Annotated in this window: 40 protein-coding genes and 1 tRNA gene; 27 read left to right on the top strand and 14 right to left on the bottom strand. The window is 43.2% G+C overall.

Annotated features, from left to right (window positions below; genetic code table 11):
- On the top strand, nucleotides 1-618 hold a 618-nt coding region (locus tag BN35_RS08955; RefSeq protein WP_025072164.1), incomplete at its 5' end, for a hypothetical protein.
- Nucleotides 619-652: 34 nt separating this feature from the next.
- Here the strand turns inward: BN35_RS08955 and BN35_RS08950 are convergent.
- Together BN35_RS08950 and aroQ are read right to left on the bottom strand one after the other, a co-directional pair.
- Nucleotides 653-1294, bottom strand: a complete 642-nt coding sequence (locus BN35_RS08950) for an O-methyltransferase (RefSeq protein WP_025072165.1) — start codon at nucleotides 1292-1294, stop codon at nucleotides 653-655.
- Between the two features lie 139 nt (nucleotides 1295-1433).
- Complete coding sequence (aroQ, locus tag BN35_RS08945) at nucleotides 1434-1850, bottom strand: type II 3-dehydroquinate dehydratase (RefSeq protein WP_025072166.1); 417 nt, start codon at nucleotides 1848-1850, stop codon at nucleotides 1434-1436.
- A gap of 107 nt (nucleotides 1851-1957) precedes the next feature.
- On the opposite strand from aroQ, the gene BN35_RS08940 reads away from it, so the two are divergent.
- Both BN35_RS08940 and BN35_RS08935 read left to right on the top strand, forming a co-directional pair.
- Nucleotides 1958-2908 carry a site-specific tyrosine recombinase gene (locus tag BN35_RS08940; RefSeq protein ID WP_025072167.1) on the top strand — a complete coding sequence of 317 codons (951 nt, stop codon included), beginning with the start codon at nucleotides 1958-1960 and terminating at the stop codon, nucleotides 2906-2908.
- 108 nt (nucleotides 2909-3016) lie between these two features.
- Complete coding sequence (locus BN35_RS08935) at nucleotides 3017-4057, top strand: YeiH family protein (RefSeq protein WP_025072168.1); 1041 nt, start codon at nucleotides 3017-3019, stop codon at nucleotides 4055-4057.
- 95 nt (nucleotides 4058-4152) lie between these two features.
- On the opposite strand, the gene BN35_RS08930 is transcribed toward BN35_RS08935, so the two are convergent.
- Nucleotides 4153-5034: a PfkB family carbohydrate kinase gene (locus BN35_RS08930; protein WP_028901059.1), complete on the bottom strand. Its 882-nt coding sequence runs from the start codon at nucleotides 5032-5034 to the stop codon at nucleotides 4153-4155.
- Between the two features lie 292 nt (nucleotides 5035-5326).
- Here BN35_RS08930 and BN35_RS08925 point away from each other — a divergent pair, with 292 nt between their 5' ends.
- Entirely contained in the window at nucleotides 5327-7210 is a 1884-nt protein-coding gene (locus tag BN35_RS08925) for a DEAD/DEAH box helicase (protein ID WP_025072169.1), read from the top strand.
- A 186-nt stretch (nucleotides 7211-7396) separates the two neighbouring features.
- On the opposite strand, the gene BN35_RS08920 is transcribed toward BN35_RS08925, so the two are convergent.
- Nucleotides 7397-8959 carry an arylsulfatase gene (locus BN35_RS08920; protein ID WP_044071417.1) on the bottom strand — a complete coding sequence of 521 codons (1563 nt, stop codon included), beginning with the start codon at nucleotides 8957-8959 and terminating at the stop codon, nucleotides 7397-7399.
- Nucleotides 8960-9307: 348 nt separating this feature from the next.
- Between BN35_RS08920 and BN35_RS08915 the strand changes: the two genes are divergently transcribed.
- The 10 genes from BN35_RS08915 (at nucleotide 9308) to BN35_RS08870 (ending at nucleotide 21296) form a co-directional block, all read left to right on the top strand.
- Nucleotides 9308-12130 carry a M16 family metallopeptidase gene (locus BN35_RS08915; RefSeq protein WP_025072170.1) on the top strand — a complete coding sequence of 941 codons (2823 nt, stop codon included), beginning with the start codon at nucleotides 9308-9310 and terminating at the stop codon, nucleotides 12128-12130.
- A gap of 198 nt (nucleotides 12131-12328) precedes the next feature.
- Nucleotides 12329-13585, top strand: a complete 1257-nt coding sequence (gene metK / locus BN35_RS08910) for a methionine adenosyltransferase (protein WP_008123749.1) — start codon at nucleotides 12329-12331, stop codon at nucleotides 13583-13585.
- A gap of 49 nt (nucleotides 13586-13634) precedes the next feature.
- Nucleotides 13635-14657, top strand: a complete 1023-nt coding sequence (locus BN35_RS08905) for a DUF4271 domain-containing protein (RefSeq protein WP_025072171.1) — start codon at nucleotides 13635-13637, stop codon at nucleotides 14655-14657.
- 11 nt (nucleotides 14658-14668) lie between these two features.
- Nucleotides 14669-15415 carry a uroporphyrinogen-III synthase gene (locus BN35_RS08900; RefSeq protein ID WP_025072172.1) on the top strand — a complete coding sequence of 249 codons (747 nt, stop codon included), beginning with the start codon at nucleotides 14669-14671 and terminating at the stop codon, nucleotides 15413-15415.
- Nucleotides 15416-15421: 6 nt separating this feature from the next.
- Nucleotides 15422-15832: a ribonuclease P protein component gene (locus BN35_RS08895; protein WP_025072173.1), complete on the top strand. Its 411-nt coding sequence runs from the start codon at nucleotides 15422-15424 to the stop codon at nucleotides 15830-15832.
- A gap of 20 nt (nucleotides 15833-15852) precedes the next feature.
- Complete coding sequence (gene yidD / locus BN35_RS08890) at nucleotides 15853-16071, top strand: membrane protein insertion efficiency factor YidD (protein WP_028901060.1); 219 nt, start codon at nucleotides 15853-15855, stop codon at nucleotides 16069-16071.
- 59 nt (nucleotides 16072-16130) lie between these two features.
- Nucleotides 16131-17432: a tyrosine--tRNA ligase gene (tyrS, locus tag BN35_RS08885; RefSeq protein ID WP_025072174.1), complete on the top strand. Its 1302-nt coding sequence runs from the start codon at nucleotides 16131-16133 to the stop codon at nucleotides 17430-17432.
- Nucleotides 17433-17613: 181 nt separating this feature from the next.
- Nucleotides 17614-19182 (top strand): DUF3943 domain-containing protein, encoded by a 1569-nt coding sequence (locus BN35_RS08880; RefSeq protein WP_036893412.1) that lies wholly within the window; start codon nucleotides 17614-17616, stop codon nucleotides 19180-19182.
- A 178-nt stretch (nucleotides 19183-19360) separates the two neighbouring features.
- On the top strand, nucleotides 19361-19993 hold the full coding sequence (locus BN35_RS08875) for a M15 family metallopeptidase (RefSeq protein ID WP_234396692.1): 633 nt from the start codon (nucleotides 19361-19363) through the stop codon (nucleotides 19991-19993).
- A gap of 46 nt (nucleotides 19994-20039) precedes the next feature.
- Nucleotides 20040-21296, top strand: coding sequence for a THUMP-like domain-containing protein (locus BN35_RS08870; protein ID WP_025072177.1), 1257 nt, complete (start codon nucleotides 20040-20042; stop codon nucleotides 21294-21296).
- Between the two features lie 688 nt (nucleotides 21297-21984).
- Here BN35_RS08870 and BN35_RS08865 read toward each other — a convergent pair.
- Nucleotides 21985-22401 carry an EamA family transporter gene (locus BN35_RS08865; protein WP_025072178.1) on the bottom strand — a complete coding sequence of 139 codons (417 nt, stop codon included), beginning with the start codon at nucleotides 22399-22401 and terminating at the stop codon, nucleotides 21985-21987.
- A 416-nt stretch (nucleotides 22402-22817) separates the two neighbouring features.
- On the opposite strand from BN35_RS08865, the gene BN35_RS08860 reads away from it, so the two are divergent.
- The 3 genes from BN35_RS08860 to BN35_RS08850 all read left to right on the top strand — a co-directional run bounded on the left by BN35_RS08860 (nucleotide 22818) and on the right by BN35_RS08850 (nucleotide 27787).
- Nucleotides 22818-23969, top strand: coding sequence for a hypothetical protein (locus BN35_RS08860; protein ID WP_025072179.1), 1152 nt, complete (start codon nucleotides 22818-22820; stop codon nucleotides 23967-23969).
- A gap of 186 nt (nucleotides 23970-24155) precedes the next feature.
- Nucleotides 24156-26168 carry a DNA topoisomerase IV subunit B gene (locus tag BN35_RS08855; protein WP_025072180.1) on the top strand — a complete coding sequence of 671 codons (2013 nt, stop codon included), beginning with the start codon at nucleotides 24156-24158 and terminating at the stop codon, nucleotides 26166-26168.
- Between the two features lie 71 nt (nucleotides 26169-26239).
- Nucleotides 26240-27787 (top strand): S41 family peptidase, encoded by a 1548-nt coding sequence (locus BN35_RS08850; protein ID WP_025072181.1) that lies wholly within the window; start codon nucleotides 26240-26242, stop codon nucleotides 27785-27787.
- Nucleotides 27788-27951: 164 nt separating this feature from the next.
- Here the strand turns inward: BN35_RS08850 and ybeY are convergent, their stop codons facing one another.
- The 3 genes from ybeY to ruvB are packed head-to-tail and all read right to left on the bottom strand — an operon-like array spanning nucleotide 27952 to nucleotide 29937.
- Complete coding sequence (gene ybeY, locus BN35_RS08845) at nucleotides 27952-28365, bottom strand: rRNA maturation RNase YbeY (protein WP_025072182.1); 414 nt, start codon at nucleotides 28363-28365, stop codon at nucleotides 27952-27954.
- Between the two features lie 47 nt (nucleotides 28366-28412).
- Nucleotides 28413-28886, bottom strand: a complete 474-nt coding sequence (gene coaD / locus BN35_RS08840) for a pantetheine-phosphate adenylyltransferase (RefSeq protein WP_025072183.1) — start codon at nucleotides 28884-28886, stop codon at nucleotides 28413-28415.
- Nucleotides 28887-28902: 16 nt separating this feature from the next.
- Nucleotides 28903-29937 carry a Holliday junction branch migration DNA helicase RuvB gene (ruvB, locus tag BN35_RS08835; protein WP_028901062.1) on the bottom strand — a complete coding sequence of 345 codons (1035 nt, stop codon included), beginning with the start codon at nucleotides 29935-29937 and terminating at the stop codon, nucleotides 28903-28905.
- A 137-nt stretch (nucleotides 29938-30074) separates the two neighbouring features.
- Between ruvB and BN35_RS08830 the strand changes: the two genes are divergently transcribed.
- Nucleotides 30075-31925, top strand: a complete 1851-nt coding sequence (locus BN35_RS08830; RefSeq protein WP_028901063.1) for a heavy metal translocating P-type ATPase — start codon at nucleotides 30075-30077, stop codon at nucleotides 31923-31925.
- 799 nt (nucleotides 31926-32724) lie between these two features.
- On the opposite strand, the gene BN35_RS08825 is transcribed toward BN35_RS08830, so the two are convergent.
- From BN35_RS08825 to BN35_RS08805, 5 genes are all read right to left on the bottom strand, one after another.
- A complete protein-coding gene (locus BN35_RS08825; RefSeq protein WP_248616667.1) occupies nucleotides 32725-34896 on the bottom strand; it encodes a DUF3857 domain-containing protein in 2172 nt (723 codons plus the stop codon).
- 12 nt (nucleotides 34897-34908) lie between these two features.
- A complete protein-coding gene (locus tag BN35_RS08820) occupies nucleotides 34909-36738 on the bottom strand; it encodes a transglutaminase domain-containing protein (RefSeq protein ID WP_025072184.1) in 1830 nt (609 codons plus the stop codon).
- Nucleotides 36739-37077: 339 nt separating this feature from the next.
- On the bottom strand, nucleotides 37078-40107 hold the full coding sequence (gene secDF / locus BN35_RS08815; RefSeq protein WP_025072185.1) for a protein translocase subunit SecDF: 3030 nt from the start codon (nucleotides 40105-40107) through the stop codon (nucleotides 37078-37080).
- A gap of 118 nt (nucleotides 40108-40225) precedes the next feature.
- Entirely contained in the window at nucleotides 40226-41311 is a 1086-nt protein-coding gene (locus tag BN35_RS08810) for an endonuclease/exonuclease/phosphatase family protein (RefSeq protein ID WP_025072186.1), read from the bottom strand.
- 6 nt (nucleotides 41312-41317) lie between these two features.
- Nucleotides 41318-42235 (bottom strand): rhomboid family intramembrane serine protease, encoded by a 918-nt coding sequence (locus tag BN35_RS08805; RefSeq protein WP_025072187.1) that lies wholly within the window; start codon nucleotides 42233-42235, stop codon nucleotides 41318-41320.
- 195 nt (nucleotides 42236-42430) lie between these two features.
- Between BN35_RS08805 and BN35_RS08800 the strand changes: the two genes are divergently transcribed.
- Nucleotides 42431-42718, top strand: coding sequence for an HU family DNA-binding protein (locus BN35_RS08800; RefSeq protein WP_458692669.1), 288 nt, complete (start codon nucleotides 42431-42433; stop codon nucleotides 42716-42718).
- Nucleotides 42719-42770: 52 nt separating this feature from the next.
- Here BN35_RS08800 and BN35_RS08795 read toward each other — a convergent pair.
- Nucleotides 42771-42841, bottom strand: a tRNA-Gln gene (locus tag BN35_RS08795).
- 863 nt (nucleotides 42842-43704) lie between these two features.
- Between BN35_RS08795 and BN35_RS08790 the strand changes: the two genes are divergently transcribed.
- The 8 genes from BN35_RS08790 (at nucleotide 43705) to murI (ending at nucleotide 52012) form a co-directional block, all read left to right on the top strand.
- Nucleotides 43705-45111: a DUF6242 domain-containing protein gene (locus BN35_RS08790; RefSeq protein ID WP_025072189.1), complete on the top strand. Its 1407-nt coding sequence runs from the start codon at nucleotides 43705-43707 to the stop codon at nucleotides 45109-45111.
- Between the two features lie 18 nt (nucleotides 45112-45129).
- Nucleotides 45130-45813, top strand: coding sequence for a type IX secretion system protein PorG (gene porG / locus BN35_RS08785; protein WP_025072190.1), 684 nt, complete (start codon nucleotides 45130-45132; stop codon nucleotides 45811-45813).
- Between the two features lie 20 nt (nucleotides 45814-45833).
- Nucleotides 45834-46595, top strand: coding sequence for an isoprenyl transferase (locus BN35_RS08780; protein WP_025072191.1), 762 nt, complete (start codon nucleotides 45834-45836; stop codon nucleotides 46593-46595).
- Nucleotides 46592-49207 carry a BamA/OMP85 family outer membrane protein gene (locus tag BN35_RS08775; protein WP_025072192.1) on the top strand — a complete coding sequence of 872 codons (2616 nt, stop codon included), beginning with the start codon at nucleotides 46592-46594 and terminating at the stop codon, nucleotides 49205-49207. The genes BN35_RS08780 and BN35_RS08775 overlap by 4 nt, the downstream gene beginning before the upstream one ends.
- Nucleotides 49208-49307: 100 nt before the next feature.
- Nucleotides 49308-49820, top strand: a complete 513-nt coding sequence (locus tag BN35_RS08770; protein ID WP_008123700.1) for an OmpH/Skp family outer membrane protein — start codon at nucleotides 49308-49310, stop codon at nucleotides 49818-49820.
- Between the two features lie 30 nt (nucleotides 49821-49850).
- Complete coding sequence (locus BN35_RS08765) at nucleotides 49851-50351, top strand: OmpH/Skp family outer membrane protein (protein ID WP_008123698.1); 501 nt, start codon at nucleotides 49851-49853, stop codon at nucleotides 50349-50351.
- A 269-nt stretch (nucleotides 50352-50620) separates the two neighbouring features.
- Nucleotides 50621-51133: an OmpH family outer membrane protein gene (locus tag BN35_RS08760; protein WP_025072193.1), complete on the top strand. Its 513-nt coding sequence runs from the start codon at nucleotides 50621-50623 to the stop codon at nucleotides 51131-51133.
- 24 nt (nucleotides 51134-51157) lie between these two features.
- Entirely contained in the window at nucleotides 51158-52012 is an 855-nt protein-coding gene (gene murI, locus BN35_RS08755; RefSeq protein ID WP_028901065.1) for a glutamate racemase, read from the top strand.
- The last annotated feature ends 256 nt before the right edge of the window (nucleotides 52013-52268 follow it).

Raw genomic sequence — 52268 nt, 5'->3', positions numbered from 1 at the left:
CTGTTTTTACACCCTTTGGGTCCTTATTGGTATCTGCACACGCTGATGTTGTGTGGCATTGTTACTTATGTCGTTGCCCAATTTGCGAGTCATCATCGTGTATGGATGCTGTTAGGCGTGTTGCTATGTTTGTGGGTGTTGGCACTTTTGGGACTTGTTACTTGGATCAATGCCGTGTATTTTTGTGTAGGTGTCGCGTTGCGTCTGTATCATCGACCGTTCATTGATACATTCCACCCTGCATGGTGGTCGTTCATAGGGATTGTATTAGTTGCTACTTGCGTGCCAAATGCGCTTCAGCGGCACACCATAGGAGGCATGCTCATCGTGTATTTCGTCATTTCTTTCTTGCTTTGGCTGTATCCCTATTTGCCCAAAGGTGCAGCAAAAATCTCCCTTTTCATCGGTAGAAATTCTCTTATCCTGTTGCTTTTCTCTCCCATGTTTACGGTGCTTTCCAAGCTGTTTCAGTCCTATCTGTTGTTCGAACCGTCAGGAATGCTTTTCATGTTGGTGGCTTTGCTGTTTACGGTAGTCGGCAGTTTCACCGTTGCCTATATCTTGCAAAAGTTACATGTAGCACGGTATGTGTTTGGAAAGTCAAGGATTATCAAATGATCACCCATCTGTTAGTCTTTTTAGAAGCTTGTTTTCACTCGTTTAACTTCTTCCTGATGATGGTCAGACCGTCGCGAATGGGCAAGATAACTTTTTCCACTCGTGCATCTTGTGCGATGAAATCGTTAAATTGGGCAATCCCTTGTGTTTGTGCATCGTGTTGATAATGCGGATCTATTACATGTCCATCCCACAACGTGTTGTCGGCAAGAATGAATCCACCAGGCCGCAATAGCTTCAATACCGTTTCGTATGTCTCTATATAGGTGCGTTTGTCACCGTCCACAAAAGCCATGTCAAACACGACATTTAGTTTGGGTGCTCCCACGTTTGCATCGCCAATGATGAAATGAATCTTTGACGAAACAGGACTGTTTTCTATCCATGGCCGTGTAAAGTCCTCCATCTCATCGTTGATTTCAAACGTGTAAAGCCGACCGTCTTCACCCAGTCCCTCTGCCATACAAATGGCACTGTAGCCACTAAAGGTACCGATTTCCAAGATATTCTTAGGTTGTATCATCTCTACGAACATCTTAAGCAGCCGTCCTTGCAAATGCCCACTCGCCATACGTCCATGCACGGTGTGAATATTTGTGGCTCGATAAAGTTGATATAGGTAGTCTCCTTCGGCATCTATGTGCGAGAGAAGATAAGTTTCTAAATCAGGATTCATGGGGAGAATTTAGTTTTTAAGTTTACTAGTTGACGATTTGACAAGTTCTTTAGTTTACAAGTTGACGAGTTGACAAGTTAACGAGTATTCAAATAGCAAGCCATTCACTCGTGAATTTGTGAACTTGTGCACTCGTCAACTATCCAACTACTGCCTCTATTGCTAATCGATACGAATTCAATCCAAAGCCAGCAATGACGCCTTTGCAAGCCGATGAAATCATGCTTTTATGTCGAAAATCCTCCCGTGAATAGACATTGGAGATGTGAACCTCTATCACTTCTGTCTTCAGAGACCGAATACAGTCGAGCAAGGCAATACTCGTGTGGGTATAAGCACCCGCATTGAGAATAATGCCATCGTAGGTGAAGCCTACTTCTTGCATTTTATCAATCAATTCGCCTTCAATGTTACTTTGATAATAGGATAGTTCTATCGCTGGATATTGGCTTTGCAAGTCCTCAAAAAAAGTTTGGAACGAGGTCTGTCCATAGATGTCAGGTTCTCTACTTCCTAATAAATTGAGGTTTGGTCCATTGATAATTTGAATTTTCATAATTCGTATGATTTAGTTATCTTTGTATCGTTCATACATGTCTTGCCAAACAGAAGTCATCTGTGTGAATGCACAGGGATGTGTATGTTGCAAAAATACGCATAAAAATGGAAAGTGACAAGAAAACAATCACAGATATTGTGAAGTCTTATACCCGCTATCTGAAGCTGGAACGCAATTACTCGCCCAACACTTTGGCTGCTTATCAAAGCGATTTGAGCTGGCTGTTGTCATTCTGTGAACAGCAAGAGATGAATCCTTTAGACGTGCGCTTGGATGACTTGCAGCATTTTGCAGTCCAGTTGCACGAACATCAAATAGGACCCACCTCACAAGCTCGTATCTTGAGTGGCATTCGCTCGTTTTACAAATATCTGTTGCTATCTGGTGAAATAGAACAAGATCCCACCGAATTATTAGAGTCTCCGCATCTCGGTGAACGTCTCCCAGAAGTACTGTCTACCGATGAAATCGATCAAATACAGAAGTGTATCGACCTTTCCAAGCCCGAAGGACAGCGCAATAAGACGATTATAGAAGTGTTGTTCTCGTGTGGTTTGCGTGTTTCTGAGTTGGTGAACCTCAAACTTTCCAATCTCTATTTAGAGGAAGGCTTTGTCCGTGTCATGGGAAAGGGAAGTAAAGAACGTTTGGTGCCAATTTCTTCAAAGGCGATAAGGGAGCTGAAATATTGGTTTGTGGATCGAAACTTAATGAAGATACAGCAAGGAGAAGAGGATTATGTGTTTCTCAACCGACGTGGGAAACACCTCACTCGGACCATGATTCTCATCATGCTCAAGCGGCAAGCTGTAGCAGCTGGTATTACAAAAACGATTTCTCCTCACACCCTTCGTCATTCTTTCGCCACCGAATTGTTGAAAGGTGGTGCTGATTTGCGTGCCATTCAAGCCATGTTGGGACACGAGAGCATAGGGACAACCGAGTTATATATGCACATTGATACCACTACTTTGCGTGAAGAGATATTGCAACATCATCCACGAAACATGAAGGAAAGGGACGATGACAGCGAGGAACAGAAGGATGAGCAATAGTCTTGAGGGCGGCAACTCTATTTTCTTTAATCTTTTTTTGACAAAGCCTGTTTCTTGTAAGGGAACATTTTGTACCTTTGCAACTCAATAATAAAAAGTTTTAAGTCTATGTTTAGTGAAAAAAGAAGTAGTATGCTACATGGCGTACTCCTAATAACTTTGTTCTCCCTTGCCGCTTTCTATATTGGTGACATGGCGTTTGTGAAGAATCTGTCATTGAGTCCCATGATTGTCGGTATCATTCTTGGTATGCTTTATGCCAACAGTTTGCGAAACAATTTGCCAGACACTTGGGTGCCTGGTATCAACTTCTGTTCCAAACGTATCCTGCGTATAGGCATCATCCTCTATGGTTTTCGTCTTACATTTCAGGACGTTACCGCAGTGGGTTTGCCTGCCATTGTCATAGATGCCATCGTGGTGACGGTCACTGTGTGTGGTGGAGTGTTCATAGGAAAACTGTTGCGAATGGATCGAGGTATTGCTTTGCTCACCTCTGTGGGTAGTGGAATCTGTGGCGCTGCGGCTGTGTTAGGAGCCGAATCCGCCCTTCAGGTAAAGCCTTATAAAACCGCTGTGGCTGTCTCTACGGTCGTTATATTCGGTACGTTGTCAATGTTTCTCTACCCTGTGCTGTATCGCAACGGCATCTTTGACTTGTCGCCCGACCAAATGGGATTGATGACGGGTGCCACTGTTCACGAAGTAGCGCATGTCGTAGGAGCTGCCAATGCCATGGGAAAGGATGTTTCCAATTCTGCTATTATCGTGAAGATGATTCGCGTGATGATGCTTGTTCCCGTGCTGTTGATTTTAGGTTGGAATACTGCTCGCTATCTTTCTAAGAACAATGGACAGGAAACTTCTAAGGCAAAGATTACCATTCCTTGGTTTGCCATTCTGTTCTTGGTCGTTATAGGGTTCAATTCGTTCAATCTGTTGTCTACTCCTTTGGTGGAAGGAATCAATCAGTTTGATACCTTTCTCTTAACCATGGCGATGACAGCTTTAGGAGCTGAAACCAGTTTTGACAAGTTTAAGAAGGCAGGCGCCAAGCCTTTTCTGTTGGCAGCCATCTTATTTGTTTGGCTCATTGGCGGTGGTTATTGCTTGGCTAAATATGTCGTTCCTATGATGATGAATATATAGGGTACTTGATATAAAAGCCCTTTTAATGAACAACGCCACTTGGTTTTACTGGAACCAAGTGGCGTTGTTCTATCTTTGCCAATGATGAAGTATCCTTATTTCTCGTGCTTTTCAATAATGGCTCGCACCTCTTCAATGCTTCTGTCAAAAGGTCCGCTGTGTTCTAACTTGAGTGTACACATGGCAGCAGCAAACTTTCCTGCCTCTTCAAAGCCTATTCCCTGTGAACGACAGTACAAAAAGCCAGCCGAGTAAGTGTCTCCGCATCCCGTAGCATCTACTACTTCTCTCGGTGCATAGGCGGGGATGTCGTAAAAACGGTTGTTGGCATAAATGATAGACCCTTCACTTCCCAGTGTCACGATAACCTCTTTCACACCCCATGCGTGTAGTTGTTTGGCTGCTTGGCGTGCGTCTTTGAGTCCTGTGATGACCTCCATTTCGTGTTCATTCACCTTGATGATGTCCGTACATGCCAAAATTTCCAGCTTGTCTTTCCAGTCAATGGGGTGAACATCCTGTCCGCGAACCTCTCGAAGATAACCTTGTGCATCAATAGAGATTTGTCCTTTGGTAGATAAATACTTCACTACCTCGGGTGAGAAATCGTCATTTAGAAGAGAACCGATGTGATATATCTTTCCCGTTAACGGTTTCATCTCCTCAATGGTGAAAGGATCAGCCTTCGCTAATACACGTTGTGAGCGAGTATTTTGATTTTCTCCGTAGATGTTTTCAAACAAAACAGTGTGTGCACTGGGGTACACTTTCACGTCAATACCCGCCTCTTTCATTTCTCGTGTCACGGGTATATCTTCGCTACCCACTTTGGTGACTAACTGGAAACTAACTTTCGAGGGTAGATGATTAAAAGCATAAGCCACATAATAAGCAGTGCCTCCCGACATGGAGACGGTCTGTTTATGTGTCGTATTCTTATCTCTCGTGATATGACCCAAACAACATATATCTGTCATCGTATTATCCTAATTTTAGGACAAAGATACTGAAAAACAGCGAATATCAAAGGATTAGCTTTGTAAAAAAAATAAAATAGGAGGATTAGTTTTGTGTTTATTGTGGGTACAAAACGTTGGTTCTTGCATTGTAGTCAGAAGGTAGTCGTGTCACCGTATGATGATTGTTTGGCATTGATAATCAAAACGATGCCGAATGTTAATGTTTGTATCACAATAGATAGAAATAAGGGCTTTTACTTTGTGCATCCACGGAATAGCCGTACCTTTGCACCCGATTAAAGAAAAGAATTTGAAGACATTTGAAGAATTAGGCGTTAGCGAAGAGATTCGACGCGCCATTGAGGAGCTGGGGTTTGTACATCCCATGCCAGTACAAGAAGAGGTCATCCCTTATTTGTTGGGAAACAAGAACGATGTAATTGCATTAGCACAGACAGGAACAGGTAAAACGGCAGCATACGGCTTGCCCCTTTTGCAGAAAATAGATGTTGCCAGCAAGCATACGCAAGCCATTATTTTAAGTCCTACACGCGAATTGTGTTTGCAAATCGCTGATGACTTGAAGGATTTTGCTAAATATATCAAGAATCTACACGTAGAACCCGTGTACGGAGGTGCCAGTATCGTCACCCAAATTCATGCGCTCAAACATGGCGCACAAATCATTGTGGCGACTCCGGGACGACTTATCGACCTGATGAACCGTGGGGTAGCAAAGCTCGACCATGTAAACAATGTGGTGTTGGATGAGGCTGATGAGATGTTGAACATGGGATTCTCGGAGAGTATCAATACCATTTTAGCAGGCGTTCCCGATGACCGCAACACCTTGCTGTTCTCGGCAACCATGAGCAACGAGATAGAAAAGATTGCCAAGACTTACTTGCGTGACTACAAGGAGATTGTAGTGGGAAGCCGAAACGAAGGTGCCGAAAACGTGAACCACATTTATTATATGGTGAATGCGCGTGACAAATACTTGGCACTGAAGCGCATCGTGGATTACTACCCACGCATTTTTGCCATTATCTTCTGCCGAACAAAGATTGAAACGCAAGAAATTGCCGACAAACTTATCAAGGATGGATACAACGCAGAGGCGTTGCATGGCGACCTGAGTCAGCAACAGCGCGACCTCACCATGCAGAAGTTTCGCCAACACGTCACCCAGCTGTTGGTGGCAACCGATGTGGCTGCACGTGGATTGGATGTGGACGACCTGACGCATGTCATCAACTATGGCATGCCCGATGATACCGAGAATTACACGCACCGTAGTGGACGAACGGGACGTGCAGGGAAGAAAGGTACTTCTATTTGCATCATTCACACCCGTGAGCGTTCCAAAGTGCGTGCCGTAGAGAAAATTATCGGCAAGGAATTTGTGGACGGCACATTGCCTACCGCACAGGAAATTTGCGCCAAGCAGTTGTATAAAGCCATGCACGACATCGAGAAGATTGATGTTGACGAAGAGCAGATTGCGCCCTTCATGGTTGAAATTAACCGACACTTTGAATACGTCGACAAGGATGATATCATCAAGAAGATTGTCAGTTTGACGTTTGGACGCTTCTTGGATTACTATGCGAATGCGCCCGAGATAGAGAAACCCTCGCTCAAACGTGGCGACAGAGGTGAGGAAAGGGGTATGCGTGGTGGTCGAAAAGCTCGTTCGGAACGAGGCGGAGGTCGTTCTCGTACGCCCGAGAGAGGTTATCGCAGGCTGTTCATCAACTTGGGTAAGGACGACGGATTCTATCCCGGAGAGGTGATGCAGTTTATTAACCAGCATGTAAAAGGTAGGCAGCAGGTGGGACATATCGACCTGTTGGGAAAAATATCCTACATCGAAGTGCCCAAAAAAGACGCCAACAAGGTGATGCGTTCTTTGTCGGGAGCGACTTACAAGGGTAGAGAGGTGCGCTGCAATGATGCCAACGAAGAGGGTCATGGACGCAAAGCGCAAGCCACAAGAGGTGGCGGAAGGGCTGCAGGTAGACGTGCGGAGAGCGGACGCAAGAATGGAAAAAGCGTGAAACGCCCCTCTTATCAGCAGGAAGATACGGGCGATTGGCGACAGTTCTTCCAGCAGCCCGAGGTGAAATTCAAGGGCGAGACTCCCGATTTCTCCGAAGAAGGTTGGGCACGCCGCAAGCCTCGTAAGGGGTAGGGTGTACGCCGTCCTCGTCTCATCTTGAAGACTGAATGGCTTATCTGTTTTGAGGGAGCGGCACAATTGTCATCCCTTTGGTTTTGAAACAGAAAGATATATGCCTACAAAACAGGCTATATTGGTGAGCAAAATAGACTGTTTTGCTGTCCAATATAGCCTGTTTTGTGGGTTTAGAGCAACGGCTTACCGTTGCTTTTTGTGTTCAGATGCTTGGACAGTTGCAGGCAGTGTGACTGGAAAGCGCGGACTGTCTACATGCTCTTCTTGAATGATTTGCGTCATGCGTTGCACAATTTCAGGGTGTTCGGATGCCACATCATGGTCTTCGTGTAGGTCTTTGGACAGGTCGTAGAGGTGTGGAATGCCTTTGATGACAACCATTTTCCAGTTGCCCATGCGTACTCCAATCTGGTTGGTTTCAGAAAATTCCCAGTACAAATGGGCATGTTTCTTGGGTTGCGGTTGTCCTAAAAGCGTAGGAGCGAACGAGATTCCATCAAAATAATCCACCTTTTGTTTCTTGTTGGCGTAGCGTTTTTGGTAGTTTTTCACTCCCACCAGCTCGCAAAAGGTGGGCATGAGGTCGTAAAAGGCAATTTGCAAGTCGCTTTCTGTACCAGCAGCAATGTGGTTGCGCCACCGTACAATGAATGGAATGCGGATGCCTCCTTCGTAACACTGTCGCTTCAGACCGCGCAATTTTCCGTCCCTTCCAAAGAATGCAGGGTCGGCTCCACCTTCCTCATGAGGTCCATTATCGCTGGTGAAGATGACGATGGTGTTCTCTTCCAACCCCTTCTCTTTCAGCTTTTGCATAATTTGCCCCACATAAATGTCCAACCTTGAAATCATCGCAGCAAATTGAGCGTGGGTGTGTTCGGTGGCGTTATAGCGACTATGAGGTTGTCCGCCCCATGTTTTGTCCACAAAGAATTTCCGTTTATAATACGCCAAAAGCGAATCGTCGGGCTGTACCAATTCGGCGTGTGGAAGGGTATAAGTAAAGATACCGAAAAAGGGATGTTGGTTGTCTTGCGCGTCTATCCAGTTCATCGCACGCTGATGAATCAAGTCGGCAGAATATTCAGGACGTTGATAATATTGCTTGCCCGACATGGGGTAGCGAATGTTTTTGTCCAGCACCAATCTACTGACAGCGGTATCTCCACGCTCACGGCTGTATTCGTTGAGGAAGTTGGGATAATACAAGTGTGCTTGGAACTGGCAAATATAGCCAAAGAACTCATCAATGCCACGCTTGTCGGGGGTCGACTCAGAGCCTTCGTAGCCACCAGCCCATTTGCCAAACATTCCTGTTCGATAACCTTGCCTTTTCAAGATTTCTGGTACAATGACGTGGTGGGCATCGTATGGCAGCTGTCCCACTCTTGAATAGTCTTCGTTTTCACCGTATTTCACCATCGGAACATCTTTCCAAAATTCCTCGTTTCCACGTACCCGAGTGTGTCCAGTGTGTTGCCCTGTCATCATGCAGGCACGCGAAGGGGCACTCACAGGGGCACCTGCGTAGGCTTGTGTGAACCGCATGCCCTCGGTGGCGAGTTGGTCGATGTGGGGTGTCTCAATAAACGGCTGACCGTAGCAGCCTAAGTCACCGTAGCCCATGTCGTCGCACATGATATAAATAATGTTGGGTTTGACAGGTTTCTTTGCGGTGGTAGCGGTGATAGTGCATCCTGCCAATCCTGTCACAAGAAGTCTTACGTTGAATTTTAATGGTTTCATATCGCTCGAATAGTAGGTTTTTTTATTTGATATGTGGAGGCGGATGAATAGAAAAGACCTTCACCTCACCGAGCAAATGTACAAAAAAAATGGAGTATGGTGGGAGTGGGAAGCCACTTTTTTTACGTAAGTCTGTTTGGTAGTGTTACGTGTTCCATTCCTTTATTCACTTTCATATTGATTTCAAAAACAAGTTCAAAATCTCAAAAAGCTAATTTTTGAAATCAATTTTTAATGAGATTTTAACACGTATTTTCTTTTCTTTTTTATGACAGATTGATAATTTAACAAATAATTTCTATCTTTGCAGACAAACAAGAAGTTTCATTTTATAAAATTATTTCACCTATGAAAATCAGACATCTTTTTAGTGCTTTGCTTCTGTTGTGTGCAGGTATGTTGCATGCCCAGATGCAGATGCCGCCCGTACCGGTAGACACTGCCGTGCGAATGGGTAAGCTTGACAATGGTCTTACTTACTTTATTCGCTACAACAACTGGCCCGAACACCGTGCAAACTTTTACATTGCACAGAAGGTAGGGTCCATTCAAGAGGAAGAAAGTCAGCGAGGATTGGCGCATTTCTTGGAGCACATGGCGTTCAATGGTAGCGACAACTTCAAAGGTAACGACCTGATAGAGTACCTGCGTTCCATTGGTGTGGAGTTTGGTAGCGACCTCAATGCTTACACCTCCATCGACCAAACAGTTTACAACATTGACAATGTACCCACTACTCGACAGAGTTCGCTTGACTCTTGCTTGTTGATATTGCGCGATTGGTCTACGGGTTTGACACTCGATCCAAAGGAGATAGACAAGGAGCGTGGTGTGATACATGAGGAATGGCGACTACGTACCAGTGCACAGAGCCGCATGTTTGAGCGCAATCTGCCCAAACTGTATCCCGGAAGTAAGTACGGCGTGCGTTATCCTATCGGTCTGATGAGTGTCGTAGACAACTTCTCGCCCAAGGAATTGCGCGACTATTATGAGAAATGGTATCATCCTTCTAATCAGGGAATTATTGTGATTGGTGACGTAGACGTTGATCATACTGAGGCAATGATCAAGAAACTCTTTGGTGGTATCAAGAACCCAGTCAACCAAGCTCCTGTGTTGAACGAGCCGGTACCCGACACTTCCGAACCTATCGTCATTATTGACAAGGATAAGGAACAGCGCACCAGTAATGTACAAGTGATGTTCAAGCACGATACGTACCCCGACTCGCTGAAACAGTCGGTAGAGTATATCCTCTACGACTATGTCAGAGGAGCGGCTCTCAACATGCTGAACAACCGTTATACCGAGGCAGCACAAAAGGCAGATTGCCCATACGTGGGTGCTGGAGCCAGTGATGGCAACTATATTTTCGCCAAGACGAAAGATGCGTTCAGTATCTTTGCGCAACCCAAAGACCCCTCTCAATTGGCAACAGCCTTGAAGGCAGCAGTGGTAGAGGCACGCCGTGCCGTTGAATTTGGCTTTACCGCCACCGAATATGCACGCTATAAAGCCAACCTGTTGAGTAGCTTGGATAAGGCTTATAGCAACAAAGACAAGCGCAAGAACACGCAGTTTTTCAACGAATGTTTAGGTTATTTCTTGACCAACGAGCCTATGCCGTCTATTGATTATACTTATCAGTTGATGAAACAAATCGTACCAGCGATTCCTGTTGAAGCGGTGAACGAATATATGTCACAACTCATTCCTAAGAATGATAGTAACATCGTCATTGTGAACTTCAACAACGAGAAGGAAGGCAACGTGTATCCAACTCGTGAAGAGTTGCTCACAGCACTGATGCAAGCAAAGCAAGCGAAGGTGACGGCATACGTAGATAATGTAAAGAACGAACCTCTCATTACCAAAAAGCCCACACCTGGAAAGATTAAGAGCGAGAAAAAGAATGCCCTCTTGGGTTATACAGAGTTGAAACTTTCGAATGGTGCCACGGTGGTTATCAAACATACAGACCTCAAGAAAGACCAAGTACTCTTGTCGGGTGAAGGCTTTGGCGGCTCGTCTCTCTATGGAGCGAAAGATTATGTCAATGCCAACCTCTTTGATGAAGTGATAGGAGTGAGTGGTTTGGGACAGTTCTCGTCTACCGAATTACAAAAGGCACTGGCAGGAAAGATAGCCAATGTGGACTTAGGAATGAGCTTTAAGAAGATGTCTGTAGGTGGTTCTTCAACACCGAAAGACGTAGAAACCATGTTGCAAATGCTTTATTTGTATTTCACAAATATCAATAAGGATGAGAAATCGTTTGCCAACTTGATAGAACAGTACAAGGTAAGTCTGAAAAATCGCTCACTTTCTCCAGAAAAGGCATTGCAGGACTCGCTTACCGCCACGCTGTATGGACACAATCCACGACTGAAACCTGTTGAGGTAGCAGACTTGCAGCATGTATCTTACGATCGTATCTTGGAAATGGCGAAAGAACGTACCGCCAATGCCGCTGCATGGACCTTCACAATTATCGGTAATTTTGATGAAGCAACGTTGCGCCCGCTCATCTGCCAATACATTGCAAGCTTGCCTTCGCAGAAGAATATTGTCAAAGGAAAGCGTGTCACCTTCTTACAAAAGGGTAAGATAGACAACACGTTCAAGCGTAAAATGGAAACTCCGAAAGCCACTTCGTTTAAGATTTGGTTCAATGAAGACATGCCTTATACGTTGGAGAATGATATCAGAGCATCTATTGCAGGTCAGGTGTTGTCAATGGTTTACCTGAAAAAGATACGTGAGGATGCTGGTGCAGCTTACACTTGTGGTGCGCAGGCAACGGCTTCGATAGAGGATGACTATCATCTTATCCAAATGTTGGGCTACTGTCCAATGAAACCAGAGAAGAAAGAGCTGGCGTTAAGCATTATGGAAGGGGCTGTAAAGGACATGACACAGACGGTAGATGCCGACATGGTGGCAAAGATTAAGGCTGTGATGTTGAAGCAAGCCGACGATGTAGCCAAGACCAACGGTTACTGGAATGGCGTTATTGGTGTGTATCGGAAGTATGGTATAGATACCCATACCGATTATAAGAAATTGGTGAGCGCACAAACACCGCAAACTATCTCTGACTTTATGAAGGAGTTCTTAAAGTCGAACAACTACATCACCGTGACTATGTTGCCCGATGAGAGCAAATAAAATTTACGGAAAAGATTGAAAATGAGAGCGAACAGTGTCAAGATCTGTTCGCTCTCATTGTCTTTATAGCACCGAAAGGCTTTTTCAACTTGCGACTTAAAAGATGTAAATATGCCTTAAAAAGAAAGGTGTAATGAGCTCAAAGATTTTTTTTTGCGTACCTTTGCAAATTCAATAGATATCAATATAATAAAGAATATGGCGTATTTATTTTCATCAGAATCAGTTTCAGAAGGACATCCAGATAAAGTTTCCGACCAAATTTCGGATGCATTGTTAGATCAGTTTTTAGCATACGACCGTGATGCGCATTGTGCCATCGAAACCTTTGTGACGACAGGGCAGGTCGTAATCATGGGCGAAGTACGCTCGAAAGAATATGTTGACTTGCAAACCATTGCTCGAAATACCATTAAAAAGATAGGCTATACCAAATCAGAATATCAATTCGACGGTGATTCTTGTGGTATCATGACCGCCATTCACGAACAAAGTGAAGATATAGATCGAGGTGTAAATCGACAAAATGAAGACGAGCAGGGAGCTGGCGACCAAGGGATGATGTTTGGTTATGCGATTAACGAGACAGAAAACTATATGCCTGTCTCGCTCGATTTGGCACATCTTATCATGCGAGTTTTGGCAGATATTCGGAAAGAGGGTAAGGAGATGACCTATCTTCGCCCTGATGCAAAGAGCCAAGTCACCATTGAATATAACGATGATCATACACCAAACCGCATCCATACCATTGTGGTAAGTACACAGCACGACCAGTTTGATGAGGATGATGCACGTATGTTGGCAAAGATCAAAGACGATGTGATTCATATTCTCATGCCTCGTGTCAAGGCGCAGTGTGACGAACAGACACGTCGCTTGTTCAATGATGACATCTTATACTTCGTCAATCCCACTGGTAAGTTCGTGATTGGAGGTCCGCACGGTGATACAGGACTAACTGGAAGAAAGATAATTGTGGACACGTATGGTGGAAAAGGTGCACACGGAGGTGGTGCTTTCTCTGGAAAAGACCCCAGCAAAGTAGACCGTTCTGCCGCTTATGCTTCTCGATATATTGCTAAAAATTTAGTAGCAGCGGGTGTCTCAGACGAAATATTGGTACAGGTGAGCTATGCTATCGGTGAGGCTAAGCCTATCAATGTTTATGTAAACACTTATGGACGAAGCAAGGTACAGCTGTCAGATGGAGAGATTGCGCAGAAAGTGAGCGAACTCTACGATTTACGTCCCAAAGCAATTGAAAAGAAATTTGGTTTGAGAAACCCTATTTACTTGGAAACTGCGGCATACGGTCACATGGGGCGTCAATACGAAGTGAAGAAGAAAACGTTTACCAGTCGTTATCACGAATCAAAGACCATAGAGGTAGAACTTTTCACTTGGGAGAAGTTAGACGATGTGGCACGCATTCAGAAGGAATTTGGTATTTAAGGATAAGTTGTCCAATGGATGAGGACAACAGGCATACACGTTGATATAAATGTTGCAGAGAGACTCTGTTGCTCGAATCAAAGGGGTAGATAGTGCGCACGTTCAGCCAACAAAAGCGAAGAAATCTTCGCAGCCAACGCCAGCACAAGTATTGAAATGGTTACCCAAAGATGCCACTCCAGCACAACAAGACTCGGCTATTCAAGCAAATATAAAGCCAAGTAAGATTAGTTGGAGTAAAAGACCTGACACCTTACATTTACCAGGACATCCAATAGGTAAAAGCTTTAGGGACATCAATCTCCCTCAATATTATAAAGAGTCGTTCTTTTCAAAAGACTCCTTATTTCACCCTGAGTTGGATGGAGGGCGTGTTGGCGTGCCTGGAGACCCTGTTCCTTATGCGGTAGCCAATGATTATCTCATTACAAGTATCTTGTTAGGGTGTTTTATTTTGGCAACAATAGCCTTGTCAAAGTCTAAACCTTTTATCGTTAGGCAAGCGAAGAGTTTTTTCTATGTGCCACGAGGAGAGACCACCAGTCTTACAGAAACAGCTGGCGAAATACGTTCGCAATTCTTTTTTGTATTGCAAACGTGCCTGCTATTGTCGTTGATTTTGTTTTTTTACACTCGTACTTTAGGTTCTGAAACCTTTGTAGTAGAGCATTATCAAGTGATTGGTCTTTATGCAATAGGATTTTTTGCTTACTACCTGTTCAATGCTTTTGTATATTGGTTTGCTAACTGGGTGTTCTTTGATTGGAAGAAAAATGACCAGTGGATGAAGACAAAGCTTTTCTTAGTTTCCATGGAAGGGGTGATATTATTTCCCATTGTCATGCTTTTGGCATATTTTGATTTATCGGTATCCAGTGCAGTAATATATTCAATAGTGATTGTTTCTTTGGTTAAAATCCTTACACTCTATAAGTTGAGCGTAATCTTTTTCCGCCAAAGAGGCTCTTTTCTGCAAATAATTTTGTACTTTTGTGCGCTCGAAGTCATCCCTATGTTTGTCATGTGGGGCGTGTTTGACACTATAAATGATTATTTGAGAATAAATTATTAGGAACACTGACGATGAAGAAGATTTTAGTTTCGCAACCAAAGCCAACGACAGAAAAATCACCATATTATGACATTGAAAGAGAATATGATGTGAAATGCGACTTTCGTCCATTCTTTAAGGTAGAAGGACTCTCTGCTAAAGAGTTCCGTCAGCAAAAGATTAATATCTTAGATTATTCTGCAATTGTCTTTACTTCTCGTCATGCGGTGAACCATTTCTTTACTTTAGCGAAAGAATTGCGTGTAACTATTCCCGAAGACATGAAATATTTTTGTGTTATAGAGAGTATTGCGCTCTATATCCAAAAGTATGTACAATATCGTAAGCGTAAGGTTTTTTTCGGAACCACTGGCAAGATAGCTGATTTGGTGCCTATCATGGCAAAACATAAGGCAGAAAAATATCTCGTGCCCATGAGCAGTGTCCACAATGATGATGTGAAAAATATGTTGGATGCGAAGAAGCTAAAGCACACGGAGTGTGTCATGTATCGCACGGTAAGCAACGACTTGACTGAAGAAGAGGTGAAAGGGTTTGACTATGATATGATTATTTTCTTTAGTCCTACGGGCATTAATGCCTTACAAAAGAATTTGCCAAATTTTGAACAGGGTGACATCAAGATGGCTGCTTTTGGTCCTGCGACCTGTAAAGCCGTGACAGATGCAGGATTCCGATTAGACTTGAAAGCACCTGATGCAGAAAATCCATCGATGACCAGTGCACTAAAAGCGTATCTGAAGAAACATAAAAAGTAGTTTGGAATGTCTTCTGTCGGCTCTTTTACATTGAGTAAGGAGGAGCGGATATGTAGTAGAAAACTCATAGAGAAGCTCTTCAATGGAAGTGATAGCCAATCGCTCGCGTCCTTTCCATTAAGAGTGGTTTATCTGCTAACGGAGAACGAAGCGAAAGATGTTCCCGTAAAAATGATGGTCAGCGTGTCGAAAAGACATTTCAAGCAAGCCGTGAAGCGTAATCGTGTGAAGCGTCAGGTCAGGGAAGCCTATCGTTTACAGAAACAATTGATAACAGAACCTATGGCTACACGACCTCAACAGCAACTCTTAATTGCTTTTATTTGGTTGGCTGATGAATTGTATACATCGGATGAGGTCGCAAAGCATGTGGCGCAACTCTTAAATCGAATCGTGGAAAAGTTGTGGAAGTATTGAGGAAAATACAAGAATATGTGATGTGGATACTCAAGTGGATATTGCTTGTCCCCATTCTGTTCTACCAGAAGTGCATCACCCCTTTCACACCACCTTCTTGTCGATTTACCCCCACTTGTTCAGAGTATGCACGGCAAGCCATAGTGAAATATGGTCCTTTGAAAGGCAGTTACTTGGCTGTAAAACGTATCTTAAGATGCAATCCATGGGGTGGTAGTGGATATGATCCAGTGCCGTAAGTTTCTCTTTATAGAGGCCCCAAATAAAGAAATACAAACAAAAATATAAATTTGATTCGATGACAAAGAATTTTGTTGAAGAACTGAAATGGCGTGGCATGTTAGCACAAATGATGCCCGGTACAGAAGAATTGCTTGAGAAACAGATGGTGTCTGCTTATTTGGGCACAGATCCAACGGCAGACTCCTTACATATTGGTCATTTGTGCGGCATTATGATGCTTCGTCACTTGCAGCGTTGTGGCCATAAACCTTATTTGTTGTTAGGAGGAGCAACGGGAATGATAGGCGACCCCTCGGGAAAAAGCTTAGAGCGTAATCTCTTAGATTCAGAAACGTTGTACCATAATCAAGAAGCTATCAAGAAACAGGTGTCCAAGTTTTTGGATTTTGAAGGCAATGAGCCTAATAAAGCCGAATTGGTGAATAACTATGACTGGATGAAAGACTTCAAATTCTTGGATTTTGCACGTGAAGTGGGTAAACATATCACGGTCAATTACATGATGGCGAAGGACAGTGTAAAGAAGCGACTCAATGGTGAAGCCAACGATGGATTATCGTTTACCGAATTTACTTATCAGTTGTTGCAGGGTTATGACTTCCTCTATCTTTACCAAAAATATGGCATCAAATTGCAATTGGGTGGTAATGATCAGTGGGGCAATATGACAACAGGTACCGAGTTGATACGTCGTACCTTGGGAAGTGATGAGGAGGCTTTCTGCTTGACCTGTCCGTTGATTACCAAAGCCGATGGTAAGAAGTTTGGTAAAACAGAAAATGGCAACATTTGGTTGGACAGAAATCGCACCACTCCTTATGCTTTCTACCAGTTCTGGCTGAATGTAAGCGATGAAGATGCACAGAAATATATCAAGATATTCACATCCTTGGAGCGTGAAACCATTGAAAGTCTAATAGCAGAACACCAACAAGACCCTGGACGTCGTACATTACAAAAGCGATTGGCACAAGAGGTAACCGTCATGGTACACTCGCAAGAAGACCTTGATATGGCTATTGAAGCCAGCCAAATATTATTCGGTAAGGCTACGAAAGAGAACCTTCAAAAGCTGGATGAGGCTACTTTCTTAGATGTGTTTAATGGCGTTCCTCATTATACGGTGAGCAAAGATTTGCTTGGTAGCACAGCCGTTGATTTCTTTACGCAAGACGGTATGGAGATTTTCCCAAGCAAAGGAGAGTTGCGTAAGTTGGTAAAAGGAGGCGGAGTATCGCTCAATAAAGAGAAACTGACAGCTTTCGACCAAGTCGTTGCCGCTGAAGATCTCATTGACGGAAAATATCTGTTAGTACAACGAGGCAAGAAAAATTATTTCTTGATTACCGTTAAGTAATCTCTTGAACATGTTGTTGCACTTTTTGTAGCAAACACGATACGACCTATACCTCTTGGACACTGTGCTTGACAGTGCTGTTCATCAAGCGGTATAGGTCTTTTTTAATGTATGATGATGTATGTGTACTGGGTACACATGAAAGGGCGAAACTTACAAAAACGCCCATTTTATCGAACGAATGGTTTACTCTTGCAATCCTACAAATTGGTTGTATAGCTGCTGTGTCGCTATTTTATCTTTGTTATCTGCCAACAGCAGTGCGCAAAGTTATCGCTTACACGTGGACACCATTGTACCCCTTGCATCCGCAAAATCGATAGATACGCTGCAAATAGCTTTGCCTGATTCGCTGGATGGCTGTAGATGGGTAGAGAATGCTCCGTGGAATAAGGATAAACACCCTTGGCGCGCAGTCGCGCAAGTAGTGGGTATCAATGCCTCACTGCTTGCCTTTGATTATTATGTCTTGCATGCCAACTTCGCCAAAGTAACCAGCCGAACGCTCAAACGTAATCTTCAGCTCAATCAATGGTTTTGGGATGCCGATGTTTTCCATACCAACATGTTTTTCCATCCTTATCATGGCAATCTGTTCTTCAATGCCGCACGGAGCAACGGCATGAACTTTTGGCAGTCGATACCCTATACCTTTGCAGGGGATTTGTTGTGGGAAATTGCTGGTGAGAACGAACTCCCGTCTATTAACGATGCACTGTCAACGGGCATAGGAGGGTTGGCAATAGGAGAGTGTACTTATCGTCTTTCGAGCTTGGTGTATGATCAACGTCTGCAAGGTTGGTCACGTGTGGTGCGTGAGATATTGGGTGCTGCTATCAATCCTATTCGAGGACTCAATAGAGTGATCACAGGCGAAGCTTGGAAGGTACGCCAAAAGCATTATCTGTATCATGATATGAGTCGTTTCCCCATTCATCTTTCCTTCTCTGTGGGTGGTCGATATGTTGACACTCGGCACAATGCAACAGGAGGGTTCACATCGCCTTACGTGCATTTTGAAGTAGAATATGGAGATGCGTTTGGACAGGAAACTCGACCGTACGATTATTTTAAGACAGATGTCGCCTTGGTCTTGGGGCATCAACAAGAAATCGTCAATCACTTACAGATATTGGGACAGTTATTTGCCACTTCGGTTCGTGACATCAAAGGCATGCAAACTCGCTTTGGACTTTATCAACATTTCAATTACGACAATGCCACTGAACGGCATGGGGGCATTCCTCCTTACCAGCTATCCGAGGCAGCCAGTGTGGGAATAGGGTGGATGTGTCGCATTCCGAACAAAGCTAAAAAAGTGGCTTTCCAACAGTCTGTCTTCCTCAATGCCATGCTTTTGGGCGGTGCATGGAGCGATTATTTAGGAGAACCGTATCACCGAACCTATAATATGGGAAGTGGTTTTACCGCCTATTCTTTTACTTCACTGCACTTGCCACGACAGTGTTCCCTCTCCTTCGACACTCGTTTTTTCAGAATGTATAGTTGGCGAGGTTACGAAGAGGTGCCAGCAGGCACACCGCATGAGGAGTTTAGCGCACAAGGAGAGCACAGCCAAACCTCTGTATGGATGTTGCGCCCCACCTTAAAGTTGCCCCTTTGGAAACAATGGGGACTACAATTATCGGGAGCCTATTATCATCGAGCCACTCATTACAAATACCATCCCGATGCAAAGGCGACAACCTATGAATGGCGCATGGGATTTTTGTATCAATTGCCACGATAAAGAGGCTGGCATTTGCCCGTATTTTGGATATTTGTCATTTGTCTATTCGCTCCAAACTTCTTATCTTTGCAGCAACAGTTCAGTAGTGCTTACTTCTTAGCACAATCCATCTGTACAACATATTCACATCTATAAAATGAAGAAAATATTAGTCTGGCTGATGTTGGTAACAACGGGAATGACAGCCCAAACTACTCACCGTTTAAGTTCTACGGCTCGGTCGTTAGAAAAACGAGGCTACGTGAACGTACAAAAGTTGGACCCTTCTATCCAAGTCTCGTTAATGTATGCGCGCCCAGATAATTTCACAGGAACCGTTCTTTACGATGATTTGCGAGAAGCTTATTTGCATCCGCATGCTGCTCACGCTTTGGTAAAGGCGCAGAAGCGTTTGCAACAGTTGCGTCCAGACTTGTGCTTAAAGGTCTATGATGCCGCCCGTCCCATGGCTATTCAGCAAAAAATGTGGAATAAAGTAAAGGGAACGCCCAAATATTTTTATGTCTCAAACCCTGCACATGGCGGAGGTTTGCACAATTATGGGTTAGCAGTCGACCTTACCTTGTGTACCCTGAAGGGCGATACCCTTGATATGGGTACCAAGATTGACTATATGGGAGCCGCAGCACATATTGACAAAGAGTCCCAACTGGTTGCCAGTCGACGTATTTCTAAGCAGGCACAGCGTCATCGTGAGCTGTTGCGCAAGGTGATGCGCTATGCTGGTTTCAAGCCCTTGCGCACCGAGTGGTGGCATTTTAATTACTGCTCCCGAGCCCAAGCTAAAAAGTCTTATCGTGTGATACGCTAATGCTTGCGTGATTTTTATTCCATAGCAATACGAAAAGAGCAAAGCCATGAATGTTGAAACGTCTCAATTTATACACCAGCATGCAGAGGACGATGTGCGCAAGTTAGCCTTAGAGGCTCACAAATATCCTGATGTAGACATGCCTTTTGCATTACAGCAAATCGCCGGAAGACAGACAGCTCAACGCAAACTGCCGTCATGGGCGTCGAATGATGAGCTACTTTATCCGCCTCACTTGTCTATGGAGCAATGTTCTTCGGAGCAAACGGCACAGTACAAAGCCAAATTGGCGTGGCAATGTGCCCAGTCTGACTTTCAAAACAAGGTAGAAGAACAATCCTCTACCGAAAATACAGCGCTGCTCAAGGCATGCTCTTTGGTGGATTTAACGGGAGGATTGGGGGTAGACTTTTCGTTCATGGCACTTCCGTTCCATGAGGCTGTGTATGTGGAGCGACAGCGTTGCTTGTGTGATATAGCCCAACACAATCTGCCACTGTTGGGAGTGAATCAGGCGCAGGTGGTTTGCTGTGACGGCGAGCAGTACCTGCAAACCATGCAACCAGCAACGGTGATCTACCTTGACCCAGCGCGTCGTAATGATAATGGTGCTAAAACGGTTGCCATCTCCGATTGTACTCCCAATCTACTCTCTCTGCTTGCGGACTTGTTGCGTAAGAGTTGGGTCACGCTGGTGAAGCTATCACCTATGTTAGATTGGCACCAAGCAGTTGTGCAGCTCAACACTTTGTCAAACTGTGTGCGGCAGGTTCACATCATTGCCGTGAACAACGAGTGTAAAGAGTTGTTGTTTGTTTTGAGCCATCGGTGGCAGTCACCGCTTGCGGTGCATTGTGTCAACAATGAGCAAACTTTTGTTTTTTATCCTCAACAGACGGTTGCCTCTCCAAAAATATCTGTTCCTATCGGCAGTCACCTGATAGGACAGTATCTCTACGAACCCAATGCTGCGTTGATGAAGGCAGGCTGTTTTGCGGAAATAGCACAGCAATTCCAAGTTGATAAGATAGCGCCCAACTCGCACCTTTATGTCAGTAGGCAAGAAGTGGAAGGCTTTCCCGGTCGTAAGTTCCGTATTAAAGCCATTTCTTCGATGAATAAAAAAATGCTGAAGACCCAACTTGCATCTATTCGCCAAGCCAATATTGCGACGCGCAACTTCCCTCTGTCTGTTGCCGAGCTTCGCAAACGGCTCAAAATACGTGAGGGGGGAGAGGTGTATATATTTGCAACGACAGACGTTGAGCAAAACCATTGGTTGTTGATTGGCGAGAAACTTTGATATTGAAGAATTGTCTTATATTTAGTCTGTGCGTAGGCTGTCTTTTTTGTGTGCAAAATAGTTCATCCTTTGGCATGTTTTCATGCCACCGAAGTGAATGATGACAGTGGAAAAATATCACCCTCTCAAATTGTAATTTTCTTTACAAACCCCCTTTCAAAACTCGCGAATTTGTCATCACTCGCATCCTTCGTTGCAAATATGCGAGTATTTTGAGAGTTACGGTACGCACTCTTTCAACACCCATAAAAACGACTGTTTTAGGCAGTTTTTACCGCATTTTTGCTTTGAAGCAATGGGATAGTTCGGTTAAGTGCATGTTCTAACCCCCTTATCTCCATGACTTAATCGGCTTATTCACATGACTTAGTCGGTTTATCTCCATGAGATTGCTCGCTGTTTTCATGCTTTCGTGAACCAAAAAGGAGCGTGTTGTGCCATGAACCGATACCTGTACGCAAGCTATGGTAGCATGATAGTAGGGTTGAGTTGTCCGTTTGCCTCCTTTTAGCCTATTGTCCGCGCTCTAAAACGAAGAAAATAAAATGCCAAAAAATGGTTAAAATATTTGACATTATCCGTAGATTTTTTCACCGCAGAAAATCATTTTAGCTGGTGGATGTTGCAGTCTTTATCGTCGATAAAATAAGGTTTGAAAATTGACCTTCATCCACAAGTGCGTATCTTGTTATTTCAGCATCATCAAAATGCTACCCACAGTGATGAGCAAAGCGCCAAACAGCACCTTAGGCGTGATATCCTCGTGTAGAAAGATATATGCTAACAAAAGAGTAATCACCACACTCAGCTTGTCAATGGGTGCTACACGTGCCACATCCCCTTCTTGAAGAGCCTTAAAATAGAAGAGCCACGACAAACCTGTTGCTGCGCCAGAGAGAATGAGAAACACCCATGTACGCCGTTCGATGAGATGAATTTCATGTTCATGGTGCCCCCAAAACACCACACCCCAAGTAATGATAAAAATCATGACTGTACGGATGGCAGTGGCTAAGTTGGAATTAATATCTCGCACACCCACTTTTGCAAATATGGCGGTCAATGCTGCAAAAAAGGCGGATAGTAAAGCGTAATATTTCCACATAATTGATTCACTGAAATAATATCCTTCTTATGGAGGGCTCTCTGAAGCTAATGGGATGTCCTTAAGCAAGGAGAACCATGTATTAAAACATTCTTTAAGGATAACGACGTTTCAGGAGGATTATTTTTCTTAATAGTGAATAATCATTATCTCACACGGTTTTCCAGCAAGATTAGATGAGAGAATAACGTCAGTTCAAGGGATAAGGCTTTCTGTGTCAGCGTGTTTATCTCGCATATACATTGTTATTTGAGCTTATCGTGTCATCTGCAGATTGTCCAATAATAGTCCTTTTTCAGAATAAAAATATACCATTATTCACTTATTTATGTAATAAATACGTGATTTCTTTTGTAAATTTCCTAAATAAGCGTATCTTTGTCAGCCTATATTGCTTATAATTTTATTAGAATAGAATGCCATCTATAGAAATTAAAAAGGTCGAGTCGCGGCGCGATTTGAAAAAATTTGTGGACGTACATTACGACCTTTATGAGGGAAATGAATACGATGTCCCTAATCTTTTCATGGATGATATGAATACACTCCGGAAAGATAAGAATGCTGCATTTGAGTTTTGTGAGGCAGAATATTACATTGCGTTCAAGGACGGTAAGGCTGTAGGACGCGTAGCTGCCATTATCAACCATCGTGCAAACGAAAAATGGAATAAAAAAAGCGTTCGTTTTGGTTGGATTGACTTCATTGACGACATTGAGGTGTCACGGGCTTTGTTGGAGCAAGTGGAAGAATATGGTCGTTCAAAGGGGATGACAGAGGTTGTCGGACCATTAGGATTTACTGACATGGATCCAGAAGGAATGCTGACTTGGGGATTTGACAAGCTCAGCACCATGATTACCATTTACAATTATCCCTATTACCCTCAACATTTAAAGCAATTAGGTGGATGGGAAGTGGATCAGGAGTATGTGGAATATTTCTTAGATGTTCCTAAGGAAATACCTGAAAAATATGCTAAAGTAGCAGAGATTGTTGAGAATCGTTACAATCTACATATCAAGAAACTTACCCGTCGTGAACTGCGAACCACCGACTATGGACGTCAGGTGTTTGGCATCATTAATGAGACTTACAAAGACCTTTATGGTTATTCAGAGTTGAGCGAGAAGCAAATTGATCACTATGTGAACATGTATCTTCGCTTTGCCGATTTGAATATGATAACACTCATAGAGGATTGGAATAAGGACAAAAAGCTGATTGGCGTGGGCATTTCAATACCTTCCTTGTCGTATGCCTTGCAAAAATGCCGCAGAGGACGTTTGTTACCTTTCGGTTGGTGGTATTTATTACGAGCCATTAAATTTCAAAAAACTGGTGGTGGAGGAGACTTGCTCTTATTAGGCGTTCTTCCTGAGTATCGCTCAAAAGGAGCAAATGCCTTATTATTTACCGACTTAATTCCCGTGTTTAACAAATATGGGTTTACATGGGCGGAGAGTCAAGTAGAGTTGGTGACCAACGAAGGCGTGCAAAGTCAATGGGGACCATTAAAGCCTACGAATCATAAGCGTCGCTGTTGTTATCGTAAAGAGATAAAATAGTACGTTTGGTATTCATCTTTTCTGATTTGGTTGATTTGTCCTACTTCCTCATGTACACGCATGCGCTTGGATAGAAGGGAAACCTTACGCTTTGTTTCGTTGTGAAAATAACGACAATAAAAGTGACTCAAGCGGCTTGTGTGAACAATGAAGCCTCCTCTCTATGCTATAATTATACAAAGAACTATGACAGAAAAAATCAACACGAAATTAGAAAATAGTCAACAAAACAAGAAGTCTGTCTCTCCTCAGCAACAAGCAGATGCTGTTGCTTATACCGATGATAATATCCGTCATTTGTCGGATATGGAGCATGTGCGTACTCGTCCAGGCATGTACATCGGTAGATTGGGCGACGGAAAACTGCCAGAGGACGGTATTTATGTACTCCTGAAAGAGGTTTTGGACAACTCTATTGATGAGTTCAAAATGAAAGCGGGCGATCGGATAGAGATAGATATTGAAGATAATCTGCGAGTTCGAGTGCGCGACTATGGACGAGGCATTCCACAGGGGAAACTGGTGGAAGCTGTGAGTGTACTCAATACGGGTGGAAAGTACGACTCCAAGGCTTTCAAGAAGAGTGTGGGACTCAATGGTGTGGGTATCAAAGCCGTGAATGCACTGAGTGCTCATTTCGAGGTAGAATCGTTTAGAGAGGGGAAAGTGAGAAAACTTACCTTCGAAAAAGGCGACATGAAAACCGATAAGACGACAAAGACTTCGGACGAATCTGGTACCTATATTTATTTTGAACCCGATGACACGCTCTTTAAGAACTATTCGTTTCATGATGATATTGTGGAAACGATGTTGCGCAACTACACGTATCTGAATGCTGGTCTCACCATTATGTATAACGGGCGGCGCATCAAGAGTCGTAATGGCTTGGAAGATTTGCTGAACGATAACATGACTACAGATGGATTATATCCAATCATACACATGATAGGTGAGGATATTGAGATAGCTTTTACCCACACCAATCAGTACGGAGAAGAATATTATTCGTTTGTCAACGGACAACATACTACGCAAGGAGGGACGCATCAGAGTGCTTTTAAGGAGCATATAGCCAAGACAATAAAGGAGTTTTTTGATAAAAACTACGAATATACCGACATCCGAAATGGTATTGTAGGTGCCATTGCTATCAATGTCGAGGAGCCTGTGTTTGAGAGTCAAACCAAGATTAAGTTGGGTTCAACGCAAATGGCACCTGGAGGTGAAACCATTAACAAGTATGTGGGCGATTTCATCAAACGTGAAGTAGACAATTACCTGCATATTCATAAGGAGGATTGTGCGGATATTTTAGAGGCTAAAATTAAATCAAGCGAGCATGAACGCAAAGCAATGGCGGGAGTAACGAAGCTCGCCAGAGAGCGTGCAAAGAAGGCGAATTTGCACAATAGAAAGCTACGCGACTGTCGTATCCATTTCAGTGACGAGAAAAACGACAGGAAAGAAGAGAGCTGTATCTTTATCACAGAGGGCGATTCTGCCAGTGGTAGTATCACGAAGAGCCGAGACGTGAATACGCAAGCAGTGTTTTCATTGCGTGGAAAGCCTTTGAATTCGTTTGGTTTGACAAAGAAAGTGGTGTATGAAAACGAAGAGTTCAACCTCCTTCAAGCTGCACTCGATATTGAAGATGGATTGGATACGTTGCGTTACAACAAGGTAATTGTGGCTACAGATGCCGATGTAGATGGGATGCACATCCGACTTTTAATCATTACCTTCTTCCTTCAGTTTTTCCCTGAGCTGATAAAAAAAGGTCATGTGTATGTGTTGCAAACGCCACTCTTTAGAGTTCGTAACAAAAGAACAAAGATAAAGAATAAGGATGTGATTGCTGAAGCGGATGAAAAGCTCGATAAGAAGGATAAAAAGAGCGACTTCATTACACGCTATTGTTATAGCGAGGAAGAACGGCAAGAGGCAATCAAGGAACTTGGTCCCGACCCTGAAATAACCCGATTCAAAGGATTAGGCGAGATATCCCCCGATGAATTCGTACATTTTATCGGTCCTGATATGCGCTTGGAACAGGTGACATTGCATAAAAATGATCAGGTGCAAAAGCTTTTGGAGTATTACATGGGCAAGAATACCATGGAACGACAAAACTTTATTATTGATAATTTGGTTGTAGAAGAGGATATCCCAGAGGAAGACACCACCTTAGTAAGCTGATTCTGAACCAACTTTATCATCATTATTTTTTAACGAAGTTTGAATAAATGAGAAGATTTATAGCGTGTATAATGTTCGGATGGGTGGTTTGCACCGTTTCGGCACAGTTTAATTTTAATTTTGGGAAGAATTCTCCTATTCGTAAATTGGAAATAGCGGAAATAGCTATTCAAAATTTATATGTAGATACTGTTCAGGAAGATCAGTTGGTAGAAGAGGCTATCCGTGGAATGTTAAACCATTTAGACCCTCACTCATCCTACACTACAGCAAAGGAAACCAAAGCCATGACGGAGGCATTGCAAGGCTCGTTTGATGGAATTGGCATACAGTTCAATATGATTCAAGACACGCTGATGGTGATACAGACCATAGCAAACGGTCCTTCAGAAAAAGTAGGTATCATGGCTGGCGACCGTATCGTGAGTGTTAATGATAGTAGTATCGCCGGGGTGAAGATGGCACGTGAGGAGATTATGCGCAGATTGCGTGGCAAGAAAGGTTCGAAAGTAAAGCTTGGCGTCTTGCGTAGAAACATTTCAGGAATGCTCTTCTTCACCGTGATACGCGACAGAATACCCGTCAATACCATTGATGCCAGCTATCTTATCCGACCACAGTTAGGATATATCCGCATTGGTAGCTTTGGGGCAACGACGTATGCAGAGTTCATGGCATGCGTTAGTGATTTGAAGAAGCAAGGTATGCAACATCTTATTTTAGACTTACAGGATAACGGAGGGGGCTATTTGCAAGCTGCCGTTCAAATTGCCAATGAGTTTTTACACCGCAATGACTTAATTGTTTATACCAAAGGTCGCCGTTCTAATCGTAAAGACTATCTTGCAAAGGGCAATGGTAGCTTGCTATCTGGGAAAGTGATGGTGCTTATCAATGAGTTTTCTGCATCGGCTGCCGAGATTGTTACAGGTGCCATACAAGATCAAGACAGAGGACAAGTGGTAGGACGAAGGTCGTTTGGCAAGGGTTTGGTGCAGAGTCCGATACAGTTTCCTGATGGAAGTATGATGCGGCTCACTGTTGCTCATTATTATACACCATCGGGACGATGTATTCAGAAGCCCTATAAAAAGGGCGATCGTAAAGACTATGCACTGGAGTTGGACCAGCGTTTCAAGCATGGAGAGCTGTATAGTGCCGACAGTATCCATTTTGCAGACTCGTTAAAGTATTATACTTTGCGCCAAAAGCGAGTTGTGTATGGAGGTGGAGGTGTGATGCCCGATTACTTTGTTCCGCTGGATACGGCTAAGTTTACATCGTTTCATCGACAGTTGGCTGCTAAGTCAATCATTATTAATGAAAACCTCAAATACGTTGACCAGCATCGCAAGCAGCTACGAAAGAAGTATACATCTTATGAACAGTTTTATCAATCGTATGAAGTTCCACAAACTTTTATCGATGCAGTGATAAAGGCAGGAGAAGAAGCAAAGTTGAAACCTAAGGATGAGGCAGAACTTCAGCGTACTTTGCCCATGTTGAAAAATCAGTTAAAAGCACTCGTTGCACGTGATTTATGGGGCATGAACGAGTATTTTAGAATAATGAACGAAACCAATGACATCGTACTCAAAGCGGTAGAACTCATGAAATAAATTTCAATTTGCACGATACGATACTCCCCGAAAATTATCCTTGTGATAGTTTTCGGGGAGTATTGTTTGTATATTCGTTCCCCATGAGGGGTTTGTTGTGGGCTACATTTGAGGAGAGGAGGGCGCTTGGGGAACATTATCTGACTAATCCTGTTCCTTGAGAGCTATACTCTTATGGCGAGCGCCTTATTTTCTGCTGCCTCCATCAGTTCGCGTTCGCCAGGACCCTTGTCGTTGATTCCACAGAGATGTAGAATGCCATGGATGATAACACGATGGAGTTCCTCCTCGTATGTCTTGCCAAACAGTTCGGCATTGGTGCGAACTGTGTCAAGACTAATTACGATGTCGCCGTTCACAGTGTCGCCCTCATCATAGTCGAAAGTAATGACATCTGTGTAATAGTCGTGTCCCAAGTATTCGTTGTTCACCTCTAAAATCTTCTTGTCGTCTACGAACATATAGCCTACCTCGCCAATCTTTCGGCCGTAGGTGGCAGCTACGGCTTTGATCCAAGTCGAGGTTTCTCGTTTTTTGATGTTCGGCATCTTCACGCCGTCTGCATTATAGGTTATCATCAATTAGTATTTTTTCATTTGATTTTATGGAAATTACTACTCAAAGGCTACGGTTTGTCACTTTTAGGTGCAACGGGTAAGAACTCCTTTACGTCTCTTCCGTAGCGTAACAGTTCGCGAACCATCGATGAACTTACGCTGGCTAACTGTGGTTCGGTGAATAAGAAAATAGTATCAATGCCACTTATATGGCGATTGATGTCAGCCTGTTCACGTTCGTATTCAAAGTCTTTTACCGATCGGACGCCTTTTATTATATAGGTAGCTCCTTCTCTTTTGGCAAAATCTACCGCCAAATCGTGATAGGACTTCACCGAAATTTTGGGTTCGTTGGCATATAACTTTGTAATTGCCTCTATGCGTTCGGCTTCAGAGAGCATGTGACTCTTTTGGCTGTTCACCCCCACACCGATGACGATGTGGTCGAAGAGAGGCAATGCACGCTTCACTACGGAGTCGTGTCCGATAGTGAAAGGGTCAAAGCTACCCACGAAAATTCCAATTCTTTCTTTTTGATTCATGTTGAACGTTCGTGAGTTATGTAAATAATCCTGGTTCCATCAGGTTGCCTTTGTATGGGTCTCGCCCCAAATGTTCGTATGCTAAGTGCGTTGCCATACGCCCTCTGGGGGTACGCTTAATGAATCCTTCCATGATAAGAAAAGGCTCATACACCTCTTCTACTGTACCTGTGTCCTCGCCAATAGCTGTTGCAATAGTACTTAGTCCTACGGGACCGCCACGGAATTTGTCGATGATGGTGAGCAAAATCTTATTGTCTATCTCGTCAAGTCCATATTGGTCGATATTCAATGCCTGTAAGGCATATTTTGCAATCGCTGTATTGATTCCTCCATTGCCTTTCACTTGTGCGAAGTCGCGTACACGTCTTAGCAACGCATTTGCGATACGTGGCGTTCCTCTTGAGCGGCGTGCAATCTCATAAGCTGCCTCTTCATCAATAGGAACTTTTAAGATGGTGGCACTTCGGGTAATGATTCTAACCAATGTTGGCGGCTCATAATACTCCAAGTGCATGTTGATACCAAAGCGAGCACGCAAAGGAGCTGTTAAAAGTCCGCTTCTCGTTGTCGCTCCTACCAAGGTAAAAGGATTTAAATCGATTTGTATAGATCGCGCAGAAGGCCCTTTATCTATCATGATGTCGATGCGATAGTCTTCCATGGCAGAGTAGAGATATTCCTCCACCACAGGCGACAGTCGATGAATCTCATCAATAAACAGCACATCATTGGGCTCAAGAGAGGTCAGAATGCCTGCTAAATCACCTGGTTTGTCAAGCACCGGTCCACTTGTTAGCTTAAAGCCAACGCCCAATTCGTTGGCAATAATGTTGCTCAAGGTTGTCTTTCCCAATCCCGGAGGGCCATGTAAAAGCGTATGATCTAAAGGCTCTCCACGATATTTGGCTGCTTCTACAAATATTTCTAAGTTCTCAACAACCTTTGGCTGACCGCTAAAATCGTTGAATTTTAGTGGTCTTAGCGCATTCTCAAATTCCTTCTCGGCGGATGAGAGGCGTTCTTCTCGGATATCAAAGTCTTCTTCCATGATTGTTGGACATCTAATTACTTCTTGCAAAGATAATGAATAAAATCTACAATGCGAACTCCTCGCTATTTTTTGACACTTGGTTGCATTTGAAATAGTGTACTTTTGTAAAAAATAAACAATTATCTCTATCGAATATGGAACACGAACATACGGAAGAACAAATGTCTTGGTGGAATGTTATTCTATCGGGTGGAATGTTGGTCATAGGACTACTTTTCCCTTACTTGGGGTTGGATTTTGTAGAAAAGCCTCAATTCTTGTTGGCTTGGTATCTACTTGCTTTTGCCTTTGTGGGTTTGCCTGTCATGAAAGAAGCATGGGAAACAGCCCTCAAGGGTGATGTCTTTAGCGAATTTATGCTCATGACCATTGCCTGTATTGGCGCCTTTGCCATTGGCGAATATCCTGAGGGAGTGGCTGTGATGCTTCTTTATTGTATTGGAGAGGCTTTGCAAGACAGAGCCGTAGACCGTGCACGTGATAACATTCAAGAACTGATTGCTTTTAGGCCTACAGTAGCTAAGGTTGTTGTCCAAGGGAAGATGATCGAAAAATCCCCCGAAGAAGTGCAGGTAGGTGACATTCTTGAGGTCAAAGCGGGGGATAGAGTGCCCCTCGATGGCAAACTTGTTTCTGCTTCGGCTGCGTTTAATACCGCTGCCCTTACGGGCGAGTCGCTACCACGAACCTTTGAAACGGGTGGAGAAGTGTTGGCAGGAATGATTGCTGTGGATGCCGTCTCTCATTTAGAGGTCGTGCGTCCTGCCAGTGAATCGGCTGTTTCACGCATCTTAAATATGGTGGAATCGGCAGCAGAACGAAAAGCTCCCACCGAATTATTTATTCGACGTTTCGCACGCATTTATACACCAATCGTCATCGGTTTGGCACTGTTGACGGTGGTATGTCCTTATTTATATAGTATTTTTGACAGTCAGTACAGTTATATTTTTACTGACTGGTTCAGACGAGCTCTTGTCTTTTTGGTTATTTCTTGTCCCTGTGCATTGGTTATCAGTGTTCCTTTAAGTTATTTTGCAGGCATAGGTCTTGCCTCTAAACATGGCATCTTGTTCAAAGGAAGCAATTACTTAGATGCCATTACAGAGGTGGACGTTGTGGCATTTGATAAAACAGGAACCTTAACTACTGGTGAGTTTGCGGTTCAGTCTGTAGTAGGATTAGACCAAGAGGCTTTGCAAACCGTGGCTGCTATGGAGAAGTCGAGCAATCATCCTATTGCCCAAGCCATTTTGAAGTATTGCCCTACGGAAGAAAACATCAGCTCTCAAGATATTGCAGGCTATGGTCTTAAGAATGATGAATGGCTTGTAGGCAACTTAAAACTGTTAGATCGTGAGCAAGTATCTTATGCTGACGCCTTGCGTAGCATACCAGAGACAGTGGTAGCGGTGGCTCGAAAGGGAAAATATATGGGGCATATTATTCTTGCCGATACCATTAAAGAAGATGCAAAGAAAGCGATTTCAGATTTGCCAGTACGAGCTGAAATGCTTTCTGGCGACCGTCAGGAATTAGTAACCAAGGTAGCTGCGGACTTAGGTATATCGCATGCGTATGGTGATTTGCTGCCTGATGGGAAAGTTTTGCACCTCCAAAATGTCAAGAAAGCAGGAGAGCGGGTTGCCTTTGTAGGCGATGGTATCAACGATGCACCAGTTCTTGCTTTGAGTGATGTGGGCATTGCCATGGGAGGTTTAGGCTCCGATATGGCTATTGAAACGGCAGATGTCATCATTCAGACCGATCAACCCTCAAAGGTAGCTTGTGCCATGAGGATTGGAAGATACACCCGACGCATTGTCAATCAGAACATTGCATTGGCTTTGGGCGTTAAAGCTGTGGTTATGCTCCTTGGCTTGTTGGGCTTTGCCAATCTGTGGATGGCTGTTTTTGCCGACTCGGGGGTGGCTTTGTTAGCTGTTCTCAATGCCGCTCGCATCTTCTTTAAGAAACAAAACTAAAACGATTTTGATGCAAAAAATTGATGTCTTTTGTCTTATTATTTTACCAAAAAACGGTCATCTAAAATCTTCAAAATAGAAAAATTTAATAGGCAAACGCCCTGCAAAAATGTGCTGATTTCAGCAAAATAAACGTCTTTTTAAGTTAGAACATCAACTTAACACGCTTGGAAACACTCTTTAGAGGTGTTATTCACATACAGTAGCAGCATTAAAGCATGCAAATAGCAGGCTTATCTCAATGCTTCAATCGCCAAAGAGGGGCAGGAATTGGATTGAAAAGAGTTGATATTTGTGTAACGTGTTCAATAACAATAAATTACAAACCTTGCTCATAACTCGCGTATTTGCGACCAACTTTGCTGTTGGTTGATTTTATGCGAGTTATGAGAGGCTCTTTGTAAAGAAAATTCAGCATTGATGAGCCTTCCATGTAGCATATCTCCAATGCTGCGTACGCAGTCTTGTTAGTGTTTTTGGTAGTCACTCAATCACCCTAAAAAGTAGGTGCTGTGGTTGCTCCTTTTTCTAAAAAGCATTGTTTATTTCTATAACTTACAGAAATTAAGAGAAGGAGACGATATAAAAAAGAATTCTGATGATAGAAGTCATAGCGTTAGTGGATGAAATCACTAATGCAGAATCGGACGATTAGCTCATGCAGATTGTTGAGAATAACAACGAGTGTGCAGCTTTTACATCTTGCGCTATGACTACTTCATATCTAAATACGAAACTAAAGGCTGGTTCTATAAATTACCACCGTAATATATGGAACCAGCCTAAATATTTTACATGCTTACATCTTGATGACCGTCTGTATGTTCGTAAACTCGTTGGTGGCATCAATAATTCTTAGCAGTTTGTCCCAGTTGGCTGCTGGTTCATGCTTGTGGTTGTAGGTTCTCACCACGTTGATGAGCAGCTTGCCATCTGCTGTTGATGCTTTGGAGACAAAGGAGCCACACTCGTTGGTCACGTTCTTATGAAGTTGCTCTAATGCATCTGTCGACACCTTGTATCCTTCAGGCAGTGCTATCTCTATATTCCACATCGTTTGTCTCGGCGAAATCATATCAATATCGGCAGTGCGGTGGCGTTCTTGTCCTTCCACTTTTAACACTCCTCCCAGTAGTTTGCCAGTAGAGATGATGAAGTTGCGCCCAGCCTTTTTTACCATTCCCTCCATGGAATAGTTGGCGGTGTAGGTCAGGTTACGGTTTTTCTTGGAGCTACCCACCGATACGATTTTGCAATCTCTGATATTTTTCGGTGTATTGTCCCAATAGCTTTTCACTAAATCTTTGAGCTGTTCCTGTTGCTCTTCTTTTGCCTTTTCCAGTGTTTGCTGTTCGGCTTCTGCCTTTCTCTTTCCCAGTGCCTCTGTAAATGGCTTGGCATCAGTCATTCGGTCGAGGTATGAGTCGTACACGTCTTTCAATGTAAGTATCTCTGTGCCGAGTTGTTCGCGGATGGTGCCAGTGGCACGATGCTCATGGTTAATCGCCAACTCCGTACCGTTTTCTATCTTTGTTTTGAGCGTATAGGCACTTTGGTTGTCCTCGGCTTTGCTGGCAGGCAGCACAAAGACAGGATAATCTTTTTTAGCTTCTTTACTATTCTCGGGTTGAAGAATGGCTTTGCGCCCTTGCATGTCAGTTCTCAATTCTCCTGCTATGTTAATCGATGGACACCACGAATAGTAGCGTTCACCCTCCTTGAGGTAGAGGAACGGCACGCCATTGGCATAAACAGACAGCTGATCGATGGGTTCGCAACCAGCCAGTGTGGTGATACCTATTCTGGTTTTCTTAATTCCAGCCTGTAAGAGCCGCAACTGAAGATTGTAGGCGAATCTGCGGAGCGAAGCGTCTACGATACGATCCTTGGCGTATGTGAAGCATAAAAGGTCGTAGATATAGTCGGCTCTATCGGTGATGTTCGGAAATTGTTTCTTAGCTGCTTTGCAGTATTTTCTGAGTTCAAGGTTGCCGAAATAATCTAATGTCGCTACACGATAAAACTCAAATGCATCATCCTGTATGTCCTTGGCTTTGGGATTGGCATGTAGTCCTTTGCTTTTGGAACTGGGTGGGATAAACTCTCCTTTGAGTCGTTTACCCTGAATGTTGAGTATCGTCATAGGGGAGTGCTCCAGCTGATGATACCATAGGTCTGGGTTGGTAGTCTCCACATTGGTCACTTCAGCATCAAGGATGATATTCTTGTCCTCATCGGTACTCTGTTTGAAGTCTGGAGCACCGTTTAGTGTTCGATATTGTGAGGTGAGGTCTTTGTCTAACGTGCAGTGCACCTTCTTCCAGAGCATAGGGTATTCTTCCTGATAGGAGATGATAAACGGTTCCATGGTATGCTCTTCAAATTTCTTCTCTTCGTAGGTGAAGATGTCAATGTTGTCACCTACTGCCAATCCTGGCACCGCTAATTTCTGCCCTTTCTCCTTGTCCTTTTTTCCTTCTGCAGTATTCACATAGTCATCTGTGCTGACTTCCCTTATAGTACCATCGGGTTTAATGACTCTTACTCCAAGCACATGCTGCACTTTCTCGCTCCAACCCAATCGGTAGCGTTGGTAATAGGAAATGAAGTCAAACTCGGAATATTTCTTAAGTGCGGCTTGGTCGTTAATGTGTATACATACACGATTGAGGTCGCTGGAGATAATGTTTCGCTTCATCTTGAAGCTCAAATTGATTACAGTGAGGAGATTCAAGTGCGACTTCTGGGCAACGCTCACATCGCGGTAGGATGCCACGATGACTGCACTCTCGTTCTTGTACTTGGAAGGAATGTTGGTGTTTTTGAATTGTGGGAGATCCATCGCCCATACGTTTTTCCTAATGGTATCGGCAAAGGCTTTGTACTTCTCCAACTTGTCTGCATACACGCATGTTGTGCCTATCAACAGCAACGTGCATAGGCACACTCTCATTTTACTTACTCTGTTCATGATATCTGTTTTTTAGTTTAGGTTCGTGATTACCAGCTGCTCGTTGCATGCATCGTTCCATTTGCTTAGCATGTTGTTCCACTTCATGATGTCCGCCTTGGGTAAGAGACGTTGGTGAATGGTGAGTACACGGCGCAATATGACGCAGTTGTCTTTCTGTGTAAAGGTGCACTCCATCGTTCCTTGTGGCATGTCGAATTTCTTCGAAGGAGGTATCATAACCTTGCAGCCTGTTGGCAGTTGCACACTCACTTCGCGTACGATGCGGCAACGGAGTGGGAGCATAACGTCGTGAGTGCGGTCGGTAGTGTCTATTCTTTGCGAGAACAGTTCGTTGTGAGGATTTAGCTCTACGTACACCTCATGGTCTGCTTGTTGCACTCCCGTGCGGTTGATGATCTTACCTTCGAGTATTGCCCACGGTTCTCTGCGGTCTTTGACGGTCCACTTTACATCAGTAATTTCGTGAGCATGGTCGTCAGAATTCATTGCATTGGCGAGCAGAAGGAGCTTATCGCCTTGCTGTGTCGCATCATGTGTCCGCATGAAAAACTCCTTCATATCGCCACACCAAGCATTACTTACGTGTCCCACGAGGCGAGGTTGATTGTTCATCTCTAATGTATAATGGTATGAAAGGCTGTCTACAGAACTGTTACTGTTCAATATGGGCAGTGTCATGAGCGTGCAGTTAGCACCATTCTCCACCATAGCCTCTCGTCCTTGGATGTTACCGGGGATGTGTGTTGCAGGAATAAAACGATTGGTGGCATCCAGCCAATAGGTCTTGCCACCGTGGCTTAGCATACAAATCATGTGGTTGACAGCTCCCAAGGTAGGCACGTCACTGGCTTTGAAAGGGATGTCTTCCGTTCCGATGTCCACCAATCGTGCATCCATTTTCTGTGCTTTAAGCAATGTGCAGAGCAGCATCGCCATGCCTTTGCAGTCGCCATAACACTTGCGTACAACTTCTGCAGGCCGATCTGGCTGATGTCCAGTGATGCCTGCTTCGAAAGCAACATACCTGATATTCTTTTGTACCCATGCATACGTATTGCGAATGCGGTCCTCATCGGTCTTTGCTCCTTGTCCAATCTCTTTCAGTATGGTAGAGAGGTTGGGGATTTTCGTGTCTATTTGGGTTAGTTCGTTAGACCATTTGTACATATCTTGATAGTCGGAAAAAGCTCCTACGATACAGATATATGGGTAAATGGAAGCCATTGGAGGCATCGCATTCTCCGACACCATGCCTTCCATGTCGGTGATGGTATAGGTATAGATTCTGTCATTGGCATCCTCTGTCTGTTCAAATTTGATGTTCGGAGTGAAGTTTTGGTGTATTAGTTTGAATTGATTGAACTGCTTGGGAATACGGATAACAACGGTCTTGTGTTTAATCTTGAAATCTTCGGAAAGATAAATGCGTGTGAAATAGCGCACATCTTTGAAAGTACGTTCAAACTTTACCTTGCTCTCATGGCGTTTCCGATCGAAGTTAATATTGAAAAAGCAGACCTTGGTGTCATCGTAAAATACATTTTCGGGCGTTGCGTTTCGATATTGTGCGGCTCCTTTTCCTGAAGCTTTATCCAGAGAGATGAACTCGCCATACAAGGTGTATGGTTGTATACTGATATTGCGAAGTGAGAGAGACTGATAAAGTGTTGTCACTGTATTCTTCACAATTGGCTTGCCATCGTTGTCAGACATGAACACATAGGTGTCGGTACAGTCATCTATTACAACGTCTTTCACGGGCTTTGCGCCCCAGATTTTGATGGATGTCAGCGTCAGCAGCAGAACAAGCCATAATTTCAAGTGAGAAATGTCATTCATCAGAAATGTTTTTAAGATATAATATATTGAAATTTAGTCTTTCATCTTTGTGGTTGTAAAAATAACAAAAATATTAATACGCCAATACGTTTTGTTTATTTTTTTTATTCGAAAAAGGAAAGTTCATGTTGCTTTGTTGCCAGTAGTCTGTGCTTGTCAAATCTTTGCCTCGTAATGGTGAAATAATAAACCATTTGATTTCGAATCAAAGGTGCTTGAAAGTTTGGATTTATTAAAAAGAGAGATGCTCACAGAAACATCCTCATATATAAAAAACGGTGCAATCTATTTGACTGCACCGTTAGTTGGAAAACCACGTCTTGTGATTTTATTTAGTTGTTATGCAATGGCTGCTTCTTTTTCTTGTTCGTTCTTAATCTTGCGTCCCAATACTAAGTAAGCAATTGGAGAAGCAAGGAAGATAGAACTTAACGTACCTACAAAGACACCAACAATCATAGCAAAGGCGAAACTGCGAATGCTGTCAGCGCCCAAGATAAATATTGGAACCAACACAATGAGCGTGGAAACAGATGTGTTAATGGTACGAGCCAATGTCTGGTTGATAGAGTCATTGAAGGTCTTTTGTATATCTTGTTTTGGATGTAGCTTCAAGTTCTCACGGATACGGTCGAACACAACAACGGAGTCGTTAATGTCATATCCAATTACTGTAAGGATAGCACCGATAAATGTCTGGTCTATTTCGAGAGAGAAACCTATCCAGCCATAGCACAATGAGAACAAACCTATCACCATTGTGGTGTCGATAATCAATGCAGCTACAGAACCTATGGAGAATCCGATGTTGCGGAAGCGCAACAAGATATACAAGAAGATACAAATTAACGCTATCACAACGCTCTTGATTGCATTGTTGGTAATGTCCTTTGCAATGGAAGGTCCAACCTTAGAAGAACTGATAATGGAACCTCCTTCACGAATGTCTGGATTCTTAAAGGCTTCAATATTTGCTTGCTTCACCATGCCCGCTTTCGTCAAGGCATTGTAAAGGATGGTTTCTGCCTTGTCATCCATTTGAGGATCGTTGCTCTCTAAGTTATAATTGGTGGATACACGGAATGTTTTTCCGTCGGTACCAATAGCGATTACATTCGTGGTTGCCAGTTCTCCTGCATTTTTACCCACTGTATTTTTGAAAGCATTGTTCAGTACGCCACGTACATTTTCCACATGCGTAGCTTTATCTACGGTAACTACATAGTTGCGACCACCTGTGAAATCAATACTCTGACTCAAGCCACGAACAACAAAACTACCGATACAAATAATGATAGCAATGGCATAGATAGTACCACTTGTCTTGAACATCTTCATAAAGTTGTAGCGTGTATTCTGCATCATATTTTCAGAAATACCTGTCCAGAACTTCAAATTGAGCCACTTATCTTTGTTGAGTTTGTATTCGTAAACCAAGCGAGTCAAGAATACTGCACTAAAGAATGAGCAGGCAATACCAATCAACCATGTGGTAGCGAAGCCTCGAATAGGTCCTGTACCGAATACCAAGAGGATGACACCTGTGATTGCAGAGGTCAAGTTAGAGTCGAAAATGGCACTAAAGGCATTGCTGTAACCTGCTGAAACGGCTTGTTTCATACCCTTTCCAGCTCGTAATTCTTCTTTGATACGTTCGTATATCAGCACGTTGGCATCGACGGCAGTACCTAATGAAAGCACCATACCCGCAATACCCGACATCGTTAGTGCTGCTTGGAACGAGGTAAGAATGCCCAACGTAAAGAACACGTTAATAATCAAAGCACAGTTGGCTATCATACCAGGGATGAGATTGTACATCACAATCATGTAAATCATCAGTAATACGAATGCCAATGCAAATGAGATAATTCCTTGTTGGATAGATTGTGCGCCCAATGTAGGACCAACAACCTCCTCTTGAACGATACGTGCAGGCGCAGGCATACGACCAGATTTCAAGGTGTTGGCTAAGTCCTTGGTGTCCTCAATGGTGAAGTGACCAGTGATAGAAGATTGCCCTCCATCGATTTGTCCATTGATACGGGGAGAGGTATATACCAATCCATCGAGCACAATAGCTACGGCTCTACCGATATTTGCTTTGGTGATGGCTGACCAGCGACGAGCACCGTCTGTGTTCATCGTCATGGAAACCTCTGGCTGACCTGATAGATGATTAAACTGATCGGCTGCATCTGTAATCACATCACCTTCCAAAGGAGCGCGTCCTGTGGTGGTAGTAATCTTCAAAGCATGCAGCTCAAAATAGTTTTTCACTTGCAAACCGTCTGCTGGCTTTGCACTCCAAAGGAGTTTGAGGTCTGCAGGAAGGATTTGTTTTGCGATATCAGAATGTATCAATCGGTTGATTTCTGCTGTATCACGTACGTTGGCATAACCTACACAACTTAGTGCATTTTGTCCTGTTGTGCTTAAAATTGCCAACAATGGGTGCTCTTTTTTAGCAGCAGCCAACTGTGCGTCATTAGCAGTCTGTACATTCTTTGTTTGATTTTCCTCTTTGATTTGGAACTTAGGTTGCGCCTTCTTTACCTTTTGAGCAGCTTTGGGTTGAGCCACTGTTGAGTCAACAGCAGTTGTGTCTTTCGCAACACTCTCGCCATGTGCAAGTTGTGCGTCCAATTGGTTCAAGTAAGGAATTATTTCTTCTGCATTGAAGGTCTCCCAAAACTCAAGGTTAGCGCTTCCTTGTAAGAGCTTACGCATGCGCTCTGGTTCGCGGATACCTGGCATCTCTACCATGATACGTCCTTCTTCACCTTCCAACTTTTGGATATTAGGTTGTACTACACCAAACTGGTCGATACGAGTTCGTACCACATTAAATGAGTTGTCAATGGCGGCTTGTGACTCTTTACGCAGTGCTTTCTCTACTTCCTCATCACTGCTTTGTGGGTTTACTTTGCCTTGCAGTTGTTGGGTAGCAAAGATTTCAGCAAGTCTGCGCTGTGGCGCATTCTTCTTGAAAGCCTTAATAAAGAGTGAGATAAAATCGCTCTGACTGGTCTCTTCTTCAGCTCTTGCTTCCTTCATCGACTTCACAAAATCAGGGTCTGTCTTGTGATCAGCGAGCATTTCGATAACATCAGGTACCGAAATCTCAAGAATCACATTCATACCACCTTTTAGGTCAAGTCCAAGTCCGATTTGTGTCTCTAAACATTTCTGATAAGAGTAAATGCCTAAATACTTCACAGAGTCTTTGTACTCCTGCTGTGCTATCGGATCTTTCAGCTTGGCAGCTTGGCTATCGTAATAGCGTGTGGCGGCAGAAAATGACAAATAGAAGATGCTTGCAAGCGTCAAAAGGACGGCTGTTACAATTACAATTCCTTTGTTTTGCATTTTAATTTATTATTGATTATTGTTTTTTCCAAAAAATTATAGACGTGCAAAGATACTATTTTTTTGTTACTATGAAAAATTTATAGCGCTTAAATGTATATTTTTGAGCATTTTGCACTTATTTTGCTTGCTTTTCGAGCCAGCAATAAATGGGGTAGTGGTCACTCGTTTTGATTTTATTGTCTACTTGACAGTGGTATGGTTTTAAGTTTTTTGAACACATCAGCTGGTCTATTCTCACATAGAATCCTCCTAAATGATAGGAAATCCCAGGTCCATTGCCTGTTTCAATGTAGCAGTCGCGTAGATGTTTGGCAATGGTTCTCCGTGCAAACGAGTTGGGACCGTCGTTAAAGTCACCACAGAGGATGATGGTTTTGTCTTGATGTTGTTCTATATACTGGGCAACAGCTTTGGCTTGTGGAGCGCGTATTTTAGTGGCATTTGCCAACTTATGATATAAAGACTTTGAACCTATCTTGATAGAGTCTGTTTCTAATTTGCCTTTAACCATGCCCTTAAAACTATCCTTGTCTTCTTCTGTGAGTCCTATGGATTCGAGGTGGTTGTTGATGACGATGACAGTATCTCCTTTGATGTCAAGAAAGAAAGCCGTTGAATGATTTCCTTCGGAAGGATAGTGAATAGCTTCTTTCTTCAAAATAGGAAACTTACTGTAAATAGCCATTCTGTCCGACCCTTTTTCGGTCAGTGAAAAGTCATGGTAGGCATAGATAGGATTGAGTGCAGCCTCTATGCGTTCCTTCCCTACCTCCGTTGTCTCTGCTTCTTGCAAGCACACAATGTCGGCATTTTGTGCTCTCAGATAGGTGAGAATAGGGTTTGCTTTCCCCTTATCTTCCCAGCCTGCAAAGTACCACACATTATATGAAAGTACCTTGATGGCATGTGGTGGCGCTTCTTTGGGTAAGTTCAGTGGGCAGTAATTGCGAATAGGAGGGAAGCAAAGTGCGAACCCAACGATGGGAATCCAACAGTTTTTGAAATGGAAAATAACCCAAGTCACTAAAAATCCTACGTTCATTATTAACAGCACAGGCAGTAGTAGTCCCATGTTTGCCAAAGCGGGATGGACTGTAGGATCTAACCTATCGGCATATCCCGCTATGAGCATGACCAAAATAGTCATCACGTTGGCGATAGCGAGGATTTGGATTATTATTTTTTTTACAAACCGAATCATGTAAGTTTACCGACGGTTGCTGCTGTCAAAGAGTTTTCGCTTCTCTTCACTCGATAGACTGTCATACCCACTTTTGCGTATTTTGTCTAAGATTCTATCTATCTCTTCTTGCTCTTTCTGTTTGTGAGCGTTGTAATCCCAGTCGCTTTGGTGCTCCTGATAAGACTCATGTCGGGGCGGTGTTTCTGCTGATTTGTGCGTATGTCTTTCCCATTTATCCTTCAAATTCTCAAAGAATTGCTCACCTTCCGAACGAGAGGAGGAACCGTATGGGTGACGTTTCCAATAACGAATGAGGAAGAATCCCACAACCATACCGCCCAAGTGTGCGAAGTGGGCTACATTGCCACCTGTGGTAGTGAGTGCCATGACCAACGAGATGCCTGCATACAAGATGACAAACCATTTGGCTTTGATAGGAATAGGAAGAGGGAAAATAAAAATTCGCTCTTCTGGAAAAATCATTCCAAAAGCCAATAAAAGTCCATAAACCGCACCAGACGCTCCCACCGTAGTCCAACGATTCAGAAACTCATCCATGGAAATTCTTAAGCCTTCTAACTGTACTGAGTCGTAAGCTGGCAGTCCTTCTACCAAATAGGAGCCATATTGCGCCATCTCTTGAAACAATCCAGCTCCGACGCCACATGTGAGATAAAAGAACAGAAACTTTTTTGGTCCCCATACGCGTTCCACTACACAACCAAACATCCATAAAGCAAACATATTAAAGAATATATGTTCGAAAGAGGCATGCATGAACATGTATGTGAACAACTGGTAAATGCGGAAATCGGATGCTATGAAAAAGTGTAACCCCAAAAGACTATTCAAGTCGATAGTGCTACGAAGTGCATACATGGCTGCAAAAGCCAATATATTAATAATGAGCAAATTTTTTGTAATGGTAGGGATACTGCGCATTGTAAAGGGTTAAAATTTGAGTCGTTTTATTGGGTGCAAATGTACAAAAAAACTCTGGTTTTTGAACGATATGCAGTGATTTAACGGCTTTTTTAGCGTAAATAACACATTTTTTTGCCTTTTTAGTTTGATTTATGAAAAGTTTAGTTTATATTTGTCCCTTGAAGACAGAAGAACTCATTTTATTAATCCTTTATAAACTCAAAAGTAATGAATAAATCAGAATTAATTGACAGAATTGCTGAAGCTGCAGGTATCAGCAAAGTAGCTGCTAAAAAAGCTTTAGACGGAACAACCGATGCTATCAAAGAAGCTTTGGTAAAAGGTGAAAAAGTTCAGCTCATTGGTTTCGGAACCTTTAGCGTTTCAGAGCGTGCTGAACGTGTAGGAATCAATCCTTCTACCAAGGAAAAGATTAAGATTGAAGCTAAGAAGGTTGCTAAGTTTAAGGCTGGTGCCGAGCTTGCAGACGCATTGAAGTAAACATCTCGTATGAACATACAAAAAAGGTGATTCGAAAGAATCACCTTTTTTGTTGTCCTAAGCGGATTCGAACCACTACAAACAGAACCAAAACCTGTTGTGCTACCATTACACCATAGGACACTGCGTAGCTTGTTGTTTGCCTTTTGAAATGTGTCCCTTTTGAGGGGGCATTTTTTAAGACTTTGCAAAGGTAGTGTTTTTTTTATCTTCCGCCAAATTTTTGAACTTTTATTTTCAAAAGTTGCATTTCTTCATTTAATTAATGTATTCATTGATCAACATTCGTTTGTTGGTGTAGTGAGGTGTGAGTTCGCAAGAAAAGTATCTATAAAAGGCTTGATATAAAATCTTTCTGTTTCCTGTTTTGTCAATAAAAGTGACAGTTTTTTAACACTTCTCAAAGTACCAAAATAGAAAAAATAATTAGGTATAATGCTCAATTTTAGTCTCTGTTTTTGCTGTTACAATGAGTTTGTTCGGTTATCTCCATAACTTAATGCGACTATAACATGTTTTCAGCGGTGCAAAAACAATGTAACAAAGGCATTGAAAGGCTGCTTTAATGCCGTATTTTATTGGGTTATTATGGGTTAAAAAACAGTATTTTCTCTCAATGTGTTGATTCTCATAGTGTTGGCAAAGTGCGCTATTTCTGCGATATTTGCAAACAATCTTTCGTAACTTCAAAATACGCGAGTTTTGAGGAGGTTGGTGTAAAATTTTATGACATTGATTTTTGTTCATTCCCATGTGCGAATGAAGCAACGAAATTGAACATAATATACAACTTCCTTGTACTGACGATTGATGAACTCAACCGTTCGTCGTCATCAATGATAAGTGGTTATTGCAGAGATGTCCAAACCCTAAACAACCTTAAAAAACGTCCTAATAATCACTATTTTGCATAATTAAGTATTAAAAAGGTGGGCTATTTGCGGAATTCTATATAAATTTGCAGCTAAAATTATAATCAGACATCAATGAAAAGGAGATACCTACCCTTCGTCTCGCTGTTCTTTATTGCTCCATTGCTGGTATCCTGTCTCGGCAATGACGATGAGGAAACTAAAGCATATAACGACGCTGCAATCACAAGTTTTTCAATTAAGACTTTGAAACGTGTCGTGCATACTACGTCTAAGAGTGGAGCAGATAGTAGCTACGTTGTCAATTTTGCAGCCAGCGACTATCACTTTTATATCAATCAGCTTACACGAGAAATCTATAATCCCGACTCTTTGCCCCTTGGCATAGATGCTTCGAAGGTGTTGGCTACGATAACGACAAAGAATGCAGGGGTGTTAGGCGTCAAGAATGTGGCAAACGATTCTGTCAAGTTTTACAAGGCGACCGATTCGTTAAACTTTGTTCAGCCACGCCAAATTGTGGTATATAATCAAGCAGGTACTGCCTTGGCAACCTACAAGATACATGTCAATGTGCATCGTGAGGCACCAGATGTTTTCAAATGGTCGCAGCCAGTGAAGCAACAGTCAGCATTAGGTGCGCTGACAGGTATGCGTGTGCTGGTGAACAACGGTCGTCTATATGTCTTTGGAACGGAGGGCGAACACGCTAAGCTATATACTGCTACTACTAAAAGTGGGGCTGACTGGCACGAACTGCCAACCAACGTGGCTCTGTCGCCACAAGCTTGGCAGAATGTGGCTTTGATGGGACAGACTTTTTATGTGTATAACAATGGCGCATTGCTGTCGTCTGTCGATGCTCAAAACTGGCAGAAGGTGGTGGATGTGGCATTGAAACATCTGGTTGGAGCGACGGAAAATAAGTTATATGCCGTATCTTCGGAAGGGCAACTTGTGGTGTCGACCAACCAAGGGAAAAGTTGGACGAGTGAAAAACTCGATGAACAAGGAGGTCAGCTGCCTCAAAAAGACTTCTCCTTGTTGGTGTTCCCAGTGATGACAAATCGTGGTGTGAATCGCTTGTTCTTAGCAGGTACTACCGATAAAAATAATTGTTTGTGGAGTAAGATAGACGATGCAGACCCGAATGCCGAGCAACAACCTTGGACATTCTTCTCACAACGTTCGGCAGACCGATACGCATTGCCTAACATGAATCATCTTCAGGTGGTGAAAAATGGCGATGCTCTCATAGCAATGGGCGGTGCTGGAATGGGAGAGAGTAGTGCTGTGAAGCCCTTCGCTCAATTCTATAGAAGTATAGACGGAGGACTGTCTTGGCATCAATACGGAAACCTAACTTTCCCAAAGGACTTTCAGAGTAGTGCAACTTCGTTTGCTATGGCGAGTGATGAAAACCACTACTTGTGGCTCATCTGCGGTAAAACAGGTCAAGTATGGAAAGGCAGGTTCAACGAGTTGGGCTGGGAAAAGGTTCAAAAATCGTTTACAGAATAGCAATTGACAATCGTTGGCATGCAGTATCGATTACTCTCCATCCTCTGTTTCCTGTTCGCTGTGCAAGTTCATGCACAGGACGATGTGGAATATCGCATGGAAGTGGGAGTGGGTGCAGGCTTGGTTTCGTATCAAGGAGATTTCAACGGTAGCGTTGTGAAGAACTTGCAACCCATGGGTTCGTTAGTGTGGCGCTATGTGTTCAATCCACGTATGGCACTTCGGGTGATGGGTAGTTACGGAAAACTCAAGGGAAATTCCACTGCAGTGAAGACGTATTACCCCGAATGGGCAGGGAAGTCTTACCAGTTTGCTCACCAGTTGGGAGACTTGAGCGTGACCTACGAGTACAATTTTTGGCCATACGGCACAGGAAGAGATTATCGTGGGGCAAAGCGACTCACTCCTTTTGTCTTTGGAGGAGTAGGAGCTACCTATGTTTCCGGTAACAACAAAAATGTCTTTACTGGCAACATTCCCTTGGGATTAGGTGTGAAATATAAAATAGGTGACCGTGTTAATTTAGGTTTGGAGTGGGCAATGCACTTCTCGTTGAGCGATGAACTGGACGGAGTGAAAGACCCTTACCAGATAGAAAGCACTGGAGCCTTTAAGAATACAGATAGCTATTCGGCGTTGCAGCTTACCTTGACCTATAGTTTTCAAGCCAAGTGTAGGACGTGCCATAATGATGCTGAGTAGGAGATAATGTAGAGAAGCGAATGAATCATGAATTAGACAAAACCCGAATACCTGCACATATCGCCATTATCATGGACGGTAATGGGCGTTGGGCTGCAAAGCGTGGCTTGGAAAGAAGCTATGGACATCAGGAAGGTGTAGAGACTGTACGCAGAATTACAGCAGCATGTACCAAGTTGGGGGTGAAGTTTCTGACGCTGTACACATTCTCTACGGAGAATTGGAATCGTCCGTCAGATGAGATTTCGGCACTAATGGGACTGGTGTTAAGCTCCCTCGAGGATGAAATCTTCATGAAAAATGATGTTCGGTTTCGAGTGATTGGCGATATAGCACGCCTTCCCGAGGATGTGCAAAAGAAATTGCACGAGACCGAGGAGCATACCAAAGACAATGCAACGATGACTATGGTGGTCGCTTTAAGTTACTCCTCACGCTGGGAGATCACAAAGGCGGTGCAGGACATCGTTACCGATGTGAAGGCAGGAAAGATAAGCGAACAGGCGATTTGCGAGGACATAGTGAGCAAATATTTGCAGACAGCATTCATGCCCGACCCAGATTTGCTCATTCGTACAGGAGGAGAGGTGCGCGTGTCGAACTACCTGCTATGGCAGATAGCCTATTCCGAACTGTATTTCTGCGACACCTTTTGGCCCGATTTCGCTGAGGAAGACCTTTATCGCGCGATAGCCAATTATCAAAGCAGACAACGCAGGTTTGGTAAGACAGAACAACAAATAGAAGATCAGAATAAGTTAGCTAATAATTCAACGAGATGAATCATATAAAAAAGGTGCTAATCATAGCGCTCGTACTTGGTAGTTCTATCATGTCTCAAGCGCAAGATAAGATCGTACATCCTGATATCAATTATGCAGGGACACCTCGTACCTTGGTGATTGGAGGCATCAATGTGTCGGGAGTCGAAGGATACGAAGACTATATGCTATCGGGTATTTCAGGATTAACCGTGGGACAAACCATCACAGTGCCTGGAAATGAAGTGACCAATGCGGTGAAGCGTTATTGGAAGCATGGACTGTTTTCGGATGTATCCATTGGAGCTGATTCGATAGTGGGAAACAAAATTTACTTGAATATCTATTTGCAAACCCTGCCACGCGTGTCGGAAATCAACTATATCGGATTGAAGAAGTCGGAACGTGAGGACATGGAAGCCAAATTAGGCTTGCTGAAAGGTGGACAAGTGACGCCAAATATCTTAAGCAGGGCAAAGTTCTTGGCTAAAAAATACTTTGATGACAAGGGATTTAACAATGCGGATATCAGCATTATGCAGCGGGATGATGTGACCAATAAGAATAGCGTTATTTTGGATGTCGTTGTTGATAAGAAGCAAAAAATGCGTGTTCGTGATATTATCATCGATAACAATCGAGCTTTGACCAACTCAAAAATCAAAGGAGGACTGTTCAAGAAAGGCGCATTCAAGAAGATTCACGAGGCAGGTAAGTTAGGTTCACTCTTCAAATCGAAGAAGTTTACGCCTGAAAGGTGGAAAGAAGACAAGCGCAACCTGATTAAGAAATACAACGAATTGGGCTATCGTGATGCCGTAATTGTTAAAGACAGTGTATGGACGGTTGATGACAAACACGTGAGTGTGTATGTAAAAGTGGACGAAGGAACGAAATATTATATCCGCAATATCACATGGGTGGGCAATACCGTTTATCCTACCGACTACCTAAGTGCTTTGCTTGGAATGAAGAAAGGTGATGTGTACAACCAGACACTCATGAACAAACGCCTCACGGAAGACGAGGATGCAGTGGGCAACCAATATTGGAATAATGGTTATCTGTTTTATAACTTGCAGCCTACAGAGATGAACGTTGTGGGCGACTCCATTGATTTGGAGATGCGTATCACAGAGAATCAACAAGCCAGATTGAACCATGTGCGCATTAATGGTAATGACCGATTGTACGAAAATGTGGTGCGTCGTGAACTCAAGACAAAGCCTGGCGATCTCTTCTCCAAAGAGGCGCTCATGCGATCAGCACGTGAATTGGCTTCCATGGGACACTTTGACCCAGAAAAGGTGAATCCAGATGTGAAGCCAGATCCTGAGAATGGAACGGTTGACATCAACTGGAACCTGCAACAGAAAAGCAATGATCAGGTTGAATTCTCACTCGGTTGGGGACAGAATGGATTGATTGGGCGTGTTGGTTTGAAGCTCAATAACTTCTCAATTCGTAATCTATTTAATAAAAATAGTGAGCGTCGAGGCATCTTACCCATTGGAGATGGTGAAGTGTTGTCTGTCGGTGTACAGACGAATGGACGATATTATCAGTCGTATAACATGAACTACTCTACCAACTGGTTTGGTGGAAAGCGTCCTACCCAGTTCTCTATCGGTGCTTATTACTCCAAGTCAACGGATCTGTCCAGCAACTATTATAACAGTGGGTATATGACCAACTATTATAATTATATGTACGGTTATGGAAACTATACTTACAATAACTACGAAAACTACTTGGACCCTGACTCTTACATCAAGATGTTTGGAGCCAGTCTGGGTTGGGGTAAGCGCCTGAGATGGCCGGATGACTTCTTCAATTTGTCTGTTCAATTAGCCTATACACGCTATATGTTGAAGAATTGGCGGTACTTCTTGCTCTCTACAGGTAATGCCAACAACTTGAACTTGAACTTCTCTATCAATCGTACCTCTACCGATAACCAACTGTATCCACGTAAAGGTTCGGAGTTTACAGCCTCGGTTTCACTCACTCCACCATGGTCTAAGTGGGATAAAAAGGATTATCAAAACTTAGCACTCGACCCACAATCGTCGACTTACTTGGCAGAACAGCAAGAAAAATACAAGTGGGTAGAATATCATAAGTGGAAGTTCAAGGCTAAAACTTATACGGCTTTGTCGGGTGGACAAAAGTGTTTCGTACTGATGACTCGTGTAGAATTTGGCTTGTTAGGGAGTTATAACCGTTACAAAAAGTCACCCTTTGAAACTTACTACGTCGGAGGAGACGGTATGAGTGGATATACGACGGGTTATGCCGAAGAGACTATTGGACTAAGAGGTTATGAAAATGGACAGCTCACCCCTCGCGGTTATGAGGGTTATGCGTATGACCGCATGTCATTGGAGCTACGCTATCCGTTCCTGTTAGGCAACACTACTATCTACGGTCTTGGCTTTGTAGAAGCTGGTAATGCTTGGGACGAAACCAAGAAGTTCAATCCGTTTGACATGAAGCGCAGTGCGGGTGTTGGTGTGCGCATCTTCTTGCCGATGGTTGGATTGATGGGAATTGACTGGGCATACGGTTTCGACACTGTCTTTGGAAAGAAAGGTGGCAGTCAGTTCCACTTTATCTTAGGACAAGAATTCTAAAAAAGATGAACGAAGACGCTGTTTGGTTAAATCATCTGACGTATCTCAACGAAGCTGATTCAAATAGCGTCATCATAGAAAACAATAAAATAGATAGCCAATGAAAAAAATATTATTGATGAGTCTCATGTGCTTAGCCGCACTGAGTATGAGTGCACAGAAGTTTGCACTAGTGGACATGGAGTATATCCTTAAAAACATTCCAGCTTATGAGCGTGCCAACGAGCAGCTGACACAGGTGAGCAAGAAGTGGCAAGCAGAAGTGGAGGCGTTGAATACCGAAGCATCGACCATGTATAAGAATTACCAAAACGAAGTGGTGTTTCTTTCGCAAGAGCAAAAGAAAGCTCGTCAAGAGGAAATCATGAAGAAAGAAAAGAGCGCCAGTGAACTGAAGCGTAAATACTTTGGACCTGAAGGAGAACTTTTTAAGAAACGACAAAGTCTCATGACTCCCATTCAAGACGAGATATACAATGCAGTGAAGGAGATATCTGAATTGCGCGGTTATTCTCTTGTAGTAGACCGTGCTTCTAATTCGGGCATCATCTTTGGCTCTCCCAAAATAGACATTAGCAACGAAGTGTTGCAGAAATTAGGTTATTCGAATTAATAATTAATCATAAAATAAAAAACAAAGAAAATGAAAAAGCTTATTTTAATGTTGATGTTGTTTGCACCAATGGCTCTGTTTGCACAGAAGTTCGGACACCTCAACACGCAACAAGTGATGAATGACATGCCCGAATTTGTGAAGGCACGTGGTGAAATTGAAGCAACTGCCAAGCAATATGAGAATGACTTGAAGGCGATGCAAGAAGAATTGCAGCGTAAGGCTTCGGAATATGATAAGACGAAGTCGACCATGAATGCCACCAAACAAAAGGAGACAGAGGAATCGCTGATGCAGTTGAATGAAAAGATTCGTACAGCTTATCAAGACAACTCACAGGCATTGCAAAAGGCTCAGCAAGAAAAAATGCAGCCCATCACAGCGAAGTTAGTCAAAGCAATTCAGGCAGTAGGTAAGGCAGGCAACTATGTTTATATCATGGATGTCACCGCTGGCATTCCCTACATTAGCGAGACGTTAAGTGAAGATGTAACCGCTAAGGTGAAGGCTGAATTGAACAAGATGAAATAAATGAAACGGTGAAAGTCAGTGACCTTTGAGCTTAGCTACCAGTAAAGAGTCATTGATTCATACCAATGACTGGTAGTAACGACAGGTGTTCGCTTTCAATGGATAAGAAATAGAGTTGGCAGATATGAGCAAGCGTGCTATGCGCTGACGGTGTTTGCTAACTCTTTTTCTTTTTTTTATCAACAACAGAGGGAAGGAGATTCTTTGGAAACTGGGCGAATCATGCTTTCTTTGAAGATTCTTTCTCATCACATAAAACACATAGAAGAATGAAAAAGCAACTCTTATTTCTGTTATTTTTGATGCTACCCTTGCTGTCACAAGCGCAGCAAGTGCTACCTAAGTTTGGATATTTCAACCTGAGTTCGCTCATCAAAATGGTGCCAGAATATGCCGTGGCACAAAAGAATATAGCCGACTTGCGTGCTAAGTACGATGCAGAAACAAAGCGTTCTGAAGATGAATTCAATAAAAAATATGAGGAATTCCTTGATGGACAACGCGATTTTGCTCCCTCAATCTTACAGAAGCGTCAAGCTGAATTACAAGATATGATGGAGAGGAACGTCGCTTTCAAGAAAGAATCGCAGCGCCTTTTAGCACAAGCCGAAAAGAATGCGATGCAACCTGTGAAGGACAAAGTGCTGCACATCATTCAACAATTAGGTAGAGAGCGTGGATATGCTTTCGTGCTGAATGCGGACAACGATGCTCTCCCTTACGTAAACTTGGCTTACGGGGACAACTTGAACGATGCGGTGATGAGCGTACTTCACCGATAAGTGACAGTTAAGGACAAGATGAACATGGCTCAATTATCACGACAACCGGGACCAATAGGTGTATTTGATTCTGGCTATGGTGGTTTGACAATCCTCCATAGCATTCGTCGTTTGTTGCCTCAATACGACTTCCTTTATTTGGGCGATAATGCACGTGCCCCATACGGTACGCGTTCCTTTGAGGTGGTGTATGAGTTTACCCTTCAGGCGGTGACCAAACTGTTTGAAATGGGGTGTCATCTTGTTATCTTAGGCTGTAACACCGCTTCTGCGAAAGCTTTGAGAAGCATACAGCAGAACGACCTCCCACATTTGGATGCAAAGCGAAGGGTGCTGGGCGTTATTCGTCCAACCGCCGAAATCATCGGCAAACTCACGCAAAGTCGACATGTAGGACTGTTGGCTACGGAGGGAACGGTAAAGAGCGAGAGCTATCCACTCGAGATACAGAAGTTTTATCCCGATATTCAAGTGTCAGGAGTGGCATGCCCTTTCTGGGTTCCGTTGGTAGAATATAACGAGGCAAACAGTCCGGGTGCAGACTATTTTGTGAAAAAACGCATGGATGCCCTTATGGCGAAGGACGGAGCCATCGATACCATTATCTTAGGATGCACACACTATCCTTTGTTAATGGCAAAGATAGAGAAATACAATAAGCCAGGTGTACGAATTGTAGCACAAGGAGAATATGTGGCTCGCAGCTTGCAAGATTATCTGTATCGCCATCCTGAAATGGAGGAGAAGTGTACAAAAAACGGGACTTGTCGATATTTTACAACGGAGAACCCCGCACGCTTTAAGGATTCGGCACAAATCTTTCTGCATGAGAATGTCAATGTAGAGCATGTTGACTTAACGCCCCAATCGTCTTTATGACGGAAATTGACAATCGCATATCCTTTCGTTGAAGTATGCTATTTATACAAAGAATAACTTCCATCAAGCATCGTTTGCAGCATTAGTAGTATGTTTCATGGAAGGCTTATCAATGCTGAATTTTCTTTACAAAGTGCCTCTCATAACTCGCGTGAAATCAACCAACGGCAAAGTTGGTTGCAAATACGCTGAAAATGATCGAGGTTTATAATTCGTTGTTATTGTGGTTGTTACGACAATACCGACTCTTTTTTTC

Origin of the sequence: Hoylesella timonensis 4401737 = DSM 22865 = JCM 15640, from assembly GCF_000455445.1 — a bacterium.
In the GTDB taxonomy this organism is placed as follows: Bacteria; Bacteroidota; Bacteroidia; order Bacteroidales; family Bacteroidaceae; genus Prevotella; species Prevotella timonensis.
This window is presented reverse-complemented; position numbering and strand designations above follow the sequence as displayed.

Coding starts and splice junctions, on each gene's coding strand:
- BN35_RS08930 (WP_028901059.1), bottom strand. CDS start 5,034: ATGACAGATATATGTTGTTTGGGTCATATCACGAGAGATAAGAATACG.
- BN35_RS08935 (WP_025072168.1), top strand. CDS start 3,017: ATGTTTAGTGAAAAAAGAAGTAGTATGCTACATGGCGTACTCCTAATA.
- BN35_RS08940 (WP_025072167.1), top strand. CDS start 1,958: ATGGAAAGTGACAAGAAAACAATCACAGATATTGTGAAGTCTTATACC.
- BN35_RS08820 (WP_025072184.1), bottom strand. CDS start 36,738: ATGAATGACATTTCTCACTTGAAATTATGGCTTGTTCTGCTGCTGACG.
- yidD (WP_028901060.1), top strand. CDS start 15,853: ATGTGGATACTCAAGTGGATATTGCTTGTCCCCATTCTGTTCTACCAG.
- ruvB (WP_028901062.1), bottom strand. CDS start 29,937: ATGGAAGAAGACTTTGATATCCGAGAAGAACGCCTCTCATCCGCCGAG.
- BN35_RS08775 (WP_025072192.1), top strand. CDS start 46,592: ATGAATCATATAAAAAAGGTGCTAATCATAGCGCTCGTACTTGGTAGT.
- ybeY (WP_025072182.1), bottom strand. CDS start 28,365: ATGATAACCTATAATGCAGACGGCGTGAAGATGCCGAACATCAAAAAA.
- BN35_RS08950 (WP_025072165.1), bottom strand. CDS start 1,294: ATGAATCCTGATTTAGAAACTTATCTTCTCTCGCACATAGATGCCGAA.
- aroQ (WP_025072166.1), bottom strand. CDS start 1,850: ATGAAAATTCAAATTATCAATGGACCAAACCTCAATTTATTAGGAAGT.
- tyrS (WP_025072174.1), top strand. CDS start 16,131: ATGACAAAGAATTTTGTTGAAGAACTGAAATGGCGTGGCATGTTAGCA.
- BN35_RS08810 (WP_025072186.1), bottom strand. CDS start 41,311: ATGATTCGGTTTGTAAAAAAAATAATAATCCAAATCCTCGCTATCGCC.
- metK (WP_008123749.1), top strand. CDS start 12,329: ATGGCGTATTTATTTTCATCAGAATCAGTTTCAGAAGGACATCCAGAT.
- coaD (WP_025072183.1), bottom strand. CDS start 28,886: ATGAATCAAAAAGAAAGAATTGGAATTTTCGTGGGTAGCTTTGACCCT.
- BN35_RS08900 (WP_025072172.1), top strand. CDS start 14,669: ATGAAGAAGATTTTAGTTTCGCAACCAAAGCCAACGACAGAAAAATCA.
- BN35_RS08855 (WP_025072180.1), top strand. CDS start 24,156: ATGACAGAAAAAATCAACACGAAATTAGAAAATAGTCAACAAAACAAG.
- BN35_RS08895 (WP_025072173.1), top strand. CDS start 15,422: ATGTCTTCTGTCGGCTCTTTTACATTGAGTAAGGAGGAGCGGATATGT.
- BN35_RS08770 (WP_008123700.1), top strand. CDS start 49,308: ATGAAAAAAATATTATTGATGAGTCTCATGTGCTTAGCCGCACTGAGT.
- BN35_RS08780 (WP_025072191.1), top strand. CDS start 45,834: ATGAATCATGAATTAGACAAAACCCGAATACCTGCACATATCGCCATT.
- BN35_RS08915 (WP_025072170.1), top strand. CDS start 9,308: ATGAAAATCAGACATCTTTTTAGTGCTTTGCTTCTGTTGTGTGCAGGT.
- BN35_RS08850 (WP_025072181.1), top strand. CDS start 26,240: ATGTTCGGATGGGTGGTTTGCACCGTTTCGGCACAGTTTAATTTTAAT.
- murI (WP_028901065.1), top strand. CDS start 51,158: ATGGCTCAATTATCACGACAACCGGGACCAATAGGTGTATTTGATTCT.
- BN35_RS08760 (WP_025072193.1), top strand. CDS start 50,621: ATGAAAAAGCAACTCTTATTTCTGTTATTTTTGATGCTACCCTTGCTG.
- BN35_RS08880 (WP_036893412.1), top strand. CDS start 17,614: ATGGTTTACTCTTGCAATCCTACAAATTGGTTGTATAGCTGCTGTGTC.
- BN35_RS08870 (WP_025072177.1), top strand. CDS start 20,040: ATGAATGTTGAAACGTCTCAATTTATACACCAGCATGCAGAGGACGAT.
- porG (WP_025072190.1), top strand. CDS start 45,130: ATGCAGTATCGATTACTCTCCATCCTCTGTTTCCTGTTCGCTGTGCAA.
- secDF (WP_025072185.1), bottom strand. CDS start 40,107: ATGCAAAACAAAGGAATTGTAATTGTAACAGCCGTCCTTTTGACGCTT.
- BN35_RS08805 (WP_025072187.1), bottom strand. CDS start 42,235: ATGCGCAGTATCCCTACCATTACAAAAAATTTGCTCATTATTAATATA.
- BN35_RS08905 (WP_025072171.1), top strand. CDS start 13,635: ATGTTGCAGAGAGACTCTGTTGCTCGAATCAAAGGGGTAGATAGTGCG.
- BN35_RS08765 (WP_008123698.1), top strand. CDS start 49,851: ATGAAAAAGCTTATTTTAATGTTGATGTTGTTTGCACCAATGGCTCTG.
- BN35_RS08920 (WP_044071417.1), bottom strand. CDS start 8,959: ATGAAACCATTAAAATTCAACGTAAGACTTCTTGTGACAGGATTGGCA.
- BN35_RS08865 (WP_025072178.1), bottom strand. CDS start 22,401: ATGTGGAAATATTACGCTTTACTATCCGCCTTTTTTGCAGCATTGACC.
- BN35_RS08875 (WP_234396692.1), top strand. CDS start 19,361: ATGACAGCCCAAACTACTCACCGTTTAAGTTCTACGGCTCGGTCGTTA.
- BN35_RS08825 (WP_248616667.1), bottom strand. CDS start 34,896: ATGAACAGAGTAAGTAAAATGAGAGTGTGCCTATGCACGTTGCTGTTG.
- BN35_RS08790 (WP_025072189.1), top strand. CDS start 43,705: ATGAAAAGGAGATACCTACCCTTCGTCTCGCTGTTCTTTATTGCTCCA.
- BN35_RS08860 (WP_025072179.1), top strand. CDS start 22,818: ATGCCATCTATAGAAATTAAAAAGGTCGAGTCGCGGCGCGATTTGAAA.
- BN35_RS08830 (WP_028901063.1), top strand. CDS start 30,075: ATGGAACACGAACATACGGAAGAACAAATGTCTTGGTGGAATGTTATT.